This is a genomic window from Kutzneria sp. 744, assembly GCF_000568255.1.
GTDB lineage: Bacteria > Actinomycetota > Actinomycetes > Mycobacteriales > Pseudonocardiaceae > Kutzneria.
Genome location: NZ_KK037166.1, coordinates 10,849,897 through 10,907,567, shown reverse-complemented (window position 1 = coordinate 10,907,567; position 57,671 = coordinate 10,849,897). Strand labels below are relative to the sequence as shown.

Annotated in this window: 42 protein-coding genes, 1 tRNA gene and 2 pseudogenes (1 of these 45 running past the window's edge); 9 read left to right on the top strand and 36 right to left on the bottom strand. The window is 67.6% G+C overall.

Annotation, left to right across the window (positions count from 1 at the left end):
• On the top strand, positions 1 to 762 hold the 3' portion of the coding sequence (locus KUTG_RS49370) for a glycoside hydrolase family 28 protein (protein WP_043726904.1). The gene continues 618 nt to the left of window position 1, outside the view; the window shows 762 of its 1,380 coding nt (coding positions 619–1,380); its start codon lies beyond the left edge, outside the window; the stop codon is at positions 760 to 762.
• 86 nt (positions 763 to 848) lie between these two features.
• Here the strand turns inward: KUTG_RS49370 and KUTG_RS49365 are convergent, their stop codons facing one another.
• Positions 849 to 1,313 carry a heme-degrading domain-containing protein gene (locus tag KUTG_RS49365; protein WP_043726902.1) on the bottom strand — a complete coding sequence of 155 codons (465 nt, stop codon included), beginning with the start codon at positions 1,311 to 1,313 and terminating at the stop codon, positions 849 to 851.
• 82 nt (positions 1,314 to 1,395) lie between these two features.
• On the opposite strand from KUTG_RS49365, the gene KUTG_RS66875 reads away from it, so the two are divergent.
• Both KUTG_RS66875 and KUTG_RS49355 read left to right on the top strand, forming a co-directional pair.
• On the top strand, positions 1,396 to 1,605 hold the full coding sequence (locus tag KUTG_RS66875) for a peptidase inhibitor family I36 protein (protein WP_157495732.1): 210 nt from the start codon (positions 1,396 to 1,398) through the stop codon (positions 1,603 to 1,605).
• 15 nt (positions 1,606 to 1,620) lie between these two features.
• A complete protein-coding gene (locus tag KUTG_RS49355; protein ID WP_043726899.1) occupies positions 1,621 to 2,124 on the top strand; it encodes a peptidase inhibitor family I36 protein in 504 nt (167 codons plus the stop codon).
• On the opposite strand, the gene KUTG_RS49350 is transcribed toward KUTG_RS49355, so the two are convergent.
• Positions 2,108 to 3,049 (bottom strand): chitinase, encoded by a 942-nt coding sequence (locus tag KUTG_RS49350; RefSeq protein ID WP_052396371.1) that lies wholly within the window; start codon positions 3,047 to 3,049, stop codon positions 2,108 to 2,110. The two genes, KUTG_RS49355 and KUTG_RS49350, sit on opposite strands and share 17 nt — an antisense overlap.
• A 257-nt stretch (positions 3,050 to 3,306) precedes the next feature.
• Here KUTG_RS49350 and KUTG_RS49345 point away from each other — a divergent pair, with 257 nt between their 5' ends.
• Complete coding sequence (locus KUTG_RS49345; protein ID WP_052396370.1) at positions 3,307 to 4,008, top strand: hypothetical protein; 702 nt, start codon at positions 3,307 to 3,309, stop codon at positions 4,006 to 4,008.
• 433 nt (positions 4,009 to 4,441) lie between these two features.
• Here KUTG_RS49345 and KUTG_RS49335 read toward each other — a convergent pair whose 3' ends face one another.
• The 12 genes from KUTG_RS49335 to KUTG_RS49280 all read right to left on the bottom strand — a co-directional run bounded on the left by KUTG_RS49335 (position 4,442) and on the right by KUTG_RS49280 (position 18,167).
• The gene (locus KUTG_RS49335; protein WP_043726897.1) at positions 4,442 to 5,203 is read right to left on the bottom strand and encodes a maleylpyruvate isomerase family mycothiol-dependent enzyme; all 762 of its coding nucleotides are present in this window, start codon (positions 5,201 to 5,203) and stop codon (positions 4,442 to 4,444) included.
• A complete protein-coding gene (locus tag KUTG_RS49330) occupies positions 5,196 to 6,596 on the bottom strand; it encodes an amidohydrolase (protein ID WP_043726895.1) in 1,401 nt (466 codons plus the stop codon). The genes KUTG_RS49335 and KUTG_RS49330 overlap by 8 nt, the downstream gene beginning before the upstream one ends.
• Positions 6,593 to 7,393 carry a dienelactone hydrolase family protein gene (locus KUTG_RS49325; protein WP_043726894.1) on the bottom strand — a complete coding sequence of 267 codons (801 nt, stop codon included), beginning with the start codon at positions 7,391 to 7,393 and terminating at the stop codon, positions 6,593 to 6,595. The genes KUTG_RS49330 and KUTG_RS49325 overlap by 4 nt, the downstream gene beginning before the upstream one ends.
• The gene (locus KUTG_RS49320; protein ID WP_043726892.1) at positions 7,390 to 7,968 is read right to left on the bottom strand and encodes a TetR family transcriptional regulator; all 579 of its coding nucleotides are present in this window, start codon (positions 7,966 to 7,968) and stop codon (positions 7,390 to 7,392) included. The genes KUTG_RS49325 and KUTG_RS49320 overlap by 4 nt, the downstream gene beginning before the upstream one ends.
• Before the next feature lie 132 nt (positions 7,969 to 8,100).
• Positions 8,101 to 8,649, bottom strand: coding sequence for a 3'-5' exonuclease (locus tag KUTG_RS49315; protein WP_043726891.1), 549 nt, complete (start codon positions 8,647 to 8,649; stop codon positions 8,101 to 8,103).
• Positions 8,650 to 8,669: 20 nt separating this feature from the next.
• Positions 8,670 to 9,386 (bottom strand): PIG-L deacetylase family protein, encoded by a 717-nt coding sequence (locus tag KUTG_RS49310; RefSeq protein ID WP_198047910.1) that lies wholly within the window; start codon positions 9,384 to 9,386, stop codon positions 8,670 to 8,672.
• Positions 9,387 to 9,413: 27 nt separating this feature from the next.
• A complete protein-coding gene (locus tag KUTG_RS49305) occupies positions 9,414 to 10,430 on the bottom strand; it encodes a LacI family DNA-binding transcriptional regulator (RefSeq protein ID WP_043726887.1) in 1,017 nt (338 codons plus the stop codon).
• A gap of 9 nt (positions 10,431 to 10,439) precedes the next feature.
• Positions 10,440 to 11,792, bottom strand: a complete 1,353-nt coding sequence (locus KUTG_RS49300; protein WP_043726886.1) for a GH1 family beta-glucosidase — start codon at positions 11,790 to 11,792, stop codon at positions 10,440 to 10,442.
• 2 nt (positions 11,793 to 11,794) lie between these two features.
• Positions 11,795 to 12,613 (bottom strand): carbohydrate ABC transporter permease, encoded by an 819-nt coding sequence (locus KUTG_RS49295; protein WP_043726884.1) that lies wholly within the window; start codon positions 12,611 to 12,613, stop codon positions 11,795 to 11,797.
• On the bottom strand, positions 12,610 to 13,566 hold the full coding sequence (locus tag KUTG_RS49290; protein WP_052396369.1) for a carbohydrate ABC transporter permease: 957 nt from the start codon (positions 13,564 to 13,566) through the stop codon (positions 12,610 to 12,612). Before KUTG_RS49290 ends, KUTG_RS49295 begins: the two co-directional genes overlap by 4 nt.
• On the bottom strand, positions 13,563 to 14,834 hold the full coding sequence (locus KUTG_RS49285; protein WP_043726882.1) for an ABC transporter substrate-binding protein: 1,272 nt from the start codon (positions 14,832 to 14,834) through the stop codon (positions 13,563 to 13,565). The genes KUTG_RS49290 and KUTG_RS49285 overlap by 4 nt, the downstream gene beginning before the upstream one ends.
• Positions 14,835 to 15,308: 474 nt before the next feature.
• A complete protein-coding gene (locus KUTG_RS49280; RefSeq protein ID WP_052396368.1) occupies positions 15,309 to 18,167 on the bottom strand; it encodes a glycoside hydrolase family 2 protein in 2,859 nt (952 codons plus the stop codon).
• A 174-nt stretch (positions 18,168 to 18,341) separates the two neighbouring features.
• On the opposite strand from KUTG_RS49280, the gene KUTG_RS49275 reads away from it, so the two are divergent.
• Positions 18,342 to 18,415 (top strand) — tRNA-Pro (locus tag KUTG_RS49275).
• Positions 18,416 to 18,495: 80 nt separating this feature from the next.
• Here the strand turns inward: KUTG_RS49275 and KUTG_RS49270 are convergent.
• The 7 genes from KUTG_RS49270 to KUTG_RS49240 all read right to left on the bottom strand — a co-directional run bounded on the left by KUTG_RS49270 (position 18,496) and on the right by KUTG_RS49240 (position 33,844).
• Positions 18,496 to 19,701: a site-specific integrase gene (locus tag KUTG_RS49270; protein ID WP_043726881.1), complete on the bottom strand. Its 1,206-nt coding sequence runs from the start codon at positions 19,699 to 19,701 to the stop codon at positions 18,496 to 18,498.
• On the bottom strand, positions 19,685 to 19,918 hold the full coding sequence (locus tag KUTG_RS49265) for a helix-turn-helix domain-containing protein (RefSeq protein ID WP_157495362.1): 234 nt from the start codon (positions 19,916 to 19,918) through the stop codon (positions 19,685 to 19,687). The genes KUTG_RS49270 and KUTG_RS49265 overlap by 17 nt, the downstream gene beginning before the upstream one ends.
• A 188-nt stretch (positions 19,919 to 20,106) precedes the next feature.
• Complete coding sequence (locus tag KUTG_RS49260; protein ID WP_052396367.1) at positions 20,107 to 20,865, bottom strand: DUF3631 domain-containing protein; 759 nt, start codon at positions 20,863 to 20,865, stop codon at positions 20,107 to 20,109.
• Between the two features lie 67 nt (positions 20,866 to 20,932).
• Positions 20,933 to 21,982, bottom strand: a complete 1,050-nt coding sequence (locus KUTG_RS49255) for an integrase core domain-containing protein (RefSeq protein ID WP_232241361.1) — start codon at positions 21,980 to 21,982, stop codon at positions 20,933 to 20,935.
• A gap of 61 nt (positions 21,983 to 22,043) precedes the next feature.
• Positions 22,044 to 22,316, bottom strand: a complete 273-nt coding sequence (locus KUTG_RS49250; protein ID WP_052396366.1) for a helix-turn-helix domain-containing protein — start codon at positions 22,314 to 22,316, stop codon at positions 22,044 to 22,046.
• A gap of 227 nt (positions 22,317 to 22,543) precedes the next feature.
• Positions 22,544 to 23,041: a DUF4265 domain-containing protein gene (locus tag KUTG_RS49245; protein WP_043726879.1), complete on the bottom strand. Its 498-nt coding sequence runs from the start codon at positions 23,039 to 23,041 to the stop codon at positions 22,544 to 22,546.
• Positions 23,042 to 23,104: 63 nt separating this feature from the next.
• Positions 23,105 to 33,844, bottom strand: coding sequence for a LamG-like jellyroll fold domain-containing protein (locus KUTG_RS49240; protein ID WP_157495360.1), 10,740 nt, complete (start codon positions 33,842 to 33,844; stop codon positions 23,105 to 23,107).
• A 272-nt stretch (positions 33,845 to 34,116) separates the two neighbouring features.
• On the opposite strand from KUTG_RS49240, the gene KUTG_RS49235 reads away from it, so the two are divergent.
• Positions 34,117 to 34,605: a BMP family ABC transporter substrate-binding protein gene (locus tag KUTG_RS49235; protein ID WP_043726877.1), complete on the top strand. Its 489-nt coding sequence runs from the start codon at positions 34,117 to 34,119 to the stop codon at positions 34,603 to 34,605.
• A gap of 96 nt (positions 34,606 to 34,701) precedes the next feature.
• On the opposite strand, the pseudogene KUTG_RS49230 reads toward KUTG_RS49235, so the two are convergent.
• Both KUTG_RS49230 and KUTG_RS49225 read right to left on the bottom strand, forming a co-directional pair.
• A pseudogene (locus tag KUTG_RS49230) lies at positions 34,702 to 35,016 on the bottom strand (transposase); the annotation flags it as partial.
• Between the two features lie 589 nt (positions 35,017 to 35,605).
• The gene (locus KUTG_RS49225) at positions 35,606 to 36,292 is read right to left on the bottom strand and encodes an ATP-binding protein (protein WP_084580766.1); all 687 of its coding nucleotides are present in this window, start codon (positions 36,290 to 36,292) and stop codon (positions 35,606 to 35,608) included.
• On the opposite strand from KUTG_RS49225, the gene KUTG_RS49220 reads away from it, so the two are divergent.
• Positions 36,266 to 36,835 carry an endonuclease domain-containing protein gene (locus tag KUTG_RS49220; protein WP_043726875.1) on the top strand — a complete coding sequence of 190 codons (570 nt, stop codon included), beginning with the start codon at positions 36,266 to 36,268 and terminating at the stop codon, positions 36,833 to 36,835. The two genes, KUTG_RS49225 and KUTG_RS49220, sit on opposite strands and share 27 nt — an antisense overlap.
• Positions 36,836 to 37,012: 177 nt before the next feature.
• Here KUTG_RS49220 and istB read toward each other — a convergent pair whose 3' ends face one another.
• From istB to KUTG_RS55000, 3 genes are all read right to left on the bottom strand, one after another.
• Positions 37,013 to 37,795, bottom strand: coding sequence for an IS21-like element helper ATPase IstB (istB, locus tag KUTG_RS49215; RefSeq protein ID WP_043726874.1), 783 nt, complete (start codon positions 37,793 to 37,795; stop codon positions 37,013 to 37,015).
• Positions 37,796 to 37,852: 57 nt separating this feature from the next.
• Complete coding sequence (gene istA, locus KUTG_RS49210) at positions 37,853 to 39,469, bottom strand: IS21 family transposase (RefSeq protein WP_232241556.1); 1,617 nt, start codon at positions 39,467 to 39,469, stop codon at positions 37,853 to 37,855.
• A gap of 111 nt (positions 39,470 to 39,580) precedes the next feature.
• Positions 39,581 to 40,942, bottom strand: coding sequence for a hypothetical protein (locus KUTG_RS55000; RefSeq protein WP_157495359.1), 1,362 nt, complete (start codon positions 40,940 to 40,942; stop codon positions 39,581 to 39,583).
• Positions 40,943 to 41,091: 149 nt separating this feature from the next.
• On the opposite strand from KUTG_RS55000, the gene KUTG_RS49200 reads away from it, so the two are divergent.
• Positions 41,092 to 42,507, top strand: coding sequence for an NF041680 family putative transposase (locus KUTG_RS49200; RefSeq protein WP_043726873.1), 1,416 nt, complete (start codon positions 41,092 to 41,094; stop codon positions 42,505 to 42,507).
• On the opposite strand, the gene KUTG_RS49195 is transcribed toward KUTG_RS49200, so the two are convergent.
• Positions 42,504 to 45,665 carry a DNRLRE domain-containing protein gene (locus KUTG_RS49195; protein ID WP_157495358.1) on the bottom strand — a complete coding sequence of 1,054 codons (3,162 nt, stop codon included), beginning with the start codon at positions 45,663 to 45,665 and terminating at the stop codon, positions 42,504 to 42,506. The genes KUTG_RS49200 and KUTG_RS49195 overlap by 4 nt on opposite strands.
• Positions 45,666 to 46,036: 371 nt before the next feature.
• On the opposite strand from KUTG_RS49195, the gene KUTG_RS49190 reads away from it, so the two are divergent.
• Positions 46,037 to 47,917 carry a tachylectin-related carbohydrate-binding protein gene (locus KUTG_RS49190; RefSeq protein WP_084580761.1) on the top strand — a complete coding sequence of 627 codons (1,881 nt, stop codon included), beginning with the start codon at positions 46,037 to 46,039 and terminating at the stop codon, positions 47,915 to 47,917.
• Positions 47,918 to 48,186: 269 nt separating this feature from the next.
• On the opposite strand, the gene KUTG_RS49185 is transcribed toward KUTG_RS49190, so the two are convergent.
• The 9 genes and pseudogenes from KUTG_RS49185 to KUTG_RS49150 all read right to left on the bottom strand — a co-directional run.
• On the bottom strand, positions 48,187 to 49,776 hold the full coding sequence (locus KUTG_RS49185; RefSeq protein WP_369794686.1) for a solute symporter family protein: 1,590 nt from the start codon (positions 49,774 to 49,776) through the stop codon (positions 48,187 to 48,189).
• 5 nt (positions 49,777 to 49,781) lie between these two features.
• Complete coding sequence (locus KUTG_RS55655) at positions 49,782 to 49,946, bottom strand: DUF485 domain-containing protein (protein WP_255361061.1); 165 nt, start codon at positions 49,944 to 49,946, stop codon at positions 49,782 to 49,784.
• Positions 49,947 to 50,010: 64 nt separating this feature from the next.
• Positions 50,011 to 50,136: pseudogene (locus tag KUTG_RS65605) on the bottom strand (hypothetical protein); the annotation flags it as partial.
• Positions 50,137 to 50,697: 561 nt separating this feature from the next.
• Complete coding sequence (ctaD, locus tag KUTG_RS49175; protein ID WP_052396361.1) at positions 50,698 to 52,410, bottom strand: aa3-type cytochrome oxidase subunit I; 1,713 nt, start codon at positions 52,408 to 52,410, stop codon at positions 50,698 to 50,700.
• 103 nt (positions 52,411 to 52,513) lie between these two features.
• Positions 52,514 to 54,343 carry a phosphoenolpyruvate carboxykinase (GTP) gene (locus tag KUTG_RS49170; RefSeq protein ID WP_043726868.1) on the bottom strand — a complete coding sequence of 610 codons (1,830 nt, stop codon included), beginning with the start codon at positions 54,341 to 54,343 and terminating at the stop codon, positions 52,514 to 52,516.
• Positions 54,340 to 55,122 carry a hypothetical protein gene (locus KUTG_RS49165; RefSeq protein WP_157495357.1) on the bottom strand — a complete coding sequence of 261 codons (783 nt, stop codon included), beginning with the start codon at positions 55,120 to 55,122 and terminating at the stop codon, positions 54,340 to 54,342. Before KUTG_RS49165 ends, KUTG_RS49170 begins: the two co-directional genes overlap by 4 nt.
• A complete protein-coding gene (locus KUTG_RS49160; RefSeq protein ID WP_043726866.1) occupies positions 55,119 to 55,328 on the bottom strand; it encodes a hypothetical protein in 210 nt (69 codons plus the stop codon). Before KUTG_RS49160 ends, KUTG_RS49165 begins: the two co-directional genes overlap by 4 nt.
• 130 nt (positions 55,329 to 55,458) lie before the next feature.
• The gene (locus KUTG_RS49155) at positions 55,459 to 56,337 is read right to left on the bottom strand and encodes a universal stress protein (RefSeq protein WP_043726864.1); all 879 of its coding nucleotides are present in this window, start codon (positions 56,335 to 56,337) and stop codon (positions 55,459 to 55,461) included.
• A 16-nt stretch (positions 56,338 to 56,353) separates the two neighbouring features.
• On the bottom strand, positions 56,354 to 57,671 hold a 1,318-nt coding region (locus KUTG_RS49150; RefSeq protein WP_043726863.1), incomplete at its 5' end, for a hydrogenase large subunit.

Here is a 57,671-nt window from a genome sequence, read left to right as displayed (position 1 = left end):
GGCCACGCCATGCGGTCGACGTTCATCGAGCCGTACTCGTGCGACACCGTGCTCATCCAGGGCGTGACGCTGAAGAACCCCATGTTCTGGCAGCTCCACCCCACGCTGTGCACCAACGTGACCGTGGACGGCGTGAGCACCGATCCGAGCACCGCTCACTCCAACACCGACGGCTGCGACCCCGAATCCTGCGACCACGTCGTCATCAGCAACTGCATCCTCGGCGCCCACGACGACAACATCGCCATCAAGTCCGGCCGGGACGCCGACGGCCGGCGGGTCAACGTGCCGTCGCAGAACATCGTGGTGGTCAACTGCACCATGAACGGCAACTGGGGCGCCATCACCTGCGGCAGCGAGCTCACCGGCGGCATCCGCAACGTGTACGCCTACCAGCTCAAGGTCACCGGCGCCACCAAGTTCGCCCTGTACATCAAGTCCAACACCCTGCGCGGCGGTTTCGCCCAGAACATCAACCTGGACAGCGTCAGCGGCACCTTCGACCGCTCCGTCGCCTACGTGACCATGACCTACAACGGCCAGACCGGCAACTTCCCGCCGAAGTTCGGGCCGTTCAGCATCACCAACAGCTCCAGCACCAAGGTCAACGGCAAGGTGCTGGACGTCAGCGGCCTGTCCTCCGACCACGTCGCCGGCTTCACCGCCCAGAACTGCGCCTTCAACGGCGTCTCCGACACCAAGAACACCACGTCCAATGTGGACGGCCTGAAGCTGGTCAACGTCAAGATCAACGGCAAGTAACCGGACGACAGCCACCGCCAGCGAGAACGCGAGTCCCGCACACCGAAACCGGCATCATGCTTGCCCGAGAGCGGGACTCGCGGTTTTCACTGTGCCAGGAACGACTCCAGCTGCTCCACCACGAACGCATGGTCCTCGGCCTGGGGCAGCCCTGACACCGTGACCGAGCCGACCACCCCCACTCCGCGGACGGTCAGGGGGAAAGAGCCGCCGTGGGCGGCGTAGAGGTCGGGGTCCAGGCGGGACTTCGCCTCGAAGGTGGAGCCTCCGGCGCGGAAGTCGCAGCCGACGTGGTACGAGCTGCGGCCGTAGCGGCGGACGACCCGGACCTTGCGGTCGACCCAAGCGTCGTTGTCGGACGCGGTGCCAGGCAGGGCGGCGTGGAACAGCCGCTGCCCGTTGCGCTCGATGGACACGACGACGGGCAGCTCACGCCGGCGGGCGGCCAGCACCATCTGCTGGCCCAGGTCCCACGCGGTGGTGTTGTCGAAGCGGTCGAAGACGAGCCGCTGCTCCTGGGCACGCAGCTCGGCGAGGTCGGGGTCAGCCATGCCCAGACTTAATCAACACTGTTGCAAAAGGGCAAGGGGGCTGTGACCCGGGCCGCCCACCCGGCCACGGTGGTCAACGGCGATAGACAAATTCGGCGGGCCCCGATTCAGCAACGGACACGCGGTCAACGACAACGTCAGCTCGGTCGCGAACAAGACCCCGGTCGATCTGCGCTTCTTCAAGGACGCCGGCTTCAGCGGCGAGCAGTTCCAGCTGCCGAGCGGCGAATTCTTCTCGGCGGTGGGCAAGCAGAACGACTCGTTCGGCTCCGTCGGGTCCATCAGCCACTGACAACGGAGGAATCACATGCGTATTCGACGCGCATTCACCCTCGGGGCGGCCGCGGCCGGACTGGTCGCCGGCACGATCGCCCTCGCCCCGGCGGCATCGGCGGCGGCGACGCCGACCAGCTGTCCCGACGACGGGCAGAGCCTCTGCGTGTACGAGAACAACAACTACGGCGGCCAGATGCACCGGTTCGACGTGGGTGCCCAGTGCAAGGGCGACGGCAGCCCGAGGCCGTGCCAGTGGGTCAGCGGCTTCAAGGTCAACCTCAGCTCCGTCGGCTTCGGCGACCGGGTCAGTCCGATCGCCAACCACTCGCACGTCCGCATCAACTGCTACCGGGACGCCAACGAGCAGGGTCCGTCGTTCTTCCCGGCCTCGGGCTGGATCTTCGACACCGTGGGCCTGAACAACGACTCGTTCTCCTCCTGCGCCTCGCTGGACGACCAGGTCGACCGGAACAGGCCGATGGCCCCGCCGCGCGGCGGGGCCATCGGTTTCGAGCGGGTCAGCCGATGCCGTTGAAGATCTTCGAGTAGGCGTAGCCGACCTTCTTGTCGTACGAGTTGACCTCCCAGAACGACAGCAGGCTGACGCCGTTGGACTTGGCGAACGACAGCAGCGTCTTGGCGTTGGCCTGGGTGAAGTTCTCGTTGTCGTCGTTCTTGCCGGCGATCGGGGTCAGCCCGATCATCGACCACGCCTGCGCGGAGGAGACGCCGTACAGGCTGGCCAGCTGCTTGGCCGTGCCCTTGGCCGCGGACTCGGCGTCGTTGAGGGCGTTCTCGCCGTCGCCGAAGTCCATGGTCATGATGTTGACGGTGCTGACCTTGACGCCCTGGGCCTTGGCGTCCTTGAGCAGGTTGAGGGCGTTGCTCGGCAGGCCGCCCGGGTCGACCGGCAGCGTGAAGTCGACCTGCACGGACGGGTCGGCCTTCTGCAGCGCGGCCAGGGCCTGGTCGCGCCGCGTGATGGACGCCTTGTTGTTCAGCGGCGAGCCCTCGATGTCGAAGTCCAGCCGGTGCACGTTGTTGGTCTTGACCACGTTGGCGTACGCGGCCTGCAGGCTCGACGTGCTGGTGCAGGTCAGGGCCAGCTCACCACCCTCGGCGCCGCCGAAGGAGATGATCACGTCGCCGCCCTGGGACTGCAGCGAGCTGATCTGCGACTTGAACGCGCCGACGGCGGAGTTGCCGGCTTCCCACTGCGGCGTGCAGCCGCTCTTGGGAATGAGGAACGCCAGCGTGTAGTGGCTGACGCCGGACGCGCTCTTGTCCGCGGCCATCAGGCCGGCCGTGCTGCTGGACAGCTCCAGGTAGGGCGCGGCGAACTTGGCCGGGAAGGACTTGGGCGTGGCCGCGTCGGCACCGGTCGTGCCGATGGCCAGGGCCGCGGCGGGAAGCAGGGCCGCGGCGGCGATGGTGATGGCGCGACGAACTGCGCTAACCATGGGCAGGGTTCCTTCCTTGCAGGGACGAGGAAGGCGGCGGTTGTGCGGTCCGCCGAGAGCGGTTTCCCCATTGTTAGGAAACCTTCCTGACGGATTCATCCAAACGCTAGGGCCACGGCCTGACGGCGTCAAGGCGGCCGCCGCTTTGGCCCGCTTTGCCCGGTTCGACGGGATGGTCGGCACAAGACCGCTACCCGGAGGATCCCGATCCCCGGTTCGGGTGAACGGCGCGGTGATCGTCTCAGTAGGGTGGAGGTATGGCAGGTGCCGACGAAGCGCCGGGACAGGACGCCCGCAGACCCAACCACTTCGACGTGGTCCTCCGGGGCTACAACACGCGTCAGGTCAACGAGCGCGTGACACGTCTCGAGTTCGACCTGCGCACCGCCTCCCGCGAACGCGACCTGGCCCGGGCCGGCAACGCCGAGCTGGCCAAACGCCTGGGCGCGGCCGAGGAAGAGCTGACCTCGCTGCGGGAACGCGTCCGCAAGCTGGCCGACGAGCCGCTCACCGGCGAGAACGTCAACGAGCGCGTGCGCATGATGATGGACCTGGCCGCGGAGGAGATCGCCGAGCAGCGCGGGGCCGCCGAGCGCGAGCTGGTCGAGCAGCGCGCCGAGCTCCAACAGCGCCGGGTGCAGCTGGAGCGCAAGTACAACGAGCACAACGACTCTCTTGACCGCGAGTACGACGAGCTCAAGGCCAAGCTCAACCGCGAGCACGAGCAGCTCATGAATCGTGCGCGGGCCGAGGCGGCCAAGGTGACCCGGTTCGCCGAGGAGCGGGCGGCGCTCACCATTCGCGAGGCCGACGAGCACGCGCGCCAGCAGAACGCCGCCGCCGACGAGCACATGGCCCGGATGGCGGCCCTGCACAACGAGTTCCGCGACCGGCTGGTGGTCGCCCGCTCGACCGCACAGCAGGCCGTGGCCGAGTTGGCCCGTATGGTCGAGGAGTGATCTACACCGTCGACCTGCCCGGCCCCGGTCGTCTCAGCACCATGGCCAAGCCGCGGCTCAAGGACCTGCCGACGCTGCGCGCCGCCGGCGTGGACATCCTGGTGTGCGCCCTCACCGACGAGGACTTCGCCGACGCCGGGCTCACCGACGAGCCGAAGGCCGCCGTCGACGCCGGCCTCGACGTCGTGCACCTCCCATGCCGGGATCGGACCGTCGCGACCGTGACGAGATCCTGCCGACCCTGCGGGTCTCGCCGCGCGCCTCGACTCCGGCGCCGGCATCGTCACGCACTGCTGGGCCGGCATCGGCCGCTCCTCGCTGCTGGCGGCGTCGATCATGGTGCTGCGTGGCCTCGATCCCGACGACGCCTGGGCCCGGATCACCCAGGCCCGCGGCCACCAGGTGCCCGACACCGAGCAGCAGCGGGAGTGGGTCAGAACCTTGAGTTCGTGAACCACTTCTCCAGCAGGTCGGCGTCGCCCTTCGTCTTGATCCGGGGATCGTCCACGCCGATGCGGCCATAGACCAGCAGGAGCAGGGCGTCCACGGTTTCGGCGCTCACCACGGCATCGGGGTCGGCCACGGCGCCGACCAGGCCGAAGGAGTCGGCGTCCAGGCGGACGGTCCAGTCGACCTCGGTGCCCCACACGCCGAAGCCGATGGTCTGCCCGTCACCACGGAGCCGGCTCACGGCCGGGGTGAAGTTCTCCGCCGACGGCAGGTTGACCAGGAACTCCTCGACGCCGTCGGCGGCCAGCGCCGGGTCGAAGGCCGTGACCGAAGCGGCGGCGAGCTCGGCGTCGTAGCGGTGGATGAGGCACTCCATCGCCATGCGCCGGGCCCAGAACCGCACGGCGCCGCCCGGGCCCCACGTGTACATCGCGGCGTCCGGATCGGCCGCCCGGAGCACCTTGGCCACCACGGCCTGACGAGCCACCAACCATTCCGGGTAGTCGGCGACATCGGCCGGCAGGCCGAAGTCGACCTCGGCGAACGGCAGCCGCTCCGGCGACCGCCGCTCGATCATCGCGGCGAACCACTGCTGGAGCCGGCCGATGTGCTCGACCACGTCCGCGAGCGTCCACCCGGGACAGCACGGCACCGGGGCCGAGAGGTCGTGTGTACGGGCGACCTCGCCGATCCGGGCCCCCTCGCGCTCGATGGCCTCGCAGTGCATCGCATACGTCTCAGCCATGTGTCGTCCGTCCTCCTGTCATCGTCAGCACGATCGGCATGTCCCGCAGCTCCCCGCGACGCGGATCCCGTTCCGCGACAAGGAGTTCGGCCATGTCCCCGACCTCGACCGAACTCCGCCCGCCGCATGCCGCGGCCAGCGCGGCCTCCAGCGGAATCCGCTGCTCGGGGTGCCACGCGGGCCGGTCGTCGTCGGTGCGGGTGACGGCGCTGGCGATGCCGTCCCACGGATCCAACGGCGACACCGGGGCGTCCGAGCCGATCTCCAGCGTCGCACCGGCGGCCAACAGCGACTGGTACGGGAAGGCCCGCCCGGTCCGGCCGGCCCAGTGGCGGTCGGCGACGTCACGGTCGTCCGGGGCGTGCGCGGGCTGCACGGAAGCGATCACGCCCAGCTGCGCGAACCGCGGCAGGTCCCGTTCCGACACCAGCTGCGCGTGCTCGATCCGGCCCCGGCAGCCGACGGTCTCGAAGGCGTCCAGGGCAATCTGGTTGGCGTGGTCGCCAATCGCGTGCACGGCCGGCACGATGCCGTTCTCCCACGCCCGCCGCATCAACGGCACCAGCTCCTCCGGCGGCACGACCACCACCCCGTGGCCGTCGCCGTCGTAGGCGTCATGGCAGAAGGCGGTTCTCGTGTTCAGCGACCCGTCCACGAACAGCTTGTACGGCCCGACGGTCAACAGCCCGTCGCTGCCCGGTACCACCGCGCCGGTCCGATGACCACGCTCGATCGCCGGCTCCAGCAGGTGCTTGGCGATCACGCCGGCCACCCGCACCGACGGCGTGCGGATCGCCAGCCGCCGCTGCCAGTCGGCGATGGTGTCGGTCAGCTCGTAGTCGACGATCTTGGTGACGCCGCGGGCCGCCGCCGCGTCGGCCGCCTCCAACACCCACGCGTCCGGGTCGCCGGCCAGCAGGCGGGCCGTGACGGCCATGCACTCCGCCTCGACGAGTACGCCGGTCGGGTGATCCACGCCGACTTCCTTGAGGGTCGCCGGGCTCAGCCACAGCGTGTGCAGGTCGGCGCTGAACAGCGCGACCTTACGGCCCGGCAGGGCGGCCTCCAGCAGATCCTTGTGCGGGGCGTCCGGCCACAGGCCGTCGACGAAGTTCGCGCCGAACACCCAATCTTGCGCGCCGCCGCGCACCAGCTCGACCGCCTCGGCCGCGGATTTGGCCTCCCCCAACGGAATCCGCCGCCGCGACGAGGCCCACTGCTGCATGTGGACGTGCGCGTCGACCAGCCCCGGCAGCAGGTGCCCGCCGTGGCCGTCGATCACCTCGCCCGGCAGCGTGCCCGGCTCGCCGAAGGCCGCGACCACTCCCCCGGCGATCCGCACGTCCACCAGCCGCCCATCGCGGTGGACGTTGCGCAGCACCAGATCCGTCACGCCGTCAGCCGCTCGCGCAGGAACTCCACGACTCGCTCCCGCGCGGCCAGCGCCTGGTGCCCAGGCCGCTCACGGACCTCGGCGGTCAGCACCGAGTGCGCGCCCTTGGCGAAGCCGCCGGGGTTGCCGGGCTTGGAGTCCAGCTCGATGACCTCGAACGCGTCGCCCAGCCGCCGGCGCAGCGTGGCGAAGCGCTCCTCCGGCACGGCCGGGTCCTGGCTGAACCGCAGGCCCATCACGCACAGGCCGTCCTCGGTGCGCTTGGCCACGGCCTGCATCTCGGCCTCCGACAGGCCGGGGTCGGCCCGCCGGGCCTTGCCCAGCGGGAACGGCACCGACGGCTGGCTCATGACCGGCGCCAACACCACATCCTCCACGGCCGTGGCCAGCGCGAACCCGCCGGTGAAGCACATGCCGATCACGCCGACGCCCTTGCCCGGGGTGCGGCCGGCCAGATCACGGGCGACGGCCCGCAGGTACTGGGTGATCGGCCGCTGGGCGTTCACCGCGAACGCCCGGAACTCGGCCGACACGCACAGCTTGGCGACCACACCCAGCACGTAGCCCACGGTCATCGGCTTGCCCGGTGTGCCGAACGGGGACGGCACCACCACGGTGAAGCCCTGCTCGACCAGGTGATCCGCGAGGCCGAGCACCAACGGCGTGATGCCGGGGACCTCGGGCACCAGCACGACGCCCGGCCCCTCGCCCTTCTCGTAGCAGTCATAGGTGAGGCCGGCCCCGGTGAACGGCGCCTTGCGCCAGCCGGTCAGGTCGGAGGTGGGCGCGTCGCTCATGCTGCCGAGTCCTTTCCCGCGACGACACCGCGCACCGCGGCCTCGATCGCCAGGCGAACGATCTTCGGGTCGGGCCCATCGTAGGTCGACACCGTGGCCGGGTTGCCCGAGCCCCACGCCGCCGCGGTGGCCAGCACCAGCGTCAGCACGACATCGGCCGGATACCGGCCGTCGACCCGGCCGTCGGCCTGGGCTCGGGCGATGGCCGCCACCTTGTCCGCATTGGACCTGGCGATCGCCGCCACCGCCTCGTCGTAGTCGCCCTGCTCCAGCCGGAACCAGCCGGCCAGCCGCAGCAGCCGCGGGTTGTCCAGGAAGAACTCGTACAGCTGCCCGGCGTAGGCCGGCAGGTCCGTCGCGCTGAAGGGCACCTCGCCCAGCAGCCGCACCACATGCGCCTCGAACACCGCGCGGAACAGCGTCTCCTTGTTGGTGTAGTGGACGTAGATCAGGTTCTTGTTGGCCTGCGCCGCCGCCGCGATGCGGTCCACCCGGGCGCCGGCGATGCCGTAGCGCGAGAACTCCTCGGTGGCCGCCTCCAGCAGGCGGGCCCTGGTGGCGTCGGCACGGGTCATGCATCGACCGTAGCAGCGGTGGCTCGAACATACGGACGAGCCGTTCGCCCGGGTCGCCGCCGGGTTCCCCTCCGACCACCGGCGTTCACGTTTCCGCAGGCCCACAAGGCATTCACGGCATCGCCGGGGTTGTCAAACGCCGCGCCAGCTCCCCCGTTCCACCATGAGCAGCACGAGCGCCGCGATGTTCCACGAGTCGTCGTCGCCGCGGTGGTGCCGTCCCTCCAGAGGCAGGCCGGTGATCTCCAGCGCCCGGGCCATGCCGACCTGCCGGCCGTCGCCGGCGAACACCGCCTTGGCGTTGGTGTGCCGCGCCCCGAACGGATAGTCCACTCCGGTGGCCGCGCACTGCCGGGTGAACTGCTTGCGGTCATAGTCGCCCCAGCTGGCCCAGCCCCGCTTGCGGGCCTCGTGCTCGTCGACCAGCCGGGCGCAGGCGTCCGCGAAGGACACACCGCCGTCCACTTCGGACTGGGTCAGCCCGGTCAGCGACGTGCAGAACTCACTCACCGACGACACCCGCGGCCGCACCAGGATCCGGTGCTTGGCCACGCGTTCACGCGCGACGAGGTCGACGACGGTCAGCCCGATCTCGATGATCTCGCTGACCTGCCCGGGCGGCGGGCTGCCCGGCCAACAGGTCGCCTCGACGTCGACGACGTTCACCAGACGTGCGGTCATGCGGCGAGATTAACCAGCCGCTACAAGTCGATTACCTCCACCGAGAGGCCGAACTTGGCCCCGAGCAGGCTGCCGGTCGGCCGCGCGACCGACTCCAGGAACTCGCGCGGGTCGCTCATCGGGTTGTCGACCAGTCCCCGCAGGTACTCGCCGTGCGCCTCCAGCGACGCGACGCCGAGGTCGAAGCCCGCCGTCACGTCGACGCCGTGCCGCGCATTCGGGCTGCCGACGACAAAAACGTGCTTGGCCTTCCACGGCTCCAGCCCCAGATCCCGGAACACCCAGCGGTTCGAGGCGTCCCGGGCGGCGTCCAGCCCGGCCCGGCCGACCGCGATGTGGTCGGCCTGGTTGGGGTTGCCCGGCCCCCAGAACTCGCGCCAGGTCGTGATCAGCACGATGTCCGGCCTGTGCCGGCGGATCGCCGCGGCGAAGGCCCGGCGCAGCGGCAGGCCGTACTCCACGACGCCGTCCGGGAAGCCGTAGAACTCCACCTCGTCCACACCGACGATCGCGGCCCCGGCGCGCTCCTCGGCCTCGCGCAGCGGACCGCACCGCTCCGGGTCGATGGCGTCGATGCCGGCCTCGCCGCTGGTGGCCAGGCCGTAGACGACGCGCTTGCCCTGGGCGGTCCAGCGCGCGACGGCCGCGGCGGTGCCGTACTCCAGATCGTCGGGATGCGCGACGAGCGCCAGCACGCTGTCGAAGGACTCGTCGACCGGCTCCAGTGCCTCGGGCATGCTCACGGGCGCAACGGTACCTCTCCGCTACGCCGTCTCGCGGCAGATCAACTCGGTCGGCAGCAGCACCGACGGCGGCAACTCCACGTCGCCCTCGAACTGCGCCAGCAGCCGCCACGTCATGGTCCGCCCCAGTTCCTCTATCGGCTGCCGGACCGTGGTCAGCGGCGGCACGGAGGTCGCGGCCAGCCCCGAGTCGTCGAAGCCGACCACCGCGATGTCCTCCGGCACCCGGATGCCCCGCCCCCGCAGCACGTGCAGCGCCCCGATGGCCATCAGGTCCGAGGCCACGAACACCGCGTCCAACCCGGGATGGGCGGTCAGCAGCTGCTCCATCGCCGCCATGCCGCCCTCCAGGCTGAAGTCGGCGTGCGCGATGGCGTCCGTCGGCCGGCCGGCCATGGACAGCGTGCGCCGCCAGCCGCTGAGCCGGTCGATGCCCACGGCCATGTCCCTCGGGCCGGCGATGGTGCCCACGTGCCGGCGGCCCTGGTCGATCAGGTACTGCGCGGCCTGCCCGGCGCCGTTGAAGTTGTCGGCGTCGACGTACGGCACCGCGACCTTGGCCAGCGGCCGCCCGCACAACACCACCGGCAGCCCGGACGCGACCAGCTGCGCCGGCAGCGGATCCTCTCCGTGCAGGCTGACCACCAGCGCCCCGTCCACGTGCCCAGAGGTCAGGTAGTTGGCCATCGAGCCATGGTCCTGCTCGTCCTGGGCCATCAGCAGCACCAGCTGCAGCCCGCTGCCGGCCAGGCCGGCGTGCACGCCGCGCAGCACCCGGGCGAAGAACGGGTCCCCGAGCACGCGGTCGCCGTGCTCGGAGACGACCAGCGCGATCGAGTTGGTGCGCTTCATCGCCAGCGACCGGGCCAGCATGTTCGGGCTGTAGCCGAGGCTGGTCACGGCCTGCGCCACCGCCTCGCGGGCCTTGGCGCTGACATAGGTGCGACCGTTGATCACCCGCGAGGCGGTGGACCGGGACACCCCGGCCACCCTGGCCACCTCGTCGAGGGTCGGGACTTCCCGGCCGTCTTCGGCCACGCTCTACCCCTACTCCGGCAGGGCGTTCGCCCTTGCCACCGTCGCGTACCACCTGCCGCTCAGCTTAGGAGTGCGGGCGAAGGTGTCGAAGTCGACATGCGCAATCCCGAACCTTTTCGCGTAACCCTCCGCCCACTCGAAGTTGTCCAGCAGGGACCAGGCGAAGTAGCCGCGCACGTCCACACCTGCGGCGATGGCGTCCCGCACGGCCCCGAGGTGTTGCTCGAAATACCGCCGCCGGGCGTGGTCGTCTATCCGGCCGTCGACGACGGTGTCGTCGTAGGCCGCGCCGTTCTCGGTGATGTGAATGGGCAGGCGCGGGTATTCGTCGTGCAGGCGGTTCAGGACGGTGAACAATCCGTCCGGCAATTCCTCCCAGCCCATCGCCGTCGTCGGCAATCCCCGACCCACGTTGTGCACGTGTTCGGAACCGATCCATTCCGGCGTGCGGTCGCCGACGTGGCCGGTGACGTGGTGGCCGGTGTAGTAGTTGACGCCGAGGGTGTCGAGCGGGGCGCCGATCAGGTTCAGGTCGCCGGGGCGGATGTGGTCGGCGAAGCCCAGCGGCGCCAGGTCCTCCAGCACGTCCGCCGGGTACTCGCCGCGCAGCACGGGGTCGAGGAAGAGCCGGTTCTGGAGGCCGTCGACCCTCCTCGCCGCGTCGATGTCCTGTGCGTCGTACGGGTTCACGGGTTGGACCGGGTACAGGTTCAGCGTGATGCCGACGTCGCCGCGGATGATCGACCGGGCCATGCCATGGGCCAGCAGCAGATGGTGCACGGCCGCAGCCGCGGCTTTCGGCTCGCGGCGGCCGGGGGCGTGCACGCCGGCGCCGTATCCGAGCAGGGAGGCGCAGTAGGGCTCGTTCAGCGTGGTCCAGTTGTGGACGCGGTCGCCGAGCGCCTCGTGCACGACCTGGGCGTAGTCGGCGAAGTGCTGTGCGGTGTCGCGATTGGCCCAGCCGCCGCGGTCTTCCAGCCGCTGCGGCAGATCCCAGTGGTAGAGCGTGAGGAACGGCGTGATGCCGCGATCGAGCAGGCCGTCGACCAGCCGCTCGTAGAAGTCGATGCCCTTGCGGTTGATCGCGCCGTCGTCGTCGATGATTCGAGGCCACGACACGGAAAACCGGTAGGCGTCAAGGTTCAGCTCGGTCATCAACGCCAGGTCGACGTCGAGCAGGTGGTAGTGATTCGCCGCCACGTCACCGGTGTCTCCGTTGACCGTCCGGCCCGGTGTGCGGCTGAAGACGTCCCAGATGGACTCGCACCGACCGTCCTCGGCCGCCGCGCCCTCCACCTGGTAGGCGGCCGTCGCCGCGCCCCACAGGAATCCTTCCGGGAACACCCCAGCGGAATCAAGCACAGTTACCCCTTCACGGCGCCCTGCATGATGCCGGCGACGAGCTGACGGCCCACCGCGACAAACAGCAGGAAGATCGGGATCGTTGCCAGCGTGGTGCCGGCCAGCACCAACGCGTAGTTGACGTAGTAGCCGGCCTGGAGCTGCTCCAGGGCCAGCTGGATGGTCGGGTTGTTCTGGTCGAGCGCGATCAGCGGCCACAGGAAGTCGTTCCAGGACTGCATGAACGTGAACAGGCCGAGCATGGCCGCGGCCGGCCGGGCGGCCGGCACGGCGACGTGCCAGAAGATCCTGATCATCGAGCAGCCGTCGGACCGGGCCGCTTCGATCAGCTCCGACGGCACCGCGTCGGCCAGGTACTGGCGCATCCAGAACACGCCGAACGCGCTGACCAGGTTGGGCACGATCACCGCCTGCAGGTGACCGGCCCAGCCGAACTCGGACATGGCCATGTAGAGCGGGATGATGCCCAGCTGCGTGGGCACCGCCATCGTCAGGACCACGAGTACGAAAAGGACGTTGCTGCCCTTGAACCTCAGCTTGGCGAAGGCGAAACCGGCCAGCGTGGAGAACACGACGACCGACAGCGCCACCGAACCGGAGACGATGACACTGTTCACCATGGCGTGCCAGAACGGGATCGTGTCGAGCACCTGCTGGGCGTTGCTCAGGAAGTTGCCGCCCGGCAGCAGCGGCGGCACCTTGTCGGTGAGGATGTCGTTGCCGTGGCTGGGCACCAGGAACGACCAGTACAGCGGGAAGACCGAGCCGAGGATGAAGGCGATCAGCAGGCCGTAGACGAGGAATCCCGGTCGGCGGGTCATCGGCTCAGCCTCCTCGTGATGAAGTAGTTGCCGATCGCCGCCAACACGATCACCAGGAACAGCATCCAGGCGATGGCGCTGGCGTAACCGAGCTGCTGGTTGTCGAACGCCGACTGGTACAGGTAGAGGGTCACGGTCTGGAACTGGTTGGTCGAGCCGCCGGTGTCCGAGCCGGGCATCGCGCTGAACAGCTTGGGCTCGGTGAAGATCTGCAGGCCGCCGATGGTGGACGTGATCACCACGAAGATGACGGTCGGTCGCAGCATCGGCAGTGTGATGCTGGTGAACCGGCGCCAGGGGCCCGCGCCGTCGATCAGCGCCGCCTCGTTGAGCTCCGGTGGTATCGCCTGCATCGCCGCCAGCACGATCAGCGCGTTGTAGCCGGTCCAGCGCCAGTCCACCATGGTGGCGATGGCGAGATGGCTGGCCAGGCGGTCGGCCTGCCAGTCGATCTTGCCGATGCCGACGAAGTCGAGCACCGAGTTGACCAGGCCGTAGTTGACGCCGAACAGGTTGCCGAAGATGATGCCGACCGCGACGAGGCTGGCCACGTACGGCACCAGCACGCCCATCCGGAATCCCGTGCGCAGCCGCAGGTTCGTGTTCAGCAGCACGGCCACGGCGATCGCCACGATCACCTGCGGCACGCTGGAGAGCAGGAAGATGCTGATCGTGTTCACCAGCGCGTTCCAGAACTGCGGGTCGGCCAGGAGCTCGGTGTAGTTGCCGACGCCGACGAACTTCGCCGTGTCATCGCCGAGCCGCCAGTCGAACAGTGACACGTATGCCGTGTACAGCAACGGAAACATGCCGACCAGCGCGAACACCGCGAAGAACGGCGCGACGTAGAGGTACGGCGAGACCTTGAGATCCAGCTTGTCCAGGCGGTCCCGCCGCGCGACGACCGGAGCGGTGGCCTCCGGTCGTCGCGCGGGCAGTCGGGTCAGCGTCACTTCGCTGCCTTCTGTGCGCCGGCGACTGCTTGCTGCCAGCCGTCGGCGGCCGACTTGCCCTGTTCCACCGCCTGCAGTGCCGGGGCGAACACGTCGTCCTGGATCTGACCGTCCGCGGGACCCTTGTACTGGGCCTTCGTCAGCTTCTTGGCCAGGTCCGCGTACAGCGCACCGGTCTTCGGGTCGGCGAAGTAGGCGTTGGTGGTGTTGAGCAGCTCCGGCGACTGCAGGGCCTGCACCTGGCTGGGGAACGGGCCCTTGGCCACGAACGCCTTGATCTGCTGCTGCGGCGCGGTCAGCCAGGCCGCGAGCTCGGCGGCTTCCTTGGGGTGCTTGCTCTGCAACGGGACCGTGAGGTACGAGCCGCCCCAGTTGCCGCCGCCGTCGGGGAAGGCCGAGGAGACGGCCCACTTGCCCTTGTTGTCCGGACCCGAGTTCTGCTCGATCGAGCCGAGCATCCAGGCCGGGCAGACGGTCGTGGCGAAGGCACTGGTCTTGAAGCCGGCCTGCCACTCGTTGCCGAACGACACCAGCTTGGCCGACTCCTTGTCGGCGATGGCCTGCGTGACCGCGTCCCAGTCCTTCTTGATGTCCGGGTTGGTGGCCACCACCAGGTTGTCGTTCTGGTCGTAGTAGCCGACGTCGTGCTGGTTGTGCATGGCGTTGAAGATCTGGGTCGAGGTGTCGAACCAGGGCTTGCCGGTCTTCTGCACGTAGGTCTTGCCGGCGTCGAAGTAGCTCTGCCAGCTGCTGAACAGCGCCTTCACGCCGTCCGGGTCGCTGGGCAGGCCGGCCGTCTGGAGGAGATCGGTCCGGTAGCACATGGCCAGCGGTCCGATGTCGGTGCCGTACCCGATCAGCTTGCCGTCCTTGGACTTGCCGCCCTCGTACTTCCAGGGCAGCCAGCGGTCCGGGCCGGCGTCGGCCGGGCCGATCTTGCTCAGGTCGTTGAACTTGTCGGCCTTGGCCATCACCTGGGCTCGGTAGCCCTCCTCGATGGCCTCGACGTCGTCTAGCCCGGAACCGGCCGCGAGCTTGGTGAACAGCTCCTTGTGGTGCGGCGCGGCCTGGCCGACCTTGTGCTGAGTGACCACGATGTTCGGATGCTCGGTCTGATACTGCTTGAGCAGGTCCTCGTAGCCGAACTCGCCGAAGGTGGCGATGGTTAAGTGGATCTTGCTGTCCGCCGCGTCGCCGGCCCCGCAGGCGGTGACCAGGCCGGCCACCACGGCCGTCGCGATGGCGGTCGCGAGAAGTCTCTGACGCATGTGCTCCGCTCCATTCTGGAAGCGCTTCCAGACGCTGCGGGCGAGTTTGTCGGCCTGTGGTCATCAGGTCAACAGGTCGACACCATCTCGTGACCGAGTTTCTGGAAGCGCTCCCAGACCGACTGGACGCTGACGGACGCCACGGAGCCGCGACACAGCCGCACCACCGTGACTGGGACCGCCTACCAGGTGGACGACAAAATCGCAGCGGGCTGCGGAGCCGCAGCCACTCAACACAGAAGGGGCCCACACACCGGCGAGGACGCCGATACCGCCGTCACCACTGCCAACGACGCCCGGACAAGGCGATCGCCGACGACAAGCAGCAGGCGCAGGACGAGCAGAACAGCGCCGAGGTGTGGATCGCCCAGTGCCCTGGCCTGGGATCCGCCGCTGACCGAGACCGGCGTGATCGGCCACAACTGAAAACGGCGCCGCCGGGAGGTCCGGCGGCGCCGCTGTGTTACCGGTCGATCACCCCACGTGCAGGATGTTGTGCGCGGCCACAGCCGCCTCCTGCGCAGCGCAGGACACCAGGTCGCTGCCGGCCTTCACGTCGAACTTCGGCAGGTTCCAGCCCTGAAGGCTGACCACCGGCGTCGCGCCGCGCAGATCGGCCGCGTCGTAGGTGACCGTGAGGGTCTGCGACTCCCCCGGCCACAGCGTGACGTCGTTGTCGCTCCACACGCCCGAGGTCACCTGGTTGTCGCCGGGCTTCTCGGAGCCGTCCGCGTTGCCGCGCCGGATGTCCGCCCGCAGGAAGAAGCCGACGATCGGCTGCTTCGAGGTGTTGGTGACCGTCACCTTGGTCGCCTGCTTGCCATCCCGCTGCCTCTGCGAGGCCGCCACCGCGGACACCTTGGCCTGCTGGAGGTTCTGCAAGCCCTTGAGGTTGCCGTACTGGGTCATGGTCGCCTGCGGGTTGCCGTAGCTGGCCGGCCAGTCGACGACGTCCTGCTGCGTGGACAGCCAGTACACGTTACGGTCAACGACTTGGTTTCCCTTGCGCAGCAACAGCTCCACGAAGTACGTCTGCGCCTTGGCCGGCGGCGTGGTGACCGCCGGCGTCTTCGGCTTGAGCACGTCGGTGCTGACCTGCTGGCTGGCCAGGGAGGTCGGGGCCGTGCGCTGGCTGTCCAGCACGTTGCCGTCGGTGTCGTACACCTTCGACTCGACGGTCAGGCCGTCCTGCTTGTCGGCGCCCAGGTTGTCGATCGTGACGCCGCCGTCGTCGTAGCCGTACAGGACGTGCAGCGGCTCGTTGGCCTTCTTCGCGCCGAAGAAGCTGCCGGCCTGGTCGCCGTCGTTGTTGTACAACGTCCACAGCAGACTCGGCCACCCCTTGTTGCCCTGCCAGTAGATCGTGCCGGTGGCCGGCGTCGGCTGGTTGGTCGAGTGGTCGATGAACGCCTCGAACTGCGAGCGGGTGTTCTCGTAGTTCTGCACCTGCGCCTGCTGCACGTACTGGTCGAGGCTGTTCCACTGGCCGTAGCGGTTCTGCAGGGCCGTGTCGAACGTGAACAGCGTGCCGAAGGCGTAGCCGCCGTGGTCGGCCTCGAAGTTCAGGTGGTACTGGTTGTAGGCCGGATCCTGCCAGAGCTTGGCCTGCTCGTCCGCGCTCATAAAGCGGTTGAGCGAGTCCCGCGTCGGCACCGTGTCGCCCGCGCTCTGCTCGCTGTCGAAGCCCCAGGAGCCGCCCACGTTGGTGCGGGAGTCGTCGGTCGGGTCGAAGTGCGTGGTGTCGTACCAGTAGCTCGGGGACACGTAGTCGTACGGCCCCTCCTTCTCGCCGGCCTGGCCCAGCTTCGGGCTGGCCTTGTACTCCGCCGAGGCCACAACCGGCTGCGTGAAGTCCGCGTCCTTGAAGCCCTGCAGCGAGACCGCCTCCTGGCGGGGCGTCGGCTGGTTGTCGCTCCAGTTGAACGTGATCACGCTCGGGTGGTCGCGCAGCCGCTCGCCGACCGACTGGGCGCTGTTCTGGATGATCTTGAAGTCCTCATCCGTGACGCCCTTCTCGTTGCCGGGCAGCTCCCAGTGGTCGCAGCAGGACCAGCCCGCGTTGACCATGATGCCGGCACGGTCCATCTGCTGGTAGAAGTCGTCAGGAAGGAAGTGGCCCTCGACGCGGACCAGGTTGATGCCCATGTTCTTGAGCAGCCGGATCTGCTTGGCGATGTCGGCCGAGTCGTAGCGCAGGAACAGGTCCTCCGCGAAGCCCGCGCCGCGGATCACCAGCGGCTTGCCGTTGATGGAGTACTGCCGCACGCCCTGCGGCGCCGCCGGCGAGGGGCTGATCAGGCCCGTCGTCACCGTGCGGATGCCGAACTGCTCGCTCGTGCCGCTGCCCTGGACCTCCGTGGTCAGCGTGTACAGCGGCTGGTCGCCCAGGTAGTACGGCCACCACACCTTCGGGTGGTCGATCACGATCGGCCGGAACGTCACCGTCTGAGTGCTGTGCGGTTGGACCGTCACCGTCTGCTGCACCGTGTCGCGGCGGCCGTTCGGGTCCGTCACCGTCGCCTTGGCCACCGTCGTGACCGTGCGGTCGCCGTTGTTGGTGACGTCCGTCTTCGCCGTCAGGGTCGAGCGGCTCATGTCCTTCGTGTTGTCCTGCAGCACCCTGGCGTTGCCGTTGTTCAGGGCGCCCGAGACCTTCAGCTGGACCGGGAAGTGGATGCCCGTGTTGTTGTCCGGCGGGACCTGGTTCCAGTCGATGTCCGAGACCGTGAACATCGCGCCCGGGTCGTTCGGGTAGAGCTTCAGGGCCACCGTGTTGCGGCCCTTCGTGGTGAGCTTGGAAACGTCAAATGTGAACTTCGTGTAGGCGCCCGTGACCGTGCTGCTGATCGCCACCTGTTGCCCGTTCACCCACACGTCCGCCTTGCCGATCACGCCGTTCACGATCAGCTGCCTCGTGTCGCCGCTGCCGTCCGGCGTGAAATCCGTGCGGAACCACCACGGCACGTCGAACGGCGGGATCGTCACCGGGCCCGCGTTGTCCGTCGTGTACCCGAAGCACTTGCGCATGTTGTCCGAGAAGTAGACGTCCGGGCACTTCCCGTTCTGCAGCAGCGCCGTGATCTCCGTACCCGGTGCTCCCCCGTCGTCCGGCCGCACCTTCAGCCAGGTCCTGGTGTCGAAGCCCGGCTTCGACACCTCCGCCCCCGGCTGCGTCGCCTGGGCGCTGCTCTGCACCTGCCACCCTTGGCCGCCCAGCGTCTGTAGCCCCCGCTCGCCGCCGGCCGGCTCCGCCTGCCCCGGCATCGCCCCCGTGGCAGCCACCAGGCTCACCAGCAGGGCCGCCACCAGCCCCCTGCCCAGCGCTCGTCTCATCTGCCCCAGCTCCCCGCACGCCGAAATAGTTCAGAAGGTTTCCTAACACACATCCCCACCCGCCGGAAGCCCTCCATTCCCCCAGCTCAGCGCCCAGACACCCCCCGATTTCGATCTTTCCCCCCGGTGCGCTAAGCTATCCCAGCACTCAACGAACACCCCCGAGTGCAAGACCGGGACGTGGCGCAGTTTGGTAGCGCACTTGACTGGGGGTCAAGGGGTCGCAGGTTCAAATCCTGTCGTCCCGACGGTCGAAATTGCAGGTCAGAGGCCCTGCCACCAACACAGGTGGCAGGGCCTCTATCGTACTGAGTGACTAACTGCGTGACTACGGCTTGGGCTTGCCCGGGAAGATCCGGTCCATCGCCGTGGCCCCCTCCTCCATCACGGGCTTGATCTGGTGCCGGTAGACCGCCTCCGTCACCGCCGTGCCGCTGTGACCGACCAACCGCGCGATGTCCTCCAACCGCACCCCCTCACTCGACAACAGCGAAACGAAGCTGTGCCGCATCTCCCTCGGGGTCCACTCCCCCGGCACCAGCCCCGCGCCGGCATCCTTGAGCACTCGCCGGAAGCCTCTCCGGACGTTGTGGGAGTCCAGCGCGCTGCCGACCTCCGATGCAAAGACCAGGTTGTTGTCCTCCCAGCGGGCATGGATCGCGCGCGGACCACCGGCAGCCTGCCGTTGTCGAATCGCCTTCCGCCGCGCGTCCTGCATGTCGCGATGTTCCGCCAACGCCTCGACACAACGCGTCGGCATCGCCAGCGTGCGGCGAGACTTCCTGGTCTTGGTGTCACCTCCCTCCCTCACCGAGTACCAGACGGCAATGGACGGCAACATCGGCTCGTCCGCATCTGGCTTGCCCACGAGGTCCACGCAGTCCCATGTCAGCGCGCGCAACTCTTCGGTGCGGGCACCGAGCAGGATCGACAACACAATGTAGGCGTGATACGGTGAATTCCGAGCTGCATTGAGAACGGCCTCCGCCTGCTCCAACGTCAGCGCCTTTGACGGTCTACCGTCTAGCCCCGTTGGGATCTCACACAATGCGACGACGTTGCGCTTGACCTTGTCTCGCGCTTGAGCGTGTTTGACCGCTCGACTGAGCAGCGAATGCAGTAGCCGCAGTGTGCGGGTACTCAGTTCAACCGTCATCCCGGCGAGCCACTTATCAACATCCTCCGCACTCAGCTTGCGAAGCGACTGCCAACCAATCTTCGGGACGATGTGCTTCTCTGCGAGGCAGTGGTAGTTGCTGACCGTTCCTGCACTGCGGCCGTTCAGACCGAACGCCAACCATGCGTTCACAGCGTCAGCCACCGTGTAGCCATCAGGACCGACAGGCAAACCGTCGTCAAGGTCGCGCAGGATCTCTTTAAGCTTGTCCTTAGCTTCGGTTTTCGTCTTTCCACTGGCCCGCTTGGTCAGCCGCTTCCCGTTACTGTCGAACCCAAGACTTGCGGTCGCAATCCAACGCTTACGATTATCATCCCAATGCAGACCACCGTCACCACGGCTACGACGCTTGGTCAAATTCCACCCCCGATTCACTCATAAGCAATTCGACGTACGCGTTAATGGCCACAGCCGGAACAAGGCGGGCCGATCCCTGCTTGACCGTCTTGAGTCGACCGGCCCGAATCTGCTCGTAAATCACCGAACGACTCATGGAGAGCAGCGCCATTGCCTCCGGAATGCGGTACAGGTGCCGCGTAGGCACGACGGTCGGCACGTGCGCCAGCTCCGGCATGACGTCCCCCTGTTCGTGGCGTGCTCGGTCGGCCGGCCGACGGCGGACAGCGGCGGTCGCGGAGGGCCCCAGGGGGTGTTCCCCAGGATCGGTAACGTCGGTAACGTCGGTAACGTGCCTGGTCAGACGGTTACCGCTAGCACCCTGGTTACCGGTAATCGGCGCGTTCGGGCGCCCATGGGACGGGGTCATGGCGCACCGCCCGTCAGAGGGTGGGCGCCCGAGCTGGCCGCGCTAGTGGTAACCGTTGCGGTAACCGACCCCGTATCGGTAACGCTCTGACCTGCAAGGTTACCGACGTTACCGACGTTACCGACGCTGGAAGACAGGTACCGGGACCACGCGTCCGCCAGCCCCACCTGCACCTGCTCACCGGCGCTGTCATAGGTCGGGTAGGTGACGTACCCCTTCACCGTGCCGGTCCCATCGTTGAACGCAGCCGGGGCGACCAAGTATTTACGCAGCTCTTTGGACATGCGACGATCGTTTAGCGGCTTTCCCTCCATATCCGTCCACCTCCCGTCGTCGATCTCCCACAGTTCCGCAAGCAAGTCTTTGGTCGCCAACCGGTCCGCGTTGCGGCGGGTGAATATGGCGTGCAGGTCAGCAAGCAACCGAACCCCGAGCGAAGTCGGGGCTTGCGTACTTTCCCCAACGAAATGCAGGCACGCGGCGCGCGCGATGTCCGGCCAATCACCACCGGCGGCATCGGCGATAGCCAGTAGCGGTTCCCATGTCTCTGCTGGCCGGTCGGCGACACCGTCGGGCATATCCGGTTCGGCATCGGCCAATTCCTCACCGATGCCGGTGATCCACGTCGCGAGCGCTTCGCGGACCGGTTGGGTTTCCGCATCCGCCCGCCGCTCCCGGTAGTTCTCGACAGCCTGATCGGCCCGGCGCTTACGGAGGTGAAACGTGATCGCCCGCGTGGTGACGGTCGCCGGCATCGCTCCGGCCAATCCCGCGAGTGCCTGTCCTGGTCGAAAATGCTGTCACCGGCTGTGAACTGGGCTTTTAGACGGCTGGCTCATAGTCGTTGAACAGTCCTGCGAGGCGTCGTGTGCGCTTGATCCGGTCCACTGGGGTGGGCAGTGGGATCACGTTCGGGTCGTCATCAGGTGCTCGTAGTCCAACGCCGTGGCCTTGGTGGCTACGGCCGGCGTTGTAGTGCTCGACGTACGCCTCCAGCACGTGGCAGAGGTGGCTGCGGCCGGTGATGAGCAGCCGGTCGATGCATTCGCGTCGGAGCGAGCAGATCCAGCGTTCGGCGATCGCGTTCATCCGCGGTGCCTGCGGTGCGGTGAGGACCACGCGGACGCCAATCGAGGCGAACGCCGCGTCGAAGGCCGCAGTGAATGTGGCGTCCCGGTCACGGATCAGATGGGTGAAACGGCGTCCGGCGTCGTCAAGATCCGCAGCGAGGTTACGGGCCAGTTGGGCTGCCCAGGCTCCGGTCGGGTGGTCGGTGACGCCGAGCAGGTGCACACGGCGGGTGCGGTGCTCGATGACGAACGCCGCGTACAGGCGCTTGAGTTTGACAGTGTCGACGTGGAGGAAGTCAATCGCGAGAAGACCGTCGGCTTGGGCGCGCAGGAACGTCCGCCACGTGTCGCCGCGGCTGGCCGGCGGCGGTATCCGGTGGCCGCGCACGATCCGGCGGATGGTCGAGGCGGCGATGCGGTGCCCGAGCCGACGCAGCTCGCCCTGAATACGGACCACACCCCAGGTCCGGTTCTCCGTTGCCAGGCGCACAATCAGCATGGTGATCTCGTTGCTGATGGGCGGACGGCCCGGCGGTTTCGGCTGACGCCACTTCCCGGCCACGAGCCGGCGATGCCACCGCAGCAACGTCGCGGGCGTGACGATACGGCAGCCCCGCAGGGATTTCGATAGGAGGCTGGATAGAGCCGCGAGCACTGCCCGATCAGCCCAATCCAGTCGTGGGCGAGGGTTGATACGGCGCAGCACCGCGACCTCGTGGCGCAACGCAAGTATCTCCGCGTCCTTGGAGGCTGAGCCCCGAGCCAGCAGCGTCAGCCAGGACGACACCTGGACCAAGATCACGTACAACAGCCGAACAGCCACGGACCACCGATCAACGAACACAACAAACAGCAGGTCAAGGCTACCGACCGAGTTTCCGACCAGGACAGGGCACCTGCTCACGGCCGGCGCCACGCGGCCGGTCCAACAGACCCGCGATGCCCTGGGTCACGTAGCGGTTCAGCCACAGGTCCACCGTCGGACGCGACACCCCGGCCAACGCGGCGACGTCCTTCTTCTGCCGGCCTTCCGCGTGCCACAACACGATCCGGGCCCTGGTCGCGACCGTTGCCACGACATCCGGGCTGTAGACCAGGGCCTGCAACTCCGCCCGCTCCTGCGACGTCAGTTCCACCAGGCCAAGTCAACACCACGGCCCGTCAACCAGACGTAAACCAAACAGAGTTACGAAGCACTAGGTGGGCAAGTCGGCCAGAACCGGCGGCTTCAATTGGGCACCAGTGATCTGCCACAGTGTGCGAGGCCACGAGTTGCGTCCCGGCCGCCCAACGACCCGCCATCAGTCCCGTTTTGGAGAAATCCAGCGCGCGCCCCAGGCCCGGTGTCAGGCGGGTCCACTCGTTACCGACTCGACGCGAACTCCTGAGAGTCGGCCCACTCCCAATGCAGGTTTCCGGCCTCCTGATTGCGCAACAGGAACTCGCCGAGCGGCGCCGACACGCGACCAGGCGGAATGTCAACAGCGAAGAACCTGTCGCCATTCCATTCAACCAGCAACCGCTCACGAGCCGCGAGGTCGTCGACGAACTGGCGCATTTCCGACACGGAGACCCCATTCGGCTCGGGCCGGATAAGCGCCCGCAGAGTGCGATGTCCGGACGGTTTCACGAGCGCGTACAATCGGTCGTCGCGGATTTCTACGTGGTCCAGCAGGGAAATGCCGTACACGTGAAATGGCACGCAGCGTATCTCGTGGACGCCGTTCCCGATGTCGCCGAACCACAGCTGCTCGAACTGCCCGTCGAGGCCGAACGGCGCCAGGTCGGCCATCGCGATCCGCTGCTGCCCGGACCTCAGCGCCGGATCGGAGTGGGCGATGTAGATCGGCTCCGGGTTCATCGGATCATCCTTTCGCGATCGAACGGACGGGGGCGCATCGCGTCGCGGTGCGCCCCCGTTGGACTAGGGCACAGTGTATGGCGTCAGGCCGTACGTCTGCTGCCAGCCCTGGACCATCCATTGCGGCCACCACGGCGGTGGCCACAGGCCGACATAGTTGGACGGCGGTGTCTTGGCTGCCACTCGGTCCCGTTTCGAGCTGTTGCAGCGCCGGCACGCCGGGGTCAGGTTGTCGTCGGTGAGGTCACCACCGCCGATTCTCGGCCAGACGTGATCGAGCGCCTGCGCGCTGCTGACTCGGCAGTACGAGCACATCGGTGCTGTAGTGTTCGCCCTCGCGTTGGCACCGATGTTGTAGTCGCGCAGCAACGACGGGGTGATGCCCTGGAAGGCGCCCGGGCCGTTCTTCGAGCCGGGCGGGATCCCGAAGACGTCCTCGCCCTTCGGCCCGCAGACGCCGGCCAGCGGTGTGTTGATGTTGTGGACCAGCACCGGGGTGTCGCCGGCCAGCACAAAGTATGTGTGCAGGCCGTTGATGGTGAGGTCGTAGGTGGTCGCCTGTTGGTGGTACGCACGGACGCCGGTGACGGTGGCAGTGTCACCGTCGGAGGTCTGGACCTGGTCGCCGGCTTTGAGATCGATCGCCTCGACAAAGGCGGCCTGGGTGACGTCGTAGAAGGGATGGTGGTAGGTCGTGGTCAGCGTCGCCGCTGCGGCGAGCGCCATCCCGGCCAGCGCCGCGCCGACCTTCGACGGCGCGATCATCACGTCCACGAAGTCCTTGTCCGTGGTCGTGGTGATGACGTCCTGGACGGTGTGGGTCTGCTGGCTGCTGTCACCTGGCACCGCGTCGGCGATCTGGTCGCCGACCTTGACCTGGCTGATCGGCTTGGTCGAGCCGTCGGCCATCAGCACCTTGGTCTGACCGGTGAAGCTGTGCGGCGTCGGCGGCGGGAACGGGCAGCTCTCCGGCTCGTCCTCCTCGGGCGGCGCCGCGGATTCTTCGCTTGGTCCTCCGGCCGCCGGCGCCGCTTCCGCGCCCGGCGCGGCTTGCTGCGCCGGTGCGGTTTCCGCAGCCGGCACTGACTCGCCGACCGCGGGGATCTCGCCCTCCGGGGTGGCGCCGGGCTCATCCCCGCCTCCGCCCGCGATGACGCCGCCGAGGGCACCAAACAGGGCACCGGTCAGGGCACCGCCGCCAGCGGCGTCCAAGGCGCCTTCAACCGAACAGCCGTCCTTGCTGGAACTACAGGAAAGTCCGTATTCGGTGGTCGCGACCACGGCCCCGCTGCCGGCACCGGCGCCGGCGCCGACGAGGGCGTTGATAGCGATCTTGGGCAAGATGCCGCCGAGGGCGTCGCTGACCAGCTGACCGCCGAGCGGACCAGCAAGGGCACCGCCCAGGGCACCGCCGAGGACGCCCAGGCCCATGGCGGTGAGGATGCCGTCACCGGTGCAACCATCCTGGGACTTGCCGCAGTCCATGCTGTACGCCACGGCCCCAGCGGCCTCACCGGCGAGCGCGGCGCAGCCGATGGCCCCGACGCCGCCGGTCAAAGCAGTGCAGCCGACGAAGGTGGCGGCCCCGGTGGCGAAGGAGGCGATGGTCGACTCGTGGTTCTGCACCCACGGCACGACCTTGGTCTGCACGTCGTCATACGCGGTCGACACGAAGTCGGACGCGTCGTCCCAGGCCTGGCCGACATCGTTAACGACGCCGTAGGCGGTGTCGTCGATCCAGTTCCAGGTCTGGTCCCAGTCGTCCTCGACGGTGTCAACCAAGTCGTCCCAGGCGTGCACGCACGGCTGGATGATGTTGTCGTCGACCCAGCCCCAGGCGTCGCTGGCGGCCGAGGTGACAGTGTCCCAAGCGTCCGAGACGGCGCTGCTGAGGTCGTCCCACCAGCTGTGGCCGGTCGGGTCTGTGCGGGTCAGTGGATCGCCGTCGACGTAGCCGAACGAGTTGGCGGAGTTGGGATTCACCGCCGGGTCCGGCGGCGCGGTGTCCTTGCTGGCGAACTGGCCGGCCTTCGGGTTGTACCAGCGGGCCGCCATGTCGACCTTGCCGGTCGCCGGGTCGGTCCACCCCGACTGGTAACCGAGTTTGCCGGTCAGATTGGCCCCTGGCTGCGCGTTACCGAGCGGGTCGTAGGTGGTCGAACCGGAAAGCGTCGTCGCGGCCGCACTGAATTCGCCGACGACGTCGTTGTGTAAGTCGATGAACGCCAGAAGGCCAGTGCCTGGCGTGCCGCTACCGATGCCGATCACCTTGCCGGACGGGTCATACGTGTAGACGTTGTGGCCGTCCGACGACGGCGTGGTGTTGTCGCCGGCGTAGGAGAAGGTGTCGGTGCCGCTGCTTAGGGCCCGACCCAGACCGTCGTAGGTGTACTTCTGGTTGCCGTGGGTGGCCATCTGCCCGAACGCGTCGAACGTGACGGCAGTGGTCCCTTGCTGACTGAGTGTTCCCCGAGCGGAGTAGCTGTAATTCGTTGTGCCGTCGGAGGTCAGTTCGTCGCGGGCGTCGTAGGTGTAGACGTTCGCGCCGGCCTGGGTACGGTTGCCAGAAGCGTCATAGCCGTAGTTGGTGGAGGTGCCACCGACCGTCCACGCGCTCAGGCGGTTCGCCAGGTCGTAGGTGTAGGTATTGGCCGCGGCGTTGCCGAACCCGTTGGTGTTCTTAGAGGTTAGGTTGCCGTTCGGGTCGTAGCCGTAGCCGATCGACGCGATGGTCGTCTTGCTGGCGGTGGCGAGGGTGTCGCTGGCCAGGCGGTGTTGCCCGTCGTAGCCGAAGGTCCGCACGTTACCGTTGCTGCCGTAGGTGATCTGCGAGACCTGGTTGAGCGTGTTATAGCTGTAGCCGACCTTGGTTCCGGTGGCGGCATCGGTCACGGTCGCGAGCCGGTCTGCGGTGTCGTAGCTGTACAAGGTGCTGCCGGCCGCATCGGAGCGGCTGGCGGTCAGACCATCCACTGTGTATCCGAATGACGACGAGCCAGCCGATCCCGTCGCGGTCAGCAGGCTGCCGCGGTCGTTGTAGCCGAACGTCTCGTTGGTCGCGGCCGCGCCGGTGCCGATCGCATCGGTCTTCGCCGAGGTGACTCGGCCGTCGAGGTCGTAGCCGATCGTGATGTTGGCGGTCGGAGCGTCACCTCCGGTTCCCGTTCGGGTCACCATGTTTCCGTTGACGTCATAGCCAGCGGCGATAGTCACGCCGCCGGGTTCGGTCGTCCGCGTCGGCCGCCCGTCGGCGTCATAACCAGTGGTGCTGCGGCGATCGGCGTCGGTGGTGTATCGCGCGGTGGCCGGTTCAAGCGTGGATTCCTGTCGGTTCCATGTGTTGTAGGCGCTGATCCAGGAGTTGCCCCGGCCGTCGGTCACCCTGGTGCGGTTGCCGGCGGCGTCGTAGCCGAACGACGTGGTGATCGAAGAGGTCGCCGATACCGGCTGGGTCGCCTGGGCGAGCCGGCCGAGTGCATCGTAGCTGCGCCGCACCGTGGTGCCACGGGCGTCGGTGTCGGTCAGCTTGTTGCCGTCGCCGTCGTAGCCGGCGGTCACCGATGCGAGCTTGGTTCCGTTGGCGTCGAATAGATCAGCACCGATCGGGTTTCCGGCGGCGTCGAACGTCGTGGTGCCTTTCGACTTGTCAGCCATGGTGGTGGACTGCTGTCGTCCGACGAAGTCGTAGCCGAAGGAGTTGACGTTGCCCGCTCCGTCCTTGACGGAGGTCTTCTCGCCCACATTGTCGTAGCCGTAGGTGATGGTCGCGCCAGAGGGCGATGTCGTGGACGCGAGGAAGGCGCCGTTGGGGTTGATCGCCGATGCCGTGTAGGAGTTGGTGGTCGTCGCGGTGACGGCGCTCGGGTAGCGCTCCAGCACGGTCGAGGTCAGCTGACGGCCGAGCACGTCGTAGGTGGCCTGCGTCTGCGCCCCGGTCGGGTCGGTTTGTTGCAGCAACTGGCCGTTGGTGTCGTAGACCGACTCGGTCTTGGCGCCGTTGGGCTGGGTCGCACGGACCCGGTCGCCGAGCTGGTCATAGAGGTAGGAGACCTTGTGGTTCAAGGGATCCGTGACGTCGGCCAGGTTGCCCGCCGCGTCGTAGCTGTTCACGGTGACGGCGGTGATCGGCGCAGACGCGCCGGGCGGGGTGTAGTTCGGCTGGGTGATCGAGACCGGTTGGCCGTCGGCGTCGTAGACCGTGGTGTCCACATTGCCGTTGGCGTCCTGCTGCTCGGTCGCCTCGCCGAAGGTGTTGTAGCCGGCGGATGCCACTGGGTGCGCTTGGGTCGGGCTGCCGCCATTGACCTCTGTCGACACCGTCGGTGCGGTGGTGACCGACAGATGCCCTGCCTCGTCGTAGGAGTAGCTGGTGACCTTGCCGTTCGCGTCTGTCTGGGTCTTGGGCAGGCCGCGCTGGTCCAGGGCGCGGCTGACATTGACCGACGGCGTGGAGGCGACAGTGCCTTTGTCTCGACCCGCTGTGAACAATGTCTGCACGTCGCTTGCGGTCAGTGCGCGTGAGTAGACCTGAACATCGCTGACCTCCCCGGGCAACCAGTTGCTCGCGGCCCCGCCGGAGGTCTGTGCCGCACCGATCGTCAGTGGCCCATTTCCGGTCCAGGGTGTGGAGTTCGGCGCCGTGCCTGCCAAGCGGTTGTCGACGTACAGGCTCATCGTGTTGGTCCGGTCGTCGAAGATCCCGACGAGATGGGTCCACGTGCCCTTGTTTGGCGCCTGACTGTCGTGGGCTGCCGGGTATGCACTCGCGCTGCCGCTATCCGAACTGGGGCTGACGAACGCCCAGTTGTGGAAAGCGGGGGAATATTGGAGGTAAAAGCTGGCGGCGTTGCCGCCGCCCTGCGCGACCGCCGTGTAGTAGTTGTCGAGCTTGTCCAGCGACACCCACGCGGACACGCTGTAGCCGGACGTCGTGTTCACTGCCGGGCCGTTGGTGGTGATCTTCGAGGCACTGCCGTCGAACTTCGCCGCCCCGTCCGTCCAAGTGACATTCGTTGCGGAGCCGGTATTTCCGGAACCAGATGCGTCGGGGACGGTGGCGCCGGCGGTCTGATTGAGCGGCCACCAGCCGACCGGATGCCCCTTGCTGTCCCCGTACAGACTCTCCGAGACGACGTTGCCCATCGGGTCGTAGCTCGCGTTGACCGTGCGGTCGAAGCCAGCCGAGTCGGTCTGCGTGGTGGTGGCCGGCTTGTCATCCGGGGTGTAGGACAGCGTGGTGGTCCGGTCGACACCGGTCGGATCGACCGTCGTGGTGGTCGTCCGGTCGGCGGCATCCACAGTGGACGTCACCATGGTCGCGCCGTTGTTGGTGGTCTTGCTGGTCAGGTTGCCCGCGTTGTCGTAGGAGTCGGACTCCACCTGGAACTTGTTCTGGCCGTTGACATCAGCCTTGGTGACTGTCGCGGTCAGGTTGTTGTCCAGGTACGTGTACGACGTGGTGATGCCCATCGAGTCGGTGACCGAGGCTAGCCGGCCGCCCGGGTCGTAGGCCCGCGAGGCCTCGGTAAGCGTCTTGACCGGCTGCGGGTTGAGCGGGCTGCCGTTGTACTGGATGGACTGGGTCAGCTGGTGACCGGCGGCGTCGTAGGTCCAGTCCGTCTCGGTGCCGGCCGGGTCGATCTGGGACGTCTTGTTGCCGTAGACGTCGTACCCGTACTTGGTGGTCTTGCCGTTGGCATCTGTAGTGGATGTCTTCTGGTCCAGCGAGTTGTACGTCGAACCGACGGTCCGGGAGGCGTCGCCGCCGGTCGAGTCGGCGACCGTTTGTGAGGTGAGGTTGCCGTCAGGGTCGTACAGGCTGGTGGTCACGGCGGTGTGTCGCGCGCCGGTGACCCGGTTGGTGGCGGTCGGGTCGGTCTGGGTGGTGACGTGGTTGTGCGCGTCGTAGCCATAGGTTGTGGTCAGTCCGCTGGGATAGCTGTCCGAGACCACGGTTTGGCTGGCGGCCCGCCCGATACCGTCGTAGCCGAACTTCGTGACCAGGCCGTCGGCGTTGGTGGTGCTGGCAACGTCGCCATCGTGCAAATAGGACACCGAGTTGCTGGCACCGCCGGGTGACACGGTCTTCACGGGCATGCCCGCCGGCACGCTGCCGCCGTCGGCCGCCGGATAGGCGGAAGTGCCGTCGCTGTAGGTGATTGTCGTCGTGCGGCCGTTCGGGAAGCCCGGTACCGGCGGCGTCGTCACCGTGGTCTTGTTGCCCTTGGCGTCATAGCCGTACGTCGTGAGGTACGTCGGATCGGTGGCGCTGGACGACCGGCCGTCCCGCACGGTCAGCAGCACGTCGTTGCGGGCGTCCGTGGTGGTCAGTTGTTTGGTTGTGTCGTCCGGATAGTAGGTGTAGTACGCCGTCGAGCACTTGTTCGCCGCCTGGTCCTGGCAGGTGGTCTGGGACACGGTGTTGCCGCGCACGTCGTGCCCGGTCGTGGCGGCGATGCCGTTGGCGTCAGTGACCTTGTTCAGGAAGCCCGACGTGTCGTAGTTGTAGGTGACGGTGGTGAACGCCCCCGTGAGGTTGTCGGTGGTGGCGATCTTCCGGTTGCCGTAGACCGGATCGAACCGGTAGTAGATGTACTTGCCACCCGGATCGGTCACGTAGACGTTGACGTCGGGCCGGATGCCCTTGGAGTTGGAGATGGCGTCGGTGTGCCGCTTGACGTCGTCCTTGGTGAATGCCTTGTGGTAGAAGGCAACGTCGCCCATGGCGCCGTCCGTCGGCAACACCGCCATGTCGGTGAGGCCGTGCCATCCGGCACCGGCCGTGCCGCTGCCGAGCAGGAGGTGGGTGTTGCCGCCGGTCGCCAGCGCACCGCTGGCCGCGGTCACTGGGGTGTTCAGGTCCTCGTACAAGGTCTGGCTGGTGGCCGAGCCGGTCAGCATGACGTAGTGCCAGAAACCGTTGTCGACGGTGTTGGCCGAGCTCAGCTGCGGCTGCCCGGAGGCGGGCAGGCTGCCGTAGAGCTTGCCGTCGGAACCGACCCACAGCACTGGCAGGCAGGCCTGGCCCACCGCACAATTCTGCCCCGGTGTCGTGGTGTCGCCGACTAGGATCTCGTTTCGCTTCGTGGTACGAAACCACAGTTCGATGGACAGCCCGTCAGTCGCCGAGGTGATCGTCGACGCTGGTAGTTCGACCGATGAGCCTTTGCCGTCGAACTGCGCGGCGGTGCCGCCGTCCTGGTAGGCGTCGTCAACGCCGAGCGTCACGCCGGACGAGTACGTGCCCGCCTGGTAGGTGACCTCGCTGCGTGCCTTCGTGCTGCCCGGGGTTTCCATCAATCGGTAGTAGGCGGTGGGATTGTCGCCGATGATGGTCTGCCGGAGGAACTGGCCGGTGCCGTGCACGACCGGCGCGGCGACCTGCCACACCCCGTTGTTGGCGTCGGTGACCTGGCGGACGGCCGCCGACACCGGGTCGTAGGAGATCTTCGCCGACACCGCGCCCGAGGGCTGGGTGATCTGGGACAGTAGGCTCGCCGGGTACTTGGCCGCCTGGTACTGGTCGATGATCTGGTGGTAGTCCAGCGCGGTGTCGTAGAAGGCGACGTCGGCGATCGACCCGTTGAAGTAGCTGGCGTAGCCGGTGTTATTGTCCTTTCCCTGGTTCGCCTCGTCCGGCCAGGCGCCGCCGAGGAAACCGGCGCCGATGTAGTTGAAGCGCTGCAGCGGAACCGCGAGCGCGCCGGCGGCCTGCCCGACGAAGCCACCGTCGAGGTACATGGCCTGCGCGGCAGACAGCGACGAGATCAGCACATGGTGCCAGTTGCCGTCATTGACCGGGTTCGCGGTCTTCAACGGGTTGGTGGCGTCTCCGGTCCAGAACTGACCGAGCAGCTTGCCGTCCGAGCCGACGTAGAGGCCCGGCGTGTAGAAGCCGGTCGTGGTGTTGTTGGTGATCGGCAGCGAGCTTGACGAGTACAGCACGCCGTTGACGGCAGTTGTCTTGAACCACAGGGAAAGCGTCTGGAATGACCCGGCGGTCATGTCCTTGGACAGTTGCACGTACGACGACGTGCCGTTGAATCCCGCGCTGGTGGCCGAGGAACCCGGCAGCGGCCCGGGCTGGCCGAGGTTGACGTTGGCATAGGTGCCGTTGTCCGCGCCCTCGTTGATCAGCACGCCGCTGTTGGCCGTGGTGCCGGAGGTCTCGGCCAGCGGCCAGAACGAGTGCGGTCCCTGGTCGAGAACCTGGTTCTGGTACTGGGATCCGCTGTCGTAGCCGTACCTGGTGCACGCGGTGCTGGCGCCGGGCGGGCAAACCGAGGAGAGCTGGTCGCCTTGGTAGGAGTAGGTCCAGGTCAGGGCGCTCGCCGACTGCCCGGACGTCACCGGGTCGGTGGCGACGGCGGCCACGTGCGGCGAGGTAGCGCCGGCTGGGGTGTTCCAGGTGACGTGCAGGGACCGGCCGGACACCGCGGAGGTGACGGCGGTGATCTGGTTGTTGACCCAGGTGAAGGTCTCGGTCCGGCCGTTGGCGTCCGAAATGGACGATACGCCGTAGGTGCCGGCCCCGAGATTCTGCGTGAACGTGTAGGTGGTGTCGTTCTTGTCGGTGAGGCTGTAGCCGTTGGTGATCGACTTGAAGGTAGCGAACCGACCGGGCGACGGCGAGTAGGTGCCGTCGGAGTTCTTGCCGTAGCCCACCTCCGAGCCATCGGGATAGGTCACGTTGACGCTGTTGACGTGACTGTGGTCGTACGGGTCGGTGCGCTCGGTCGCTTTGGTGTCGAACAGGCCCGACCAGCCGACGCCGAACCCGCCGGTGCGCCGCGGATCGCGGGAGTTGTAGTCCCGCACCACCGACAGCGACGGTCCCGGCGTCGGCACGGTGACGTCGGTGGCGCTGGTGGTGTAGTTCTGGATGCTCGGGTCGAAGCCCTGCGCGGAACTGTTCTGGGACAAAGACGAGGTGATCGCCGGCTGCGGCACCTGGATGTTGATCTGGTTCCAGGCCAACACGTTCGAGGAGTAGGTGCCATCAAGGGTCTGGACCGTCCAAAAATAGGACTGCCCGTAGGTCAGTTTGCCGGCCGGTACCGTCCAGTAGTCGTCGTCGATCGGGCCCGAGTCCGCCACCTTGGTGTTGGCGTCCTGCCAGATCTGGAACTGGTACTGCAACGAATCGGCGGAGGTGTCGACGTCGTGCCCGGCTGCGAACAGCCACGGCGTGAGGGTCTGCATGGTCTGCCCGTTGGCCGGCCACATCGAGTCGATCTGCGGCGGCACATCACCCTCGGTGGTCAGCCATAGCGTCGGCTGGAAGCCGTACATGTTGGCCGAGTCGAACTGCTTCCAGTGCAGGCTGTCGTTCTCGATGGCGGCGACCAGCAGGCCGAGGTCGTCGCCGCCGTTGGCCCAGGTCTGCGCGAACTCCGGCGACAGAGGCACGCTGACCCAGTCGCCGACCTCCCGGTTGGCCTTGGTGTTCGTGCAGGCGTTCGGCACGTTCGGCGGCTTGAACTGCCCGTCCATCGAGGTGCCGATGCCGGGGCCCGGCCACGACACCGACTTCGGGTCCCACCAGTCGTTCGGCTCGTTGACCCCAAAGTCTTCCGGCGTGCAGCTGGAGGCCCAGGTGTCGAACAGGTTGAGGGTGGCTGCGTCGATCTTGATCCCGGACCCGTCGATGTCGCTCGGGAAGGACAGCAGCGACCGGGCGGCGACGCTGCCGTCGTAGGAACCGATCTTGATGGTCTGTTCCATCGAGTGGTCGCCGGGGCTGTCCGACTCGACGTAGGTCGTGTTGGGCGTCAGGGTGAAGGTCGGGTCTACGGTGACCGGGAACACCCGGTGCGGGTCGGCCAGCCACTTGGGGTCGAGGCTGATCTTGAGCGCCGGCGTGCCATGCGCGTCGACCAGTTCGTACTTGATCTGGTAAGTGGTGGCCGGGTCGCCGGACGCCGGGTCGACCTTGGAGTCGAACGCGTAGGCCCGAGGGATGCGCTGCATCTCCTTGCCGGCGGAGTCGACCAGGCTGACCGAGCCGTCCTTGGCCAGCTTCGGCGTCAACCCGTTGAGATGCAACGGGAAGGTCCAAGACGAGCCGGCTGACGAGGTTCGCAGGACGACGGACTCCTTGAGCCCCGTCGGCGTCGGGGTCACCGTCAGGTCGGTGTTGGCCAGAATTCCGGGGTAGGTGACATGTTGGCCGGACACCTTCGGCGTCACCGGCACGGCGCCCTGCAGGCCGTAGGAAATGCCGTGCTTGGCGTCCACTGCGAACGACGCCAGCGTGGCATCGTTGGCCTGCGGGGCGAAGTCGACACCGAGTGAGTTCGCCTTCTCGTGCCAGCGCTTGTCGCCGCCGAGCGCGACCATGGTGTCGATCGGCTGCCAGTCGCCATGGCCGTCCCGGTAGTTGGACGGCTCCTGGGTGTACTTCTTGGTGACGGTGCCGTCGGCGTTGCTGAACCAGCTCATTGTCGCCGAGGACTTCGCCGCGTTCCGGTGGCTGGTCTGGGCATTGAAGCCGGCCACCGCCCTGGCCGCCGGCTTCGTGGACGCGCCGACGATGGTTGGGTGGCTGGGCGGATGCTCGGGCGGCAACTCGCCGACGCCCTTGCCGGGCGCCTTGCCAATCCCGCGACCGGCGCGGGTCGCCGAAGCCGGTACCTGGTGGCTCTTGCCGTCCGCGGTGCCGCCCTGCTGCTTGGGCAGATTCCCCCAAGACGGCGACGCCAGCCAGGACAACACATCCATCGGCGACGGCAGATTGATCGCCGGTAGCGCCAGCTCGGCGGCACTGGCCGACTCTGTCGATAACCCGAGCGTCAGTATGACCAACGCTGACAGGGTGATCGCCCTGAGCACTCGCCGACGAGTCGGTCTGATCTGGACACGCGGATCTAGACGCACTTCGTCCCCCCTGAACGAACCCCCCAAATGTTGGTCAAGGTAGATGGCAAGTCGAGGTCACGAACATCCGCCGAACGGCCCAATGCTCGCCCGCTGACCAGCGAGAGCCCCACTAATCGTACGGACCCGCACTTTTCGGGCATCGATGGCGGAGTCGCCGGTGCACCTGGCAGGCTGATGGCGGTTCGAAGGGGGTAGACATGCGCCGTAATCGGTGGTTGCTGATCGCCGCGGTGGTTGTGGCCACGGCCGGCGTCGGGGTGGCGCTGTGGCTGTCCTTTTCGGACCGCGAGCTGCCGCCGTCACGAGCCGTGGTGTACCAGGACTTCCAGGCCTGCCTGCTGACTGGGCCGTCGGGCCTGGCCTCGCCGGCGGCCCAGCCAGTCTGGGCCGGCCTGCAGGATGTGTCCACCCAGACCCGCATCAAGGTGTCCTACCTCGCCATGGCCGAGCCCAACACCGCGGCCAGTGACTCTCCTTACGTGGCAACGCTTCTGCAACGACGCTGCAACGTCGTGGTCACCATCGACCAGGCGGCGGCGACCGCCGCCAACCAGGTTGCCTCACAGCATCCGAACGTTCGATTCCTAGTACCTGAGGGTTCCTCAACATCGACCAACGTGTTGCCGATTCCGACCAAGGACCAGCAAGCCGCCGTCTCCCGGTTAGTACACGACGCGATCCGCTGACTCACATTCGAGTGTCGAAATAACATTCGCATGACTGCCGACGCCGAGATCCGAGCGAGAATCTGGGTCTGCTGCACGAGTAGGTGACAGTGGTAGTCACGCAGCCTGGCTGGCTGACGTGGTCATGATTGCTTCGTATTCGATGGGGGTCAACCGGCTGAGGGCGGCTTGGCGTCTGCGGCGGTGGTAAGTGCGTTCGATCCAGGCCACGATCGCGGTCCGCAGTTCGGTGCGGGTGGACCAGGTGCGCCGGTTGAGAACGTTGTTCTGTAGCAACGCGAAGAAGCTTTCCATCGCGGCGTTGTCGCCCGCGGCGCCGACCCGGCCCATCGAGCCAGTCAGGCCGTGACGCACGAGCGCGCGGACGAACTTTCTTGATCGAAATTGCGATCCGCGGTCGGTGTGCACCACGCAACCGGCGACGCCGTCACAGCAAGCCAACTCAGATGTCACCAATCCGTGCAGCAGACCCACCTGTGCCGGCGTCATTTGGATGGTGCGTGTGCTGGCAACCACCTCCAGGCAGGCCACCTGACCGCCAGCAAGGCATGCCAATCGGACCGCCACAGGAGAGGGATCCTCCCCGACGGCACGCCATCACGCGTCAGCACCTGTTAGCCAGCACAGCAATTCTCTTCACACACAAGGTCTCCAAGGAATACAGTCCGGAATGAGCTCTCCAGCCGTGTGATCGTCAGTCGCTCAACGTGCGGCGAAGTATGCGACGGCGACGGCCACCGTTGCCGGGGGCGGCAGGACGGAATCGGGATTCTGGAGGTCGCCGACCCGAACTGCCCACGTGAGCTTCGACTTGTCAACCGACTCGGTCGCTGTCTGGGGAACGAGGACGTACTCGTTGTCGCGGTCGCACGAGTAGGCGCCGACAAAGCCGTCGGCCCGACCGCCCCAGGCGCCGCCGTCGCGTATCCTGTCGACGCTCAGCTAATCCACCAGAGCTCGGCTCACGGAATCCACCAGAGGGCTGGTCCGTGGTGTGACTCTATTCGCTCGGCTTCGCCGGGGTGGTGGCGGCTCTGCCCGGCCGCTTCTTGGGGCGGTAGCTGGGCCCGTTCATGAAGACCTGATGGCTGGAGTTGATGAGCCGGTCGAGCAGTGACTCGGCCACCACCGGGTTGGGAAACAACGGATACCAGTCAGCCGGCTGCCGGTTGGACGTCAGCACCATGGACGCCCCGCCGGTGGCACGTTCGGAGATCAGCTCGTAGAGGTCGTCGGCCTGCGGCGCGGTCAACTCCCGCATGGCGAAGTCGTCCAGGATCAGCAGCGACGGGCGAGCGTACTCACGCAGGCGGCGCGCCCAGGTGTGGTCGGCGTGCCCGCCGGCCAGGTCGGCCAACGCTTTGCTGGTCTTGGTGAACCGGACGTCGGCGCCCCGGCGGATCGCCAGATGCCCCAACGCTTGTGCGACATGGCTCTTCCCGACACCGACCGGCCCGAACAAGATCACTGACTCGCCGGCCTGCAGCCACCGCAGCGCGGCGAGGTCGCGGATCTGGGCGGCGGGCAGTTTCGGGGACGCGGTGAAGTCGAACTCCTCCAGGGTGGCCTGCCCGAGACCTGTCGTTGTTCCGAACTGGCCCAGCGCCCGTGCGCGTGGCGCTACCCGGGCACGCTGGACGGGCTGACCGAGGCGATGGCCGTGCTCGGCGACGACGGCCGCTGGCACCTGCGGGTGGACGAGACACTGGTCTGCGGAGAAAACCCACGGCGCCGACCGCGCCCGGCGGAGCAGGGCCGGTTCGGCCACGAGCAGTGGTGCTACTGGTGGACCGACGGCGCCGCCTACCGCGTCCAGGCGCCGCTGGTCAGCAGCTCCGAGCTGCCGGCGGGCTCGGTGTGGCGAACGGTGCGGTGGACGTTCACGCTGACCGACACCGTCACCGCGCCCGAACTCGTGCCGCCGGCCGAACTCGTGCCGCCGGCCGAGCGCTGCCCCAGCGCCGAGGCGCGCACGACGTGGCCAGCGCACCACAACCCGGCCACCCCGCTCGGTCGGATCCGCATCCAGCTGGCCGAGCGGTTCGGCACGGCCTGCCACGCCTGCGGCCGTGGGCTGGCGGCCGCGGTCGATCACGACCACCGAAATGGCCTGGTCAGAGGCGTGCTATGTCGCAACTGCAACGCGAAGATCGACAGCTGCCCGCACGTGTCGGGCTGCCCGTGGGCGGACTACCTCGTTGACCAGGGAAACGCCATCGCGTGCCAGTAGGTAGGCGACGCGCGATGTCAGTGGATTCGGCTTGGTGGCCACGGCCGGATGTGTCAGCGATGTCGCCTCCGCGCTGACATCGGGTTGGCCTACTGCTTCGCCTCGTTGTCGACGCTCAGCTAATCCACCAGAGCTCGGCTCACGGAATCCACCAGAGGGCTGGTCCGTGGTGTGACTCTATTCGCTCGGCTTCGCCGGGGTGGTGGCGGCTCTGCCCGGCCGCTTCTTGGGGCGGTAGCTGGGCCCGTTCATGAAGACCTGATGGCTGGAGTTGATGAGCCGGTCGAGCAGTGACTCGGCCACCACCGGGTTGGGAAACAACGGATACCAGTCAGCCGGCTGCCGGTTGGACGTCAGCACCATGGACGCCCCGCCGGTGGCACGTTCGGAGATCAGCTCGTAGAGGTCGTCGGCCTGCGGCGCGGTCAACTCCCGCATGGCGAAGTCGTCCAGGATCAGCAGCGACGGGCGAGCGTACTCACGCAGGCGGCGCGCCCAGGTGTGGTCGGCGTGCCCGCCGGCCAGGTCGGCCAACGCTTTGCTGGTCTTGGTGAACCGGACGTCGGCGCCCCGGCGGATCGCCAGATGCCCCAACGCTTGTGCGACATGGCTCTTCCCGACACCGACCGGCCCGAACAAGATCACTGACTCGCCGGCCTGCAGCCACCGCAGCGCGGCGAGGTCGCGGATCTGGGCGGCGGGCAGTTTCGGGGACGCGGTGAAGTCGAACTCCTCCAGGGTGGCCTGCTCGTCGAAGTGGGCCCGGCGGACACGGCGGGCGATCGCGTGGGCCTCGCGGCGGGTGATCTCGTCGTCGCAGAGGACTTGAAGGAAGTCCAGGTGGCCCAGTTCTCCGCCGCGGGCTTGGGCCAAGCGGGCGTCGAGGGTGTCCAGCATCCCCGACAACCTCAGAGCGCGTAGAGATTGGTGCAGGGTGGGGTCAACAATGCTGCTGTTCAAGGGTTTCTCCTCATCAGGGTGGGCTGCCGCAGCCGGGGGTGACGCAGGCGGCCGGGGTCAACCGGCCGCCTGCCCGGCGGGGTCGCCGCTCACGCTCGCGGTGGGGGCGCCGGTCTGCTCGTGCGGGGTCGGCATGGTGAGCGCGTCGCCGAATAGCAGCGAAGGCCCATGCAGGAACGCCGCGGCCCCACCGTCGCCGGCCGGCCGCTGGACGGGGTCGGCCTCCGCACCCAGCGCCAGGATCCCCTTGATGGTGCGGTAGGACGGGTCACCAGCGTCCAGGGCCTTGCGGCAGGCGGCCTCCAGCCGGTCCGGGGTGTGCTTGTCACGCATGCCCAAGATCCCTTGCGCCTGGCGGAGTTTGAACATCACCCCGCCCTCGGCCAGCGCGGCGATGACCTCGACGCAGGCCGGGCCGACTTCCTCTGCGGTCTTGCGGCACCAGGCCGGAGTCCGCATGTAGAACGCGATCTTCTCCTCCGGGAAGTCGCCCGGATCGGTGCGTTTACCGCGTTGCGCGGCCACGTGGGTCTTGACCAGCTCACCGCGGTGGAACAGCTGCACCATCGTGGCGGTCGAGCGCGCGTCCAGACTCTGCCCGATCAGCCGCCACGGCGCCGAGTAGAGAGCGGTGCCGACCTTCACGTGGCAGTCCGGTCCGACCTTGCCGGTCGACCAGGACGCGAGCACGAACTGCTTACGGGGCAACGGAAGCAGCGCTTCGGCCTCGACCGTCTCGAACATCGACAGCGGCGACGCGCCGTCCAGGCCGCGGTGGGTCCGCCGCCCGGCGACCTCTATACTCCAGAACGCGGCCTCGTCACGCATAGCTTGCAGCGACAGGAACTCCCGGCCCCGCCAGAAGGAGTCCCGGACATAGGGCATCGCGCGCTCGACCCTCGGCTTGTCCTTGGGCTTGACCGCCCGCGCCGGGTCGATCAACGTTCCATAGTGGACAGCCAATTCCGAGTAGGAGCGGTTGATCTTCGGGTCGTAGAGGTCCGCCTTGTCCACCCCAGTGCGCAGGTTGTCGGGCACCAGCCTGCGGGGCACGCCGCCGAAGAAGTCGAACGCGGCCACGTGCGCCGCGGTCCACGCGGTCTGGTCCATCTTCACCACCGGGAAGACGAACATGTGTCGCGAGCAGGCCAGCACCATCACGAACGCGTCGACCCTGTGCCGCGTGCCGGTGGCCGGGTCGGTCCACATCCCTAAGCGGCCGTAGTCGATCTGTGCCTCCTCACCGGCGGGCACCTCCGGGCGCGGCACCGTCACTCTGGAGCGGACGACCTCCTCGGGCAGGTTCGCGGCCACCCACCGCTTCACCGACGCGTAGCTGACCTGCAGCCCGTGCTCGTCACGCAGCCGCTGGTGGATCGTGGCCTGTGTCACCCCCTGGCCGAGCTGGGCGACGATGTAGTCGCGGTGCTCGGCGATCTCCGGCCATGTCGTGGCGCGCAGCGTGGTGTCGACCACCTGCGGGAACCACTCGGCCACCAGCCGCCGCCAGTCCGTCTCCACCAGCATCGGCGGTCCACCCGGTGTGATCCCCGCCGCCTCGGCCGGCGCGAGGTACTTGCGCAGCGTGCCCCGGTCCACTCCCAGGCTGGCTGCGATCTCGCTCTTGGACCGGCCCGCGAACCAATGGACGTAGATCTCGATCAGATCCACCATCTCGAACGTCCTCCTGCCCATCGGCTCCCTCTCCCACTGTCCACAGTGGGCGGAAGCATCTATTCCGGTGGAGGACCAGCCCGAAGCCGGGTACGTCGTCGCCCTGGTGGATTACCTGAGCGACGACCGCCCGGCCTGGTGGATTACGTGAGCGCGACCAAGATCAAATGGTGATTTTCGTGAGCGCCGACATATCCGGCACTTGGCGCCATCGGACAGCTCCAGCCCCCATGGATCGGGATGCGACGTCGCCGTGATCGACCCGATCAGTGTCGATGACGTTGCTTGACGAAGAGTGTGCGCCCAGGGTTGGTCACCGCACAGCAGCGTGACGCGATTAGGGTTCACCCAGCAGATGTCTGCTTCGGCCGCTGACGGTCCACAGGCGACAATGTCGGGCCCGACAGCTGCCGGTGAGGGATAACAGTCGAAGACCTCGTCGTTCTGCGACGTGACCCCATAGCCCGCGGCCGGCGCGCCGGCACGATCTGCGGCCACGATATTAACCACCCGTGTCGCAGACGGCGGCGGATCGACCCGGCGCAGCCCGATCGTGAAAGTGTCCTTGTTCAGAGCGCTCAGCAAGGCGCCTTCGACGCCGCCGAGGGCTAGCGACAGCCCACTACCCAGAATCCCCACCACGACCTTGACCGGCCCGGGTTCGTGATCCCCGGCCACGGGGCCCAGGCAGGATAGTACGGCCTTGCCCAAGGACACGATCGCGCCAAGGTCGGGGTGGGCGGCCAGCCCGGTGGCGTCGATGGCGTCCGACAAGCAGGACAGCGCATCGGCGTCCTTCGAGAGGTCGCCGAGATCGATGCCGAACGCGTCCATTGCCTCCTGCAAGCCGAAAACCAACACCATGCCGAGGTAGAAGCCCGGGTCGGCCTGTCCCTGTACCGTCGCAGGCAGGCTGACGGCGGCGAATCGGTAGGTGACCGACTGGCCCCGGACAAGCAGGCCTTCGGTATGTGGCCGGCTGGTGGCGAGAGCGTCGTAGACCGCGAGGATGGCGGCCTTGCCGAGGTCGGTGGTTCCAGTCGCATCGAGCGTGGCTGTTGGTGCGACACGGATGCGCCACGGCAGGGGCGAGTTGCTGGTCAAGGTGACGGCGGCGCTGCCGTTGTCCATTCTGACGCACGGCCAGGCTGCAGGGTCGGCCTTCGCCGAGTAGTCGCCGCTGAAGGACAGTGTCGAGCCCGCGAGCCCTGGTGCCGACGCTCCCGCGCAGTCGGGGCGCGTTCCAACGAGCCCGGTCATCTGTGCCAGGGCGTGGGCGATGGCGGCACCGACTTTTGTGAAGTCGAGAAACGCGGACCAGAAGTCGCTGAGGTGGTTTACCTGCGCGCTGATGGTGTGGGCGCTGGGCGAGTAGTCGGCCGGGATCAGCTGGGTGTCCGTGGCCCCGGATGGGCGGGTGATCAGGACTGCGGCGTTGCCCGCCGGTGGTTGGCCGGGGGCGGGCATGGTCACCGTCAAGGGTTTCGCCGGCTGGCGGCCGCCGAGGCTTAGCTAGAGATTTAAGGTTGGTGTGCCCACGACGGCACCCGGTTAATCATGGATGAAGCCCTTGGTTGATCATTCCTTCCTGCGACAGTCGGAAGATCACACCAAGGGCTTCGATGATCAGTGTGCACCACACCAACGCCACCGCTGTGCTGGGGGACCTGTCCGGGTTCCGTAAGGCGTTCTACCAGTGTCTGACCGCACGGGCGGACGCGTTGTTCGAGTTGGCCGACGCGGCACTGTGCGCCGAGGGACCGGTCACCTCGCTGGTCGAGTTATCACTGGCCACCGAACACCGACGGGGCCACGGCACCCTGTACGACGGCCTGCGCCAGGGCAAGATCGACATCACCCGATTCCGCAACGTTGTCGCCCGCCAGTCGATCCCCCGCTGCGACGACGGCCGGATCGTGTTGGCCATCGACGTGAGCCACTGGCTACGCCCGGATGCGAACACCAGCCCGGAGCGGCTGTTCTGCCACACCTACGCACGCGGTCGCGGCCAAGCCCAGATCATCCCCGGCTGGCCCTACTCCTTCGTCGCCGCCCTGGAACCCGGCCGCACCTCGTGGACGGCGATGCTCGACGTGACGCGCGTGCGTCCCGACGATGACCACACCGACCTGGCCGCCACCCAACTCCGCGCCGTGGTGGACGCGCTGGTCACCGCCGGACACTGGCACGCCGGCGATCCAGAGATCTGGATCACCGGCGACAGCGGCTATGACGGTCCCCGCCTGGCATTCCTGCTGGCCGACCTCCCGGTCCAGGTGCTGGTGCGACTACGGTCCGACCGGGTGCTTGCCTTCCCCGCGCCGCCACGGCAGCCCGGCGCCCGAGGCCGCAGCACCCGGCACGGAGCCCGGTTCGTGTTCGCTGATCCGGCGACCTGGCCGGCCCCCGTGCGCACCACGACGACCGACACCACCCGCTACGGCGCCGCCCACGCTCGCTCCTGGGATCGGTTGCACCCCAAGCTGACCCGCACGGGCGCCTGGGCCGACCACGCCGGCCACCTGCCGATCATGGAAGGCACGGTGATCCGGCTCCAGGTCGACCGGCTACCCGGCACCGGCACCCCGAAACCGTTGTGGCTGTGGCACTCCACGACCGCGGCAACCGCAGGGCAGGTGGATCGGCTGTGGCAGATGTTCCTGCGGCGCTTCGACCTGGAGCACACTTTCCGTTTCCTCAAACAAACTCTGGGCTGGACCACGCCTCGCGTCCGTACGCCCGGAGCCGCGGATCGATGGACCTGGCTGATGATCGCGGTCTACACCCAGCTTCGGCTGGCCCGTCACCTCGTGGAAGATCGACGGCGTCCCTGGGAGCGAAAGTCGGCAACACCTGCCCGGTTGTCCCCGACCCGGGTCCGGCGAGGTTTTCGCGCGGTTCGCCCGACGGCCGCTTTGCCTGCCAGCGCACCGAAATTCTCCCGGCCCGGTCCTGGACGTCCGACAGGGTCACGAAACTCCCGCCAAGCCCCGGTACACGACCCCGGCAAGCCCAAAAAAACAGACATTGAGGGTTAAATCTCAAGCTTAGTGGTTCGGAACCACAGTTCGATCGCCATGTTGCGGTTCTTGCGCAGAGTGCCGTCCGGCAGCGTGACGGCGGAGGAGGTCCCGTTGAACGTCGCGGCCGACGACGCAGCGGTCGGACCGGGCGCGCCCAGCGTCACGTCCTTGTATTTGGCCTTGTCGCTGCCCAGGTTGATGGCCACCTGGCTGGTCGCGTCGGATCCGGCGGACTCGCCGAGGCGCCAGTAGGAATCGGGCTTGGTGTCCAGCACGGCGCTGCGGTAGTGCGTGCCCGGTTCGTAGCCGTAGGTCGTGCAGCCGCCAAGCGGATCGCACACCTTGGTCAGCTTGTCGCCGTCATAGCTGTACCGCCACGTCAGCGACGTGCCGCCACCCGGACTCGTCGTCACCGACGTCACGTGGGAACCGGTCCAGGCGAAGGAGATGCCCTGCGCCGTCCGGCCGAGCAGCGCCGGCTGATGCACGGAGCTGAGTCGTCCGTTGGTGTAGTCCAGCACCACCGCCTGCCCCCGACTGTCCGTGATGGACGTCAGGTGACCGCCGTTGACCTCGTACTTGCTTCCCGACTTGTCGACGAGATCCCAAACCTGGTCGTTGGGATGGGTGAGCAGCGCGTAGCGCCCTTCCGGCGCGGCGAAGCTGCCGTCCGGGTTGTGGCCGAACCGCACCTGCTGCCCGTCCGGGTAGGTGACCACCACGTTGCCGGAGCCGTCGGCGTCGGGCACCACGGACATGTCGTACTGGGTCGCCCAGCCCTCTCCGAAGGCCAGACCGCGACGCGGGTCGAGGCTGTTGTACGTGCGGGCGACGGAGATGGATGGACCGCCGATCGCCAGCGTGGCGTCCACCGCGCTGCGGTAGAAGTTGCCTACCTGTGGATCGAAGTCGTTGCTGTCGGTGCTGTACGGCGCATTGCCCAGGTGTGAGGTGATCTCGGGCTGCGGCACCGACTCGAACAGCGTGCTCTCCGGCAGGGCCGGGCTCTCGTCGGTGCCGTCGAAGGCGAAGACGCGCCAGAGATAGGTCTTGCTCCACACCAGCTTCCCGGCCGGCACGGTCCACGTGTCCGAGGAGATGTGGCCCGAGTCGAAGCAGTTGACCGGGTTGTTGGCGCTGTCGCGCTCGCACACCTCGAACCGGTACTGCAGCGAACTGCCTGGCGCTGCATCGATCTTCACGCCGTGCGCCCACAACTGCGGGATCAGCGTGGGTGAGGAGTAACCGTTGGGCGGATACTGAGCGCTGATGGCGGGCGGGATGTTGCGCACACCCAACACGAGCCGGGCCGGCGGTATTTGCTCGTCGGTGAAGTAGGGTCCGCCTCGTTGAAACATGCTGAAGTCGAGGTAGTAGTCGCCTGGATCCAGTGCCTGGATGGTGGCGTCGAGGCTGACGGACTGTCCACGCGCCACGTCGCCGGGAAGCTGCGCCGCTTCCTTCATCGCGACCAAGCCACCGCCGGCGGCGTACACGCGGTAGCCCAGCGCGTAGCCGGCCTGGGTCCAGGTGTCGGCGCCCCGGTTGGTAACCGTGATCTTGATCTTGCCGCTCTGCGTGCGAGTGACCGGCGGGTCCGGCACCGGCTGCGTGATGTTGTAGTCGGCGTTGAACGGCGTGTGGGTGACGAACAGCTTGGGCGGGTTGGCCGTGCCGGCGCCGGTGAACTTCTTCCAGCCGTTGCTGTCGGTAGCGGAGCCGCGGACGGTCAGGCCGTAGTTGTGCATGGTGCCGTTGACCCACGCCTGGACCACGTCGCGTCCGGCCGGGCCGAGGTCGATGCCCTCGCCGGCGACCGGGCAGTCGGACTTGGTGTGGCCGGAGGCGATGTATCCGTGTGCGAAGGACGCCTCGGACAGCTCGGGGCCGAAGGCGGGCCCGGGGTATCCGCCACCGGTCCACGGCGCTGTGACGGCGTGGATGTAGACCGGGCTGGGAACGCACGACCAGGACCAGTCGTTGACGATGTACAGCTTGGCGCCGAAGATCTTGTGGTTGCGCAGGACGTTTTCGATGCCGTCGAACTTCAGGTACGTGGCGGTGTGGATGTTGTCGTCGCCGTCGTAGCCGGTCTTCAGCTCGGTGCTGCCGTCGTTCTGGGACCCGTTCTGCACGTACATCGAGGCGCTGGCGTTGGGGCTGGCCACGGTTGGGTCGACCACCACCGGGTACTTGCGGGCGGGGTCGGCGAGCCAGCTCTGGTCGAGGTCGACTCGCAGACCGCCGGGCACCAGGTGGTAGGTCACGCCGGTGGAGGTGGCGGGGTCGCCGGTGTGCGGGTTGCGACTGGCGTCGGACATGGAGCCGGCCGGGATGCTGGCGCGCTCCTTGCCCGTGGCGTCGACCAGCGCGACGCGGCCGTCGAGCAACTCGGCGGTCAATCCCTTGAGCTGCAGCGGGAACAGGAAGCTGTGTGGGGCGTTTGACGAGGCCAGCACGAGGGATTCCTTGATGCCGCCGGGCTGCACGTCCAGCCGCAGGTCGGTGTCGGCGAGCACGCCGGGGTAGGTGACGGTGCTGCCCTGCGCCTGACCGGCGACCGTCCGCGCGCCGTCGAGTCCGTAGCCGAACACGTGGTCGCCGTCGAGGCCGAAGCTGACCATGCCACTGCCACCCGCGTAGCCGGCAAAACGCGCGGCGACCTCGTCGGAACCATTGCGCCAGCCGCCATTGTCGGGCACGAGCGTCGTGTCGATCGGCTGCCAAGTGCCGTCGGGCTTGCGGTAGTTGACGGGGTCCTTGCTGAACTCGGTTGTCTCCGTGCCGTCGGTGTTGCGGTACGTGGACTGGAACCGGCCGCGCTCGTTCGGGACTTCCTTGCTGGTCTTCGGATCGAACCCGCGCACGGCGTTCGGGCCTGTGCTGACGCTCGCGGTGTTGGGCTTCGGCTTGGCCGCAGGGAACTTCATCGACGGGTAGTCGGCACGCAGGCCACGAGCGGCCTGTTGGTTGCCGGCCGTGGTGGCGACCACGTGCCCGTGCTCACCCGGTTGCTGGACCGCGGCGTCGTCGGCCGAACCCCAGCGCTGCTTCGGCGCCAGGGACAACGCGTCCGCCAGCGCGTGCAGGTCGCCGAACAGCGGCGGCGTGACCTGTGAAGCGGTCGGCCCAAACACGCCGACCACAAATACGACCACGAGAAGGCCGACCATGCTACGAACCCGACGCCCACGCGCGCGTCTGACACCGGCAGAAGCCACCGAAATTCCTCCCCCATGAAGGTGCGCACCGAGATGACGCGCGAACAGGATGCGCCAAGAACAACCGTAAAGGCAAGGTGAAATTTCACTTAACACGCCTTTTACCGCCCGTCAAGCAGGCAGTCGAAGTAACCCGAATGCGATCCAGATTACGTAACACGGCCACCGCCAGAAGCACGTCATAGACACGTCACAGCAATGCTGTACGGTCAGCCACCGCCACGTGTGCCACGACTGCAACCAGGCAAAACAAGGGGGACGGGGGAGCTTTGAGAACCAGCAACTTCAGACCTACAGCAACAATTGTCGCCACAACAATCGCGATGTCAGCAATCCTGCCAGCTGGATATTCGCACGCGGATTCGACAACTAGCTGCACGGGGGGCACCCAGATTTTCGCCGCCCTACCCAACGGCATAACCAGGCTGTACAAGCACACGGATCCCGTTGGCGGAACATCCACCTGGGATTCCTCGGCCGACGTGGGCGGCCCGAACGGCGGCAAACTGTTGGGCAGTTCGAACGGGTACGTCTACAACATCCAGCCCAATGGCGACTTCCGGCGCTACCACTGGAACGGGTCGGGCTGGGACTCGACCGGCGGCAGCCAGTTCGAGACCCTCGCGCACGGCTGGACCGGCTGGGACGCCCCCCAGTTCCACAACCGCATCACGATGGACGCCAAGGGCGACCTCTACGAGGTCCCCCGCGACGGAGGCCTGCACGTCGCCCACTACGACGCCGCCGCGGGCAGCTTCGTCGAGCAGCAGATCGACACGAACTGGGGCAACTACGACCTCATCCAGGCGGCCGGCGCCGGCACGATCTACGCCCGGGATCCCAGCGTCAACGGCGGACAGCTCTACCGGTACCAGTACGACACCGCGTCACAACGGTGGCTGGAACGAGCCAAGGTGCTGAGCACTGGCTGGAACCTCTTCGGCGGCATGTTCTCGCCCGGCGGCGACACCCTGTACGGCCACACCGTCGACCCGCACGGCGACCTGCTCTGGTACCACTACACGGACTCGACCAACTCCTGGGCCGGCGGCAACAATCTCGGCTGGGGCTGGGACCCCACCTGGGAGATCACGGCGTTACCGGACACCTGCCGCACGCCGCTGACCACACCGACACCCCCGACGGTGACCGCGCAGGCCCAGCAGGCGACCACACTGGTCGCCAACAGCAATGGACACCTTGAGTACTTCTACGTCGGCGGCGATGGCAGCACCGTCGCCGGCGACCAGGCCGACGTGACCAATCCCAACTCCGCTCGGTTCGCCGCACTGCCGGGTTACCAGTCCTCGACCGGTCGGGTCGGGGCCACCTTCAACGACAACAGCACCGCTCAACTGCTCGCGCTCGGCATGGACGGCGAGTCCCGCGGCTCAGCACAGTCCGCAGTCAGCGGTTCTTGGCCTGCTCTCACCAAGGCGGGCGGCTACTTCCCCACAGCACCCGCCTTGGCGCACGCCTCGGACGGCACCGTCGTGGCCTTCGGGATCGACAGTGCCGGGGGGACCTGGTACCTACCGCAGACCGCAAAGAACGGCGTCCTGACGTCCTGGCGCAGCCTCGGCGGTTCCAGTGTGACCGGCACACCCACCACCGTTGTGCAGGGCAACACGATCCATCTGATCGCCCTGGACACCACCGGCACATTCCGCATCGCCGACTTCACCGGCAACACGCTCAGCGCGTGGACGCCGCTGTCCGGGATCACCGGCACCGGCAGCGCGTCCGCAGTGGTACGCGGCGACTCGCTACAGGTGGTCGCCCGGGACAACACGGGCACCGTCCGCACGATCCGGCAGAACAGCGACAGCACATGGCCGACGTCCTGGACGAGCATCTCCGGCATCACTGCCGCTGGCTCGCCATCGGCGGTGCTCACCGCAAGCGGCACCGTGGAGATCGTGGTACGAGCAAGCGACGGATACATCTACAACACCGGTCCTACCGCCCCAGGCAGCACCACCTACCGGCCGTGGTCTGCTGTCAGCACCGCGGTCAAGACAGTGACCGATCCGTCGACCGCCCTGTTGACCAACGGGATCTGGGTTGTGTCCTATCGGGACACAGACGACCGCACACTTCTCTTCCGCGCAACACAGGCAGCCCCTCAGACGCAAACCCGCGCACAGGAAGACTCCCACGGCTGGTTGTTCGTGGGCGGTGCCCTTCCGGCGCGCGCGAGCTGAGGCCCGACGGTTGGGCTCGGCGGGTTGTCGAGCCCAACCACCATCGCCACACCCACTACAAGGCCAGCGACACCGGTCCACTCCCCATAGATTCGGCAACTACCAACTTGAGTTCGGCGAGACCGAGGCCTGGTGATCATCTAATTAGACGAACGCCTCCACACCACGCGGCAGTCACAGTGCACCTCCTCGATCATCGGGCATCACGAAGAACTCCCGGACCGGGAGCAGCATGCTGCCCGCGTCGTGCGGAGAATGCCAGATGCAGCTCAGTTGGTAGTGGGGCGGATCCCGGTCAGCGCCCGGACCTCCATCTCCTTGCGCTTGGCCACTTCCTCAGGACGCGTGCGCCCCAGCACCGTGCCGACGAAGCCGCACAGGAAGGAGAACGGGATGGACACGATGCCAGGGTTGTTCAGCGGGAACCAGTGGAAGTCCACCGACGGGATCAGCGAGGTCGGCGAACCCGACACCACCGGCGAGAACACGATCAGCGTCAGGCACGAGCACAGCCCGCCATAGATACTGGCCAGCGTTCCCGCAGTGTTGAACCGCCGCCAGAACAACGTGTACAGCATGGTCGACAGGTTCGCCGAGGCGGCGATCGCCAGCGCGAGCGCCACCAGGAACGCCACGTTCTGACCGTTGGCCGCGATACCGCCGACGATCGCCAGGAAGCCGACGACCAGCGCGGTCAGCCGGGCCACCCGGACCTCACGCCGCGGATCGGCGTGGCCGCGCTTGATGATGCTGGCGTACACGTCGTGCGCGAACGAGGCCGACGCGGCCAGCGTCAGACCGGCGATCACGGCCAGGATGGTCGCGAACGCGGCTGCGGAGACGATGCCGAGCAGCACCGTGCCGCCGATACGGAAGGCCAGCAGCGGCGCGGCGGAGTTCTCGCCTCCCGGAGCGTGCAGGATCGTGTCCGTGCCGACCAGCGCGGTGGCGCCGTACCCGATCACCAACGTGCACAGGTAGAACACGAACACGACCCAGATCGCCCACACCAGCGAGCGCCGCGCCTGCTTGCCGTCCGGCACCGTGTAGAAGCGCATCAGCACGTGCGGCAGGCTGCAGATGCCCAACACCAGCGCCAGTGCCAGCGACACGAAGTCGAGTTCGTTGCTGCCGTATTGGGTGCCTGGGTTGAGCAGCGTGGCGCCGAACTTGCTGTTCTGCGTCGCCCTGTCCAACAGGGACGAGAAGTCGAAGCCGAACTTGCCCAGCAGGAACACGCTGATCAGGCTGCAGCACACCAACAGGAACACAGCCTTGATGATCTGCACCCACGTGGTGCCCTTCATGCCGCCGACCAGCACGTAGAAGATCATGATCGCGCCGACGACCACGATCACCACCGACTGCCCGACCCGGTCGTGGATGCCCAGCAGCAAGGACACCAGACCGCCCGCGCCGGCCATCTGCGCGAGCATGTAGAAAAGCGAGATCACCAAGGTGGACGCGGCCGAGGCGGCGCGCACCGGCCGCTGACGCATCCGGTAGGCCATCAGGTCGCCGATCGTGTACCGGCCGGTGTTGCGCAACTGCTCGCCGATCAGCAGCAGCCCGACCAGCCAGGCCACCACCCAGCCCACCGAGTACAGGAAGCCGTCGTAGCCGTGCACCGCGATGCCACCGGCGATGCCCAGGAACGACGCCGCCGACAGGAAGTCTCCAGACAACGCGATGCCGTTCTGTGCGCCGGTGAACCCGCTGCCAGCCGCGTAGAAGTCCGATGCGGTCGCGTGGCCGCTGCTGACCCGGTACACGATGTACAGGGTGATCGCGGCGAACACCAGGAAGATGCCCAGATTGACCAGCGGGCTGCCGATCGTCGTGCTGTCCGCGAGGATCATCGTGCTCATCTGGGCTCCACTTCGGAGTGTGCGCGGATCAGATCCGCGTGTGGATCGATCCGCCGGCGGGCGTAGCGGATGTAGGCCACTGTGATCAGCACCGTGGACCCACACTGGGCGAGCCCGAGCAACAGCCCGACGTTGACCAGGCCGAATACCGACTGGGACACAAAGGCGTGCGCAAGAGACCGACAGCAGCACGTAGGTCATGAACCAGGCCAGGAGCAGGACGCTCATCGGGAACACGAAGCGGCGCAGCCGTCGCCGCAACCGCACGAACTCGCGACTGTCCGCACTGGCGTTGAAGTCGGGACGCTGTGGCGGCAACCCTCGGCCACTGAACACCCGCTGGCGCGGCATGTCGTCCGGCCAGTGAATGGCCAGGTGTTGGGGGTGCTGTGGTCACGTTCGACTCCAGTGCCAACTCGCTGGAAGGGTCCGAGCGTATCAGCGGTTTTACCGGAGTCAACCCGGGTGTGGTGTCCCGGTCATAGGACCACTCGCATGGGGATAACCGTTCCGACACAAGGTAATGACTCACCCGTTCGTGTCGACTTTGACAGTGAAGCCGACAGCGATCAGCCCCGCCATAGCGGGGCCACGCGCAGGACATCCTTCACCGACAACGCATACATCGCTGTCTCTTGTGGACAGTGCGACGACAAAGCCCTGCCCCCAAGGGGCCTCGCTCGCCAGGACCGCGCGGCGCCTGTCCGCGAGCGGTCCGCAAGGACCACGGGGCCATCATCCGCATGTCCGTCTACAAAGGAACATCAGACGAGACGTGCTGCTTCATCGCCCGCGAAGGATCTGGTTGCGGGCCGCTAGTGGGAAGCACGGCCTGGACTGTGGTCGCCCGCGACGCGAGACCACCGGTCCACACTGAGGTTCGTGTGGACGGTGATCCGGCGCGATTGTGTCCTACTCGGCTCGGATCTCGGCCGGGGTGTCCGCGTGCCCGCCGATTTCGGCTTCTCGGCGTAGCCGCTCGACCATGTGCGGGTAGTGCAGCTCGAAGGCCGGCCGCTCGGAGCGGATCCGCGGCAGCGAGGTGAAGTTGTGCCGCGGCGGCGGGCAGGAGGTCGCCCACTCCAGCGAGTTGCAGTAGCCCCACGGGTCGTCCACCTCGACGACCTCGCCATAGCGGTAGCTGCGGAACACGTTCCACAGGAACGGCAGCGTGGACGCGCCCAGGATGTACGCGCCGATGGTGGAGATCGTGTTCAGCGTGGTGAAACCGTCGCTGGCCAGGTAGTCCGCGTACCGACGCGGCATGCCCTCCGCGCCCAGCCAGTGCTGCACCAGGAACGTGGTGTGGAAGCCGATGAACGTGGTCCAGAAGTGCAGCTTGCCCAGGCCCTCGTCCAGCATCCGGCCGGTGATCTTCGGGAACCAGAAGTAGATGCCCGCGTAGGTGGCGAACACGATGGTGCCGAACAGCACGTAATGGAAGTGCGCCACCACGAAGTACGAGTCGGACACGTGGAAGTCGATCGCCGGCGCGGCCAGCAGCACGCCGGTCAGGCCGCCGAACAGGAACGTGATCAGGAAGCCGACGCTGAACAGCATCGGCGTCTCGAAGGTCAGCTGCCCCTTCCACATGGTGCCGATCCAGTTGAAGAACTTCACCCCGGTCGGGACCGCGATCAGGAAGGTCATGAACGAGAAGAACGGCAGCAGCACGGCGCCGGTGGCGTACATGTGGTGCGCCCACACCGTCACCGACAGGGCCGCGATGCCCAGCGTGGCGTAGATCAGGCCCTTGTAGCCGAACAGCGGCTTGCGGCTGAACACCGGGAAGATCTCGGACACGATGCCGAAGAACGGCAGCGCGACGATATAGACCTCGGGATGGCCGAAGAACCAGAACAGGTGCTGCCAGAGAATGACGCCGCCGTTGGCCGGGTCGAACACGTGCGCGCCCAGGTGCCGGTCCGCCAGCAGGCCGAACAGGGCCGCCGTCAGAATGGGAAACACCATCAACACCAGGATGCTGGTCACCATGATGTTCCAGGTGAAGATCGGCATCCGGAACATGGTCATGCCCGGCGCCCGCAGACACACCACGGTCGTCACCATGTTCACCCCACCAAGAATCGTCCCGAGACCAGCCAGGATCAGACCGGTGATCCACATGTCCGCGCCGACGCCAGGCGAGTGGACCATGTCCGACAGCGGGGTGTAGGCGAACCAGCCGAAGTCGGCGGCGCCGCCCGGGGTCAGGAAGCCGGCGACCACGATGATGCCGCCGAACAGGTAGGCCCAGTAGGCGAACGCGTTGAGCCGCGGGAAGGCGACGTCCGGCGAGCCGATCTGCAGCGGCAGCACGAAGTTGGCGAAGCCGAACACGATCGGGGTCGCGTACAGCAGCAGCATGATCGTGCCGTGCATGGTGAACAGCTGGTTGAACTGCTCCTGCGAGAGGAACTGGAGGCCCGGCTGGGCCAGCTCGGTGCGCATGAGCAGGGCCATCGCGCCGCCGACCATGAAGAAGGCGAACGAGGTGACCAGGTACATGATTCCGATCTGCTTGTGGTCGGTCGTGTGGAACAACCGCAGCAGTGCGGATCCCTTGACCGTCGTTCGCGTCGGATAGGGACGCGTAGCGATCGGCTGCGGTACGACAGCGGCCATGGCCTACCTCCTGTGCCCACGAGTCTTGGTGAAAATCGCTGGGGGATGGGCAGGGCGACGCTTGGGGAGTGCTGGCGGGGCGCGGGGGTCGCCCCGCCAGCGGTCAGGGGGTCTCGGCGAGTCGGCGGGTCAGCGCGAGCATCTCGTCGTGCAGCACGGTAGGCAGCTTGTCGCCGATGGTGTCGAACCACTCCCGGATGAGCGGGAGTTCGGCCCGCCACTCGGTGTCATCGACCGCGATCGCGGCCTGAACGTCCTCTAGGGGTGCGTCCAGGCCGGCTAGTTCGAGTGCCGCTGCGGTGGGCACGTAGCCGATCGGAGTGACTACCGCGGACGCGGTGCCCTCGATGCGCTCGACGGCCCACTGCAGGACACGGGAGTTCTCGCCGAATCCGGGCCACAGGAACCGGCTGCCCTCGCCCCGCCGGAACCAGTTGACGTGGAAAATCGTGGGCAGCTTGCTGGCGTCGGTCCGCGTGCCCATGTCGATCCAGTGTTGCAGGTAGTCGCCGACGTGGTAGCCGAGGAACGGCAGCATTGCCATCGGATCCCGGCGCACCACACCGACCTGGCCGGCTGCGGCGGCGGTGGTCTCGCTGGAGAGCGTGGCGCCCAGGAACACGCCGTGCTCCCAACTGCGAGACTCGGTGACCAACGGCACCGTCGTGGCGCGGCGGCCACCGAAGAAGATCGCCGAGATCGGCACGCCGTTCGGGTCGTCCCACTCCGGCGCCAGGATCGGGCACTGCGACATTGGCGTGCAGTAGCGGGAGTTGGGGTGCGCGGCGGGCTCACCGGACTCGGGCGTCCAGTCCTGTTTACGCCACGAGGTCAGGTGCGCGGGCGGCGCGCCCATGCCCTCCCACCACACGTCGCCGTCGTCGGTGAGCGCGACGTTGGTGAACAGGGTGTTGCCCTTCTCGATGGTGCGCATCGCGTTCGGGTTGGTCGTCCACCCGGTGCCCGGGGCGACACCGAAGAACCCGAACTCGGGGTTGACCGCGTACAGGCGGCCGTCCTCGCCGAACCGCATCCAGGCGATGTCATCGCCCAGCGTCTCCACCGTCCACCCGGGGATGGTCGGCTCCAGCATCGCCAGGTTGGTCTTGCCGCAGGCCGACGGGAACGCGGCGGCGATGAAGTGGACCGTGCCCTGTGGGCTGGTCAGTTTGAGGATCAGCATGTGCTCGGCCAGCCAGCCCTCCTCGCGGGCCATCACCGAGGCGATCCGCAGCGAGTAGCACTTCTTGCCCAACAGCGAGTTGCCGCCGTACCCGGAGCCGTAGCTCCAGATCGTCCGCTCTTCGGGGAAGTGGCTGATGTACTTGGTGTTGTCGCACGGCCACGGGACATCAGCCTGGCCGGGGGCCAGCGGGGCGCCCACCGAGTGCAGACACGGCACGAAGTCACGCTCCGTACCCTGGTCGTCCAGGAAAGCGGCCAACGCGGCGGCACCCATACGGGTCATCACCCGCATCGACACCGCCACGTACGCGGAGTCGGTGATCTCCACACCCAGCTTGGGGTTGTCATCGCCCAGCGGGCCCATGCAGAACGGGACCACATACATCGTGCGCCCACGCATCGCGCCCCGGAACTGCTCGGTCATGATGATCTTCATGTCGACCGGGTCCATCCAGTTGTTGGTGGGCCCGGCGTCGGCGCGCTCCCGCGAGCAGATGAACGTGCGGTCCTCGACCCGCGCGACATCTGCGGGGTCGGAGGCGCACCAGAACGAGTTCGGCTTGGCCCTCAGCGGCACCAGGGTGCCCGCCCGCACCAGCTGCGTGGTGAGCCGGTCCCACTCCTGGTCCGAGCCGTCGCACCACACCACCTGCTCGGGCGTGGTCAGCTCGGCCACCTCCCGCACCCACGCCAGCAGCCGCTGGTGGGTGGTCGGCGCCTGGTCCAGACCCGGGACGGTGGTGGTCATCGCGTCTCCTCGTGGGTGACCAGGGCACGGGCGGCCAGGCGGGTCACCATCGGCGTGAGTTCCGGATCGAGCGGGTCGGGCAGGCGCTGGCCGTTCGCGGTGCACGCGGCCAGCGCCTGGGCGCAGGCAAGTAAGACGTCGATATCCGGCTGTGCGCTCGGTGCCTGCAGCAGCGCCCCCAGCAGACCAGGCAGCGCGAGCAGCGGGTGTACGGGATCATCGGCGGCGATCAGGATCGGTCCGCCGAGGTCGGTGCCCGGCTCGACGACGGGCACGCCGCCCCCGACCGGATCAAGCACTGCGTCAGCGCGCTGCGCGATGCGGTGCAGCGGGAAGCCCAGCGCGTCGGCGGGATGCCAGCTGGCGATCTCGCCGACGCCGGCGGCGACCAGCAGCGGACACAGGGTGGGGATCGCGGTGGACTCGACGATCACCACCCGGGCCACGCCTGGCTGCTTGCGCGCCTGAGTGAGCGAAGCAAACAGCTCGGCGGCCAACGCCACTGCGGTCAGCTCTTCCCTGGTGAGGCAGGGAATGCCCCACGCGGTAGACAGGTCGGCCTGCAGAAGGCGGGCCTTGGCCTGGTCGAGGCCGGCGAGGTAGACCGCGTCGACGTCGGTGGGCAGTGTCTGCTGTACCCCGGCGGAGGGGAGGACCACGGCATCCAGGCCGGGAATCGGTAGCGGCAGCGCGATGTCGTCGTCGCCCGTGTCGCCGAGGACGGCCACGCGTGGCAACGGTGCTGCCGCGGCGCCATGATCGCTTCGCGCGATGGTCACCGGTTCTCCTCGCTCAGCACGGCCAGGATCTCCGGATCCACCCAGCCAGCGGTGTCGATGCCGTGGTGGCGGGCGAGTTCGAGAAGGTCGGCCAGTCGCCCGGAGTGCAGCCCCGCCTCGTAGGGGTGTCCGGCCTCCCGTGCCGCCTCCAGCGCCTGCTGTGCGTCCTGGACTCGGGCGCGCAACGCCGCGACGAACTGACTCACCGACCCCGACCCTCCGTTGGTATCCGACGGGTACCCCACCCGGCATGAGGAATCCATAGTCTGCGCAGTTAAAGATACGCGCAAGTCTTCAGGCGTGAGATGTGGGGTACACCGAAATCCACTCCCCCGGTCAGCCGCCGTGACCAGCGCGCACGACCATGACCGGACACGCCGCCTGATGCAGCAACGCGCGGGGAGCCGCGCCCAGGACCAGGCCGGTCAGCGGGCTGCGGCCGTGGCAGCCGACGACGAGCAGTTGGGCGATCCGGGCCTGGTCGAGCAGGCTGCGGGCGGCCCGTTTCGTCGCGATCATGCGCGTCACCCGGACCTGCGGATACCGCTGCTGCCAGCCCGACACCCATCGTGCGAGCGTGTGGTGCTGCTCGGCGTCCACGTCCGCCCAACCGATACCCATCGCAGCTGCGGCATCGACGTCGAACGGCAGGGGATGCCAGGCGTGCAGGGCGATGAGTGTCTCGGCGCGGGCCGCCGCCTGATCGAAAGCGTGCCCGAGGGCGGCATCGCTCAGCGGTGAGCCGGTGACGCCGACGACCACAGGCCCGGTGTCCAGCGGCTGCTTGCGGACGATGACCACCGGGCAGTGGGCAGCGGTGGCCAACGCGAGCGCGGTGGACCCCAGTCGCAGGCCGGAAAACCCGCCCAGTCCACGGGCGCCCGCCACGATCAGGCGGGCTGAGTGGGACTCGGCCAGCAGCTCGGTCGAGGGCTCGCCGAGGCGAACCTGGATGTCCACCTCCAGGGTTGGCGCAGTCCGGTGCACGGTGGCGGCGGCCTCCCACACGCACCGCAACCCCAGGCCGTGCAGGTACTCGCCGATCGAGGTGGGATGGCGTCGCGGGTCGACCGAAGGCGGCTGGAGCGTGTGCACCAGTCGTAGCGGCACTCCTCGGCGTACCGCTTCGGCGGTGGCCCACCGCACCGCGTGCCGCGCGCACGTCGAGCCATCCACGCACGCCACGATCGGCCGGGGGCCGGACTCGGTCGCCATCTCCGGTGGTGCCGCCCTACAGATCGTTGCCGGCGTAGGACAGGTTGAAGCTCTTGTTGACCAGGGGGAAGTCCGGGACGATCGTGTCCGCCAGCGCGACCGGCAGCGCGGGCCAGTTGAAGAAACTGGGGTCGACGATCTTCACCCGCGTGAGGGTGCCGTCGGCGGCGAATTCAACACGGTGCACGATGGTGCCGCGCCAGCCCTCGACGATCCCGACGCCTGTCCCGGACACCGGACCTGCGGTCGTCGTCGATGGTGTCTCGTCGCGGTCGCGGGCGTCATGGAGCAGCGCGATGATCGCCGCGATGGACTCCTGGATCTCCCCGGCGCGGACCAGGAACCGGGACAGCACATCACCGTCGGTCCGACTGTGCACGGTGCGCGGCAACCCGGTGCGCAGGAACGGATGGTCCTGGCGGGCGTCCACTGTCAGGCCGCTGGCCCTGGCGACATAGCCCAGCGTGCCCAGGTCGGCGGCCTGCGTCGCGGCGAGCACGGCGGTGCCGGTGAACCGGTCGTTGACCACGCTGTTGTCGAGGGCGAGCGCGACCACCTCGGCGATGTCGGCGCCGATGGTCGTGAGCAGGTCGGGATCGGGCGGCCGCACGAGAGTGGTTCGGCCGGGGTGGATCGCGCCCCGCAGCAGCCGGTGCCCGGTGACCTCGTCGTTGACCCGCAGGAGTTGTTCGCGGATCCGCTGGGCGTGGGCGTTGAGGATGCTGTGGCCGACGTCGTTGCACAGGGCGCCGATGTCGGTGACGTGGTTGTAGAGCCGTTCCAGTTCCAGCAGGATCGCCCGGGACCGCTGGGCTGCCTGTGGCACGGGGATGCCGAGGGCGTCTTCGACGGCCAGGCAGAAGGCGAGGTTGTGCCCGACGGCGGTGTCGCCGCTGACCCGCTCGGCCAGTTCGACGCCGGCGTCGGCTCGGCGGCCCTGGAAGAGCTTCTCGATGCCCTTGTGTACGAACCACAGGCGGGCCTTGAGGTTGAGGATGGTCTCGCCGACCACGGAGAACCGGAAGTGGCCGGGTTCGATCATGCCGGCGTGCACGGGGCCGACCGGGATCTCGTACACGCCGGGGCCTTCGACGGTGCGGAACGGGTAGGGGCCGTCGACGTCGCCGAACGCGGGCGGGTCGCCGGCGTCGGCCAGCATCGGATACCAGCCGCGCGGCCAGTGGAAGTGCCGGACCAACCTGCGGGGCAGCGGATGGTCGTCGGGCACGATCCCGTACAGGTCGCGCATCTCGCGCTCGAATCGCCCTGCGGGGAAGGAGATCCCGGCCAGGCTCGGCACGTGCGGGGTGTCCGGGTCCAGTGGCACGTGCAAT

Coding starts and splice junctions, on each gene's coding strand:
- KUTG_RS49365 (WP_043726902.1), bottom strand. CDS start 1,313: ATGGCTGACCCCGACCTCGCCGAGCTGCGTGCCCAGGAGCAGCGGCTC.
- KUTG_RS49355 (WP_043726899.1), top strand. CDS start 1,621: ATGCGTATTCGACGCGCATTCACCCTCGGGGCGGCCGCGGCCGGACTG.
- KUTG_RS49350 (WP_052396371.1), bottom strand. CDS start 3,049: ATGGTTAGCGCAGTTCGTCGCGCCATCACCATCGCCGCCGCGGCCCTG.
- KUTG_RS49345 (WP_052396370.1), top strand. CDS start 3,307: ATGGCAGGTGCCGACGAAGCGCCGGGACAGGACGCCCGCAGACCCAAC.
- KUTG_RS49335 (WP_043726897.1), bottom strand. CDS start 5,203: ATGGCTGAGACGTATGCGATGCACTGCGAGGCCATCGAGCGCGAGGGG.
- KUTG_RS49325 (WP_043726894.1), bottom strand. CDS start 7,393: ATGAGCGACGCGCCCACCTCCGACCTGACCGGCTGGCGCAAGGCGCCG.
- KUTG_RS49320 (WP_043726892.1), bottom strand. CDS start 7,968: ATGACCCGTGCCGACGCCACCAGGGCCCGCCTGCTGGAGGCGGCCACC.
- KUTG_RS49315 (WP_043726891.1), bottom strand. CDS start 8,649: ATGACCGCACGTCTGGTGAACGTCGTCGACGTCGAGGCGACCTGTTGG.
- KUTG_RS49310 (WP_198047910.1), bottom strand. CDS start 9,386: ATGCCCGAGGCACTGGAGCCGGTCGACGAGTCCTTCGACAGCGTGCTG.
- KUTG_RS49295 (WP_043726884.1), bottom strand. CDS start 12,613: ATGACCCGCCGACCGGGATTCCTCGTCTACGGCCTGCTGATCGCCTTC.
- KUTG_RS49285 (WP_043726882.1), bottom strand. CDS start 14,834: ATGCGTCAGAGACTTCTCGCGACCGCCATCGCGACGGCCGTGGTGGCC.
- KUTG_RS49280 (WP_052396368.1), bottom strand. CDS start 18,167: ATGAGACGAGCGCTGGGCAGGGGGCTGGTGGCGGCCCTGCTGGTGAGC.
- KUTG_RS49265 (WP_157495362.1), bottom strand. CDS start 19,918: ATGCCGGAGCTGGCGCACGTGCCGACCGTCGTGCCTACGCGGCACCTG.
- KUTG_RS49260 (WP_052396367.1), bottom strand. CDS start 20,865: ATGCCGGCGACCGTCACCACGCGGGCGATCACGTTTCACCTCCGTAAG.
- KUTG_RS49245 (WP_043726879.1), bottom strand. CDS start 23,041: ATGAACCCGGAGCCGATCTACATCGCCCACTCCGATCCGGCGCTGAGG.
- KUTG_RS49235 (WP_043726877.1), top strand. CDS start 34,117: ATGCGCCGTAATCGGTGGTTGCTGATCGCCGCGGTGGTTGTGGCCACG.
- istA (WP_232241556.1), bottom strand. CDS start 39,469: ATGGTGGATCTGATCGAGATCTACGTCCATTGGTTCGCGGGCCGGTCC.
- KUTG_RS49200 (WP_043726873.1), top strand. CDS start 41,092: ATGATCAGTGTGCACCACACCAACGCCACCGCTGTGCTGGGGGACCTG.
- KUTG_RS49195 (WP_157495358.1), bottom strand. CDS start 45,665: ATGGTCGGCCTTCTCGTGGTCGTATTTGTGGTCGGCGTGTTTGGGCCG.
- KUTG_RS49190 (WP_084580761.1), top strand. CDS start 46,037: ATGTCAGCAATCCTGCCAGCTGGATATTCGCACGCGGATTCGACAACT.
- KUTG_RS49185 (WP_369794686.1), bottom strand. CDS start 49,776: ATGATCCTCGCGGACAGCACGACGATCGGCAGCCCGCTGGTCAATCTG.
- ctaD (WP_052396361.1), bottom strand. CDS start 52,410: ATGGCCGCTGTCGTACCGCAGCCGATCGCTACGCGTCCCTATCCGACG.
- KUTG_RS49170 (WP_043726868.1), bottom strand. CDS start 54,343: ATGACCACCACCGTCCCGGGTCTGGACCAGGCGCCGACCACCCACCAG.
- KUTG_RS49155 (WP_043726864.1), bottom strand. CDS start 56,337: ATGGCGACCGAGTCCGGCCCCCGGCCGATCGTGGCGTGCGTGGATGGC.